The organism is Streptomyces venetus (genome assembly GCF_039540295.1).
GTDB classification, from domain to species: Bacteria; Actinomycetota; Actinomycetes; order Streptomycetales; family Streptomycetaceae; genus Streptomyces; species Streptomyces venetus.
Genome location: NZ_BAABET010000009.1, coordinates 1 through 57,671, shown reverse-complemented (window position 1 = coordinate 57,671; position 57,671 = coordinate 1). Strand labels below are relative to the sequence as shown.

The following is a 57,671-nucleotide window of genomic DNA, read 5'->3' as shown; positions in this document are numbered from 1 at the left end:
CCGATGACCTTGGAGCCGGCCTTGGCGCCGGGAGCGGCCTTCGCCTCGGCGGCGGCTTCCTGAGCCGAGGTCGCCGCGGTGGCGGAGGTGCCCGCGCCGGCCAGCAGTCCGGCGCCGAGGACGGCGCAACAGACCGCGGACACGATGGCCCGGAAGCGGGAGCGGTGGGGGGTGTGCATCCGGTGTCTCCTCGTGGGGGAGAAGGGACGCGCGCACGCGCGCCGATTGGCATGAACGCGTTAATCGGTGGAGCGAAACAGTAGGAGGACTAGACCAGTTGGGTCAATGGTGCGGACCAATTTCGCCCTCCCGGACCCGCTCGGGTATTTCTTGAAGTAAGCGGTCGTTAACTGGTGACGGGATGCCTCCGATCGGGCATACTCACAGCGCACAGCCGCTGGTCAGCAGGTTCCGAGACCCGGGACTGCAAGCATCGGCCAGGCACCAGAACGACCCGGCGGCGCCGCCCTCACCCACGGGCCCGACCGCCAGTGCCCGACAGGGAGGAGAGCGTCGCCATGCCCGACCGCGCCCCGCAGCCGGTGGACCGACAACTGCCCACGGACGAGGCCCGGGATCTGATCTCGCTCGTCCGCGACATCGCGCAGCAGGAGATCACCCCGAACGCGGCCGAGGAGGAGGACGCCGGCCGCTTCCCGCGTGGACTCTTCGGCCTGCTCTCGCGCTCCGGCCTGCTCGGTCTGCCGTACGACTCGGAGTACGGCGGGGGAGACCAGCCCTACGAGGTCTACCTCCAGGTCCTCGAAGAGCTCGCCGCGGCCCGCCTCACCGTCGGCCTCGGCGTCAGCGTGCACACCCTGGCCTCGTACGCGCTCGCCGCCTACGGCACCAAGGAGCAGCAGGTCGAGCACCTGCCCGCGATGCTCGGCGGTGGCCTGCTCGGCGCCTACTGCCTCTCCGAGCCGCACTCCGGATCGGACGCGGCGGCCCTGCGCACCAAGGCGGCGCGGGAGGGCGACGACTGGGTGATCAACGGCACCAAGGCCTGGATCACGCACGGCGGGATCGCCGACTTCTGCACGGTCATGGCGCGCACCGGCGAGGAGGGCCCGCGCGGCATCACCGCGTTCCTGGTGCCGGGCGACGCGCCGGGGGTCAGCGCCGCGGCGCCCGAGAAGAAGATGGGCATGAAGGGCTCGCCCACCGCGCAGGTCAACTTCGACGACGTACGGGTCGGCGACGACCGCCGCATCGGCGAGGAGGGGCAGGGCTTCGCGATCGCCCTGTCCGCGCTCGACTCGGGACGGCTCGGCATCGCGGCGTGCGCGGTCGGCCTGGCGCAGGCGGCGCTCGACGAGGCGCTGGCGTACGCGACGCAGAGGCGCCAGTTCGGAAAGCCGATCGCCGACTTCCAGGGCCTGCGCTTCATGCTCGCCGACATGGCGACGCAGATCGAGGCGGGGCGTGCGCTCTACCTGGCGGCGGCGCGACTGCGGGACGCGGGCCGGCCGTTCGCCCGGCAGGCCGCCATGGCCAAGCTGCACTGCACCGACACGGCGATGCGGGTCACCACCGACGCCGTGCAGATCCTCGGCGGCTACGGCTACACCACCGACTTCCCCGCCGAGCGCTACATGCGGGAGGCCAAGGTGCTCCAGATCGTCGAGGGCACCAACCAGATCCAGCGGATGGTCATCGCCCGCCATCTCGTGGGTCCAGAGGAACGCTGAACTGGTCGAGGCCGCGCCAGGGAGCCGCGAGCCGCATCCACTCCGGGTCGTGACGGCCCGGCAGGGTGCGGCCGCGCTCGGCCCAGGCCCGCATCAGGTCGCGGTAGATCGGCGGGTCCTGATAACGCGGGGCGGGAGGCCGAACCGATTCTGCGGGCGGCGGGACGTACAGGAGGCGCTGACGCCCGGTCGCTGAGGAGATGGGGGTCATACCAGGGCAACGCGGCTGAGGCCGGACAGGTCACCGGCAGCCGGAATCGGGCGTGCGTTCACGCACGCCCGATTCCGTGTGTCCTCCGGAAGCCTGTCGCGGCGTACCGCCCGCTCGTCAGGGCACACCGAACCGCACCACGGCGGACTGCGGGCCGTGGTGCGGCGCGGCTACGGGGTGGAGCGAGCGGGCCGGAAGGCCCCGCGCTCAGGCCGCCTGGCGGCGCATGACGGGGATCCTGATGGGGCGTGAGCCCGGCCCGCCGACGTGCGAGAAGGGCTGGGTCCGCCAGTCGAGTCCCTGCGGGAGCGTCAACAGCAGGGCGGTTTCCTGCTCCTGAGGCTCGACGGACTCGTCGGCGGCGCGGGCGTCCGTGGCCCGGCGGCCCGTCCCGGCGCAGACCGTGAGCCCGAACGGGTTCCACGGCGAGGCGCACAGCGCGTGCTCCGGCAGGACCTCCTCGTCCGCCAGGAGGGCGATGGGCTGCGCGCAGTCCGGGCAGACGACCCGGAACATCTCGAAGGTGTCGTAGGCGTCGAGTTCGTCGTCGAAGGTGTCGGGTTCGACGCCCTCCGGCTCGGGCTCGACGACGAGCTGCTGCCGCTTGGGTGCGGTGCGGCCAGGGCGCTTAAGACTCTGCATTGGGTTCTCCCCCTCGGGCTGGGCCGTTCAGGCACTGCGGCCTCGACCACAGCAAGCACTTCCCGTCCCCCCTCGGCGGTAATCACGAGAACATCACGGAGACTGTTCGGGGCCTGTGTCGTTCGTCACATGCCGTGCGCAGGTGCCCACTGCGGCGGTTTTGTCCCCCCGGACGACCGACCGTCCTCTTCCGGCCACATCACGAACCGGGCATGACCAGGGCTCCTCAGGGCTCCTCAGGTATCCGAGGAGATCAGCCGCCCTGTAGGTTCTTGCGCCATGGAGGAGCTGGACCGACAGATCGTGCAGCTGCTCGTCAAGGACGGGCGGATGAGCTACACCGACCTGGGCAAGGCCACGGGCCTGTCCACGTCGGCCGTGCACCAGCGGGTGCGGCGGCTGGAGCAGCGTGGCGTCATCCGCGGCTATGCCGCGGTCGTCGACCCGGAGGCGGTCGGGCTGCCCATGACGGCGTTCATCTCGGTGAAGCCGTTCGATCCCAGCGCGCCGGACGACATCGCGGAGCGGCTGGCCGGTGTGCCGGAGATCGAGGCGTGTCACAGCGTCGCGGGGGACGAGAACTACATCCTCAAGGTGCGGGTCGCCACACCGCACGAGCTGGAGGAACTCCTGGCGCGGGTGCGGTCGTTGGCCGGAGTCTCGACCCGGACGACGGTCGTGCTGTCCACGCCTTACGAGGCGCGGCCGCCGCGGATCTGATGCCGCGGCCGCGGGCTGTCCGTGGTCGATCGCGCAGTTCCCGGCGCCCCTCTCCGGGCGCCGCGACAGAGCCTGTGAGACTGTCCCCATGAGTGAGTCCAGCACCCCGCCGAAGACCGTTCTGCTCCGTCGCGGAGAGGTCCACAGTCCCGCCGATCCCTTCGCCACGGCGATGGTCGTGGAGCGGGGACAGGTGGCCTGGGTCGGGTCCGAAGGGGCCGCCGACGCATTCGCCGACGGGGTCGACGAGGTGGTCGACCTCGACGGGGCGCTGGTCACTCCGGCGTTCACGGACTCGCACGTGCACACCACGGCGACCGGTCTCGCGCTCACCGGCCTCGACCTGTCCGGGGCCCCTTCGCTCGAAGCGGCCCTGGCCCTCGTACGCGACTTCGCCGCTGCCCGGCCCGACGACCGGGTGCTGCTCGGGCACGGCTGGGATGCCGCCCGCTGGCCCGGCGGCCGGCCGCCGACACGTGCCGAGCTCGACGAAGCCGCCGGTCACCGGCCCCTCTATCTCAGCCGGATCGACGTCCACTCGGCGGTCGTCACCACGGCCCTGCTCGACCTGATCCCCGAGGCCGTCACCCGTGACGACGGACCGCTCACCGCCGACGCCCACCACGCCGTGCGCGCCGTCGCGTTCGCAGCCGTGACGCCGCGGCAGCGGGCCGACGCCCAGCGCGCCGCCCTCGAACGCGCCGTCTCGCTCGGTATCGGCACGGTCCACGAGTGCGCCGGCCCGGAGATCTCCTCCGAGGACGACTTCACCGGACTGCTGCGCCTCGCCGCCGAGGAGCCCGGACCGCGCGTCGTCGGCTACTGGGCCGAGCAGGACGTGGCCAAGGCCCGGGAACTGGGGGCGATCGGCGCCGCGGGCGACCTCTTCGTCGACGGAGCCCTCGGTTCGCACACCGCCTGTCTGCACCAGCCGTACGCGGACGCCGGCCACACCGGCAGGGCCTACCTGGACGCCGCCGCGGTCGCCGCACACGTCGTGGCCTGCACCGAGGCGGGTCTCCAGGCCGGCTTCCACGCCATCGGCGACGCGGCCGTGGACGCCGTGACCGAGGGCGTGCGGGCCGCCGCCGAGAAGCTCGGCCTCGCCCGGGTCCGGGCCGCCCGCCACCGCATCGAGCACGCCGAGATGCTCACGCCCGAGACGGTCGCCGCCTTCGCCGAACTCGGCCTCACCGCCTCCGTCCAGCCCGCGTTCGACGCCCTGTGGGGCGGCGAGGACGGCATGTACGCGCAGCGGCTGGGGGTCGAGCGGGCGCGGGCCCTGAACCCGTTCGCGGCCCTGTTGCGGGCCGGCGTCCCGCTGGCCTTCGGGTCCGACAGTCCGGTCACCCCGCTCGACCCGTGGGGCACGGTCCGGGCCGCCGCGTTCCACCGCACGCCGGAACACCGTGTCTCCGTACGGGCCGCGTTCACGGCGCACACGCGGGGCGGCTGGCGGGCCGTCGGACGGGACGACGCGGGCGTCCTGGTCCCGGGCGCACCCGCCGACTACGCGCTGTGGCGCACCGGCGAACTGGTGGTCCAGGCTCCCGACGACCGGGTCGCCCGCTGGTCGACGGATCCCCGCTCCGGCATCCCGGGGCTGCCCGATCTGACCCCGGGCCGCGACCTGCCCGTCTGCCTGCGCACCGTGGTGGGCGGACGCACGGTCTTCGTACGGCCGGGCGAGTGATCTACGGGGGTGGCGCGCACGAGATCGCGCGCCGCACCCCCGGCGCGCGACCTGCGCATCCTCCGCGCTGACCAGGGATTTGCCGCACAAAGCGCAGGTCGAACGGCTGTTGACAGGTTGCCGCAGGGGGCCGGTAGGTTCGGCCCAGTCCACCACCGGACGCCCGACCGGGGAACGTCGCGCACTCGCGCAGCGCCGCCGGGTCAGGGACGGTGTGCCGCACCGGGCACCGCCACTGGGAGCCAGGCTCAGGCCGGCACAGCGCCGAGGGAACGTTCCGGCCGGTCGGGGAGGTGTGACCCGGGTGGGGCCCGGACGCTCAGTAGACAACGGCTTTCGGTCGATCCGCAGCCAGCGGGTCCCAGGTCGGCCCGAAGGGCGCCGGGCCCCCATCCGCCGTACGCTCGCACCCGAAGGCGCATTCTTACCCGCGTCTCGCGGATTCGACACCACCATTCGAACGTCCTGTCACGTCATCGCAGGCCGAGGCCACTATGGTGGATCCTTGCGTACGGACATGAAGGGGCATCAGTGAACGACGGCGACGGAACCCTCGCGGCAGGAGCCCAGGGGAGGAAGTTCGGCCCGCTCGGCACCGCCTTGGTGATCATCCCGACCTACAACGAGGCGGAGAACATCAAGAGCATCGTCGGCCGGGTGCGCGAGGCCGTCCCCGAGGCGCACGTGCTCGTGGCCGACGACAACAGCCCGGACGGCACGGGCAAGCTGGCCGACGAGCTGGCCGTCGACGACGACCGGGTCCACGTGCTGCACCGCAAGGGCAAGGAGGGCCTCGGCGCCGCCTACCTCGCGGGCTTCCGCTGGGGCCTGGAGCGCGACTACGGCGTGCTGGTCGAGATGGACGCCGACGGCTCCCACCAGCCCGAGGAGCTGCCCCGTCTGCTCACCGCCCTCAAGGGCGCCGACCTGGTGCTCGGCTCGCGGTGGGTGCCGGGCGGTCGGGTGGTGAACTGGCCCAGGTCCCGTGAGGTGATCTCCCGGGGCGGCAGCCTCTACTCCCGGCTGGCGCTGGACCTGCCGCTGCGCGACATCACCGGTGGCTACCGTGCCTTCCGCCGCGAGACCCTCGAAGGTCTCGGTCTCGACGAGGTCGCCTCGCAGGGCTACTGCTTCCAGGTCGACCTCGCCCGCCGCGCGGTCAAGGCCGGCTACCACGTGGTCGAGGTGCCCATCACCTTCGTCGAGCGTGAACTCGGAGACTCCAAGATGAGCCGCGACATCCTCGTCGAGGCGCTGTGGCGGGTCACGGCGTGGGGTGTGGGCGAGCGGGTCGGCAAGGTCACGGGGCGCGGCGGCAGGCCGTCGAAACCGTAGCCGGAGCGCCGGAGCGCTTTCCGGTCCTCGGGTCGCAGGGCGGGGCACAGAACGCCTGATCGAGCGCTTATCCCGCACTGAGCCGGGGCCAGGCACACTGGAGTCATGACGACTGGCGCTCAGACCCCCAGGTACCCCGCCCCGCCGCGGCGCTCCCGGCTGCGCACGTTCCTGCCGTTGGGCATCGCCGTGTGGCTGGTGCTGGAGATCTGGCTGCTCACGATGATCGCGGGGGCGTCGAGCGGGCTGGTGCTCTTCCTCGTCCTGCTCGCGGGGTTCGTGCTCGGCGCGGTCGTGATCAAGCGGGCCGGCCAGCGGGCCTTCCGCAACCTCTCCGAGGCGCTGCAACAGCAGCAGAGCGGTGTGATGCCCGAGGCGGCCCGGCCCAACAGCGAGGGCAACGGCCTGATGATGCTGGGCGGCCTGCTGCTGATGATCCCCGGAGTGGTGTCGGACGCCGTGGGCCTGCTCCTGCTGCTGCCCCCGGTCCAGAAGGCCGTGAGCCGTTCCGCGGAGCGCACCTTCGAGCGCAAGCTCCGCGAGGCCGACCCGGGCACCCTGGGCGGCGCCTTCCAGCAGGCCCGGATGCACCGCCCCGACGGCAAGGTGGTCCAGGGCGAGGTCATCAGGGACGAGCCGGGCGACGCCCCGCGGGAACCGCGCCCGCCGCTCACGCACTGAGCGCGGCCCACGGGCCCATGCCACTGAGCGCGGCCTATGGCCTCAGGCGGTAGAGGCCATGGCCATGGGCCGGCAGAGCAGACAGAAAACCGCGGGCGCCGTACTTCACGTACGGCGCCCGCGGTCTGATGCGCTGTGATCTCGGCCAGGCCCCGAAGGGACTTATGCCGACTTGCGGCTGTCTCGGGGATGAATCGCGATGTTCATCGCACCGGAGCGCAGAACCGCCAGGCGCTCCTCGAGGACCTCTTCGAGTTCCTCACGGGTGCGCCGCTCCATCAGCATGTCCCAATGCGTACGCGCGGGCTTGCCCTTCTTCTCTTCAGGGACATCGCCGTCCACGAGGAGTGCCTGGGCCCCACAGACCTTGCACTCCCACTCCGGCGGGATCTCCGCCTCGACCGAGAAGGGCATCTCGAAGCGGTGCCCCTTCTCGCATGCGTACTCCACGGCCTGGCGCGGGGCCAGGTCGATGCCGCGGTCCGTCTCGTAGCTGGTCACCACGAGGCGCGTGCCGCGAAGAGCTCGCTCACTCATGAATCGTGCCTCCCGGGCTTGTCGCCCACAGGACAGGTGTCGCTGTCGTCGTCATCCGGTCAACGTCCGGTCGGCGGTAAAGATTCCCGTTCCGAGTCCCGTTCCGGGTCATGCGTCGCCGTCGTAGCCGCCCTTGTTGTACCCACCAGCGCCCGGTTTGTCACATCTGCTGGCAGATGTAACCTAGCGTTTCGGCATCTTTGACGCGCAGTAACGGTACGCCTGGCAGGCCAAACGCGTACACTACAGCCCTTTCGCTTCGAGTGCTAAATCCTGTCAGGAACCGGATTCCCCGCTTCGGCGATCGCACGCCGTACCGGGACCCGGGCGAGCAGGGCGAACCCGATGACGAAGAACCCCACCAGCGAGACGATCGCGTCCCGGTAGCTCCCGGTCAGCTGGTAGGTGACACCGAACAGCAGCGGCCCCAGCCAGCTCATCCCGCGGTCGCTCATCTCGTACGCCGAGAAGTATTCGGCCTCCTTCCCGGGCGGCACGAGATGGGAGAACAGGGACCGGGACAGCGCCTGGCTGCCGCCGAGGACCAGTCCGATCCCGGCGGCCAGGACGAAGAACCACACCGGCGCCCCGGCCGGCAGGAAGTATCCGGCCGCCAGCGTCAGCGTCCACGCGGCCAGCGAGCCGAGGATCGTGCGCTTGGCCCCGTAGGTCCGGGCCAGCCGGCCCATCGCCAGCGCGCCCGCCACCGCCAGCACCTGCACGAGCAGGACGGCGCCGATGAGCGTGGACTGCCCGAGGCCCAGTTCCTCGGAGCCGTAGACCGAGGCCTGCGAGATCACCGTCTGGACGCCGTCGTTGTAGACGAGGTAGGCGAGCAGGAAGGCGAGGGTCAATGGGTGGCGGCGCATGTCGCGGACGGTCGCCGCGAGCTGCCGGAAGCCCGGGAGGGCCGCCCCCCGCGCGGTCGGCCTGCGGTCGCGCAGCCGGCGGAGCGGGATGAGGGCGAACGCGCCCCACCACAGGCCGGCCGACGCCAGGCAGATGCGGACCGCGGTGCTCTCGGAGAGGCCGAAGCCGTCGTGCCCGGTGTAGAGGACCAGGTTCACGACGAGGACCAGGGAACCCGCCGCGTAGCCGAAGGCCCAGCCGCGGGAGGACACCGCGTCCCGTTGCTCGGGCGGGGCGATCTGCGGCAGATAGGAGTTGTAGAGCATCATCGCCACGGACTGCGCCGCGTTCGCGACGACCAGCAGCGCCCCGCCGAGCAGATAGCGGTCGCCGTCCAGGAAGAACATCGCCGTGGTGGCCGTGGCCCCCAGGTAGGCGGCGGCCGCGAGGAGCGGCTTCTTGCGGCCCGTACGGTCGGCGGCGGCCCCCACCAGAGGCATCGCCAGCACCGCCACGATCACCGACAGGGACACCGAGTACGCGAAGAAGGACCCGGCGCGCACCGGGATCCCGAGCGGGTGCACGTACCCCTCGGCGTCCGCCGCCGACTCGGCGACCGACGTCAGGTACGGGCCGAGGAACACGGTGAGCACGCTCGTCGAGTAGACGGAGCACGCCCAGTCGTAGAAGTACCAGCCGCGCTGCTCGCGCCTGAGCTCCGCGGCCCCGTCGGCCGACGGGGTATGCACGGTGTCGGTGCCCACCCGTGCCCTCGCTTCCCCGTGAACGCGCGGAGGGCATGGGCCCCACGTCTCAGACCCAGACGCCGCGGTCCTCCATGACCTTGCGCAACGTGTCGATGTGATCGGTCATGATGCCATCCACACCCAGATCCAGGAGCCGGTGCATGCGCTCGGGATCGTTGACGGTCCACACGTGCACCTGGAGCCCGCGCGCGTGCGCGGCGTGCAGGAAGCGGTGGTCCACGACCTGGATGCCGGACTGGATCTCGGGCACCTGGGCGGCGACCGCCGAGCGGCGCACCGCCGCAGGCAGCCCCCAGGAGCGCAGCCGCAGGTTGAGCACGCCCCGCGTGCCGTACGACGTGGCCAGCCGCGGGCCGGCCAGCCGCTGGGCGCGCACCACGCGCGCCTCGGAGAACGAGCCGAGGCAGATCCGGTCCCAGGAGTCCGTCCGGCCGACCAGGTCCAGGAAGGGCAGCAGGGCGGCCTCCGCCTTGACGTCGACGTTCCAGCGCACCTCGGGGAAGGTCTCCAGGAGCTCCTCGAAGAGCGGCACCGGTTCCTCGCCCGCCACGCGCGCGTGCCGTACCTCCTGCCAGGGCAGGTCGGCGATCCGGCCCGCCCCGTCCGTCACCCGGTCCAGGGTCGCGTCGTGGAAGGCCACGAGCCGGCCGTCCCGCGTGGCGTGGACATCGGTCTCGATGTACCGGTAGCCCGCCTCGACGGCGCACCGGAACTGCCGCACGGTGTTCTCCAGCCCCTCCGCGGCCCCGCCCCGGTGGGCGAAGGCGATCGGGCCGGGATGGTCGAGATAGGGGTGGCGTATCCGCGGGGTCACGAACGCAGTATCGCTCCTCGCGGTTGACCGGTGGCAACGACCGTGCTGCCACCGGATGCCGAGGGGACGGCGAACACCCGCAGGAACAGCTGGGCGAGCGGGCCGATCGACACCGCGTACAGGAGGGTGCCGATGCCGACGGTCCCGCCCAGGGCGAAGCCGGTCGCCACGACCATGAGCTCGATGCCCGTGCGCACCAGACGGATCGACACCCCGGTGCGCTGGTGCAGTCCGGTCATCAGGCCGTCGCGCGGGCCCGGACCGAAGCGCGCCGCGATGTACAGGCCGGTCGCCGCGCCGTTCAGGACGATCCCCGCCACCGTCAGCGCGATGCGCGGCGCCAGGCCGTGCGCGTCGGGCACCAGGGCCAGTGTCGCGTCCATCGCCATGCCGATGACCAGCACGTTGGAGATCGTGCCCAGCCCCGGCCGCTGGCGCAGCGGGATCCACGCGAGCAGCACCGCTGCGCCCAGGAGGGTCAGCACCATTCCGATCGACAGCCCCGTCCGCTCGGCGATGCCCTGGTGCAGCACGTTCCACGGCTCCAGGCCGAGTCCCGACCGCACGAGGAACGCCGAACTCGCGCCGTAGAGCGCGAGACCCGCGTAGAGCTGGATGAGCCGCCGGCCGAGACGGCGCTGCGTGGACATGAGGTGCCCCCCTGTGGTGGTAGTGGACTGATGCATGACACCCTGTGGCTTGGATGGAGAGTCCATCCATGGCCAATCCGGGGAAGGTGGACTGATTCCGATGGCGCAGTGGACCTCGGCCGTGGGTGCGGCACAACTCGCCCGGCTGCTCAACTCCCAGCAGGACCGCCCGGCAGGGCCCGGCACCCGCCGGCCGCCCGCCTACCGCGCGCTCGCGGACGGCATCCGGCTGCTGGTGCTCGAGGGCCGGGTCCCGGTGGCCGCCCGGCTGCCCGCCGAGCGCGAACTCGCGCTGTCCCTCTCCGTGAGCCGTACGACGGTCGCCGCCGCGTACGAGGCACTGCGCGGCGAAGGGTTCCTGGAGTCGCGGCGGGGCGCCGGAAGCTGGACCGCGGTGCCGGCCGGGAACCCCGTGCCGGCGCGCGGGCTGGAGCCCCTGCCGCCGGAGGCCCTCGGCTCGCTGATCGACCTCGGCTGCGCCGCGCTGCCCGCGCCCGAACCGTGGCTGACCCGGGCCGTCCAGGGCGCCCTGGAGGAACTGCCGCCCTACGCGCACACGCACGGCGACTATCCCGCCGGGCTGCCCGCGCTGCGGTCGATGATCGCCGAGCGGTACACAGCGCGCGGGATCCCGACCATGCCCGAGCAGATCATGGTCACCACCGGGGCGATGGGCGCCATCGACGCGATCTGCCACCTGTTCGCCGGACGGGGCGAGCGCGTCGCCGTCGAGTCGCCCTCCTACGCCAACATCCTCCAGCTGATGCGGGAGGCCGGGGCCCGGCTCGTGCCCGTCGCCATGGCCGAGGGACTCACCGGGTGGGACATGGACCGCTGGCGGCAGGTCCTGCGCGATGCCGCCCCGCGCCTCGCCTACGTCGTCGCCGACTTCCACAACCCGACCGGGGCGCTCGCCGACGACGACCAGCGACGGCGGCTGGTGGACGCCGCGCGGTCCGCGGGGACCGTGCTGATCGCCGACGAGACGATGAGCGAGCTGTGGCTGGAGCCGGACGTGCGGATGCCGAGGCCGGTGTGCGCGTTCGACCCGGCCGGGTCCACGGTGATCACGGTGGGGTCGGCGAGCAAGGCGTTCTGGGCCGGGATGCGCATCGGGTGGGTCCGGGCCGCGCCGGACGTGGTCCGCAGCCTGGTCGCCGCGCGGGCCTACGCGGATCTCGGTACGCCCGTGCTGGAGCAGCTGGCCGTCAACTGGCTGTTCGGGACGGGCGGCTGGGAGCGGGCCGTGGCGGCGCGGCGGGAGCAGGCGCGGCGGAACCGGGACGAGCTCGTGGCGGCGGTGCGCCGGGAGCTGCCCGAGTGGGAGTTCGAGGTGCCGCGCGGTGGGCTCACGCTGTGGGTGCGGACCGGGGGGCTTTCCGGGTCGCGGCTCGCGGAGGCGGGGGAGCGGGTCGGGGTACGGGTGCCGTCCGGGCCGCGGTTCGGGGTGGACGGGGCGTTCGAGGGGTATGTGCGGTTGCCGTTCACCGTGGGCGGCGCGGTGGCGGAGGAGGCTGCCGCGCGGCTGGCGGCGGCGGCCCGGATCGTGGAGTCCGGTGGGGTCAGCGGTACCGAGGCACCCCGTACGTTCGTCGCTTAGCGATCGGCGGGGGTGGGCTTCGTCAGCACCGGGACCGGCTCGGCTTCGGCCGGCTCCGGGACCGGCTCGGCTTCGGCCGGCTCCGGGACCGGCTCGGCTTCGGTCGGCTCCGGGACCGGCTCCGGCGCGGGCTCGGCTTCCGCCGGTGCCGGCACCGTCTCTCCGTCCGCCGGTGTCGTGCGGGGCGGGAGGAGGTCCAGTACCGCCTGGCGGTGGGCTTCGGCCGTCGCGTCGTCGTAGGGGTGGGGAGTGGCCGGGACCTGGAGGCGGTGGACCGGGTCCGTGCCCAGGCGGGCGTAGCCACGGCCGGGTGGGACCTCGTCGACGGGGGTGGTGTGCGGGGGCGCGCCGAGGACGGACTCGACCTGCTCGCGCGTCGCCGGACCGAGGACGACGCGGGCACGCGTGTGGTGCCGTACCGGTTCGCTGAGCATCTCCAGGCAGTCCAGCTGGTCGGCCACCACCACCGTCACGTTCACCGGGCGGCCGTGCCGCAGGGGGACCTGGAGGAGGGACTGGGGGTCCTCGCGGTCGTCCGCCGCGGCCAGATGGGTGAACGCCGTCGGACGGTCCAGGAGGATCCAGAGCGGCCGCCTGGTGTCGTCCGGCGGTGGGTGACCCGCCTGGTGGGCACGGTTGGCGGCGATGAGACGCCGCTCGGTCTCGTGCGCGGCCCACTCCAGGCTCGCCAGGACCCCGGCGAGCCCGCACTCGACGGCCAGGACGCCGTCCCGCCCGGTCAGGCAGGCGTACTCGCCGGTGCCGCCGCCGTCGACGATCACCACGTCGCCGTGCCGGAGGGCCTGCAAGGCGATGGACCGCAGCAGGGAGGACGTGCCGCTGCCCGGCCGGCCGAGGGCGAGCAGGTGCGGCTCGGTGGAGCGCAGACCGGTGCGCCAGACGACGGGGGGCGCGTCCCGCCGCTGTTCGCCGCAGGTCAGCGGGAGGGTGCGCCGGACCCGGGTCGGGTCGGTGAAGCCGAGGACGATCTCGCCGGGGGCGGTCACGAAACGCTGGGCGACGATGTCGACGGCGAGCGGCGAGAGCACGTCGACCGTCAACTGGTTGCCTTCCTCGTCCCACGTGAAGTGGTATTCGCGGCCACGGCCCGACTTGGCGGCGAGGAGGTGCTCGATCCTGGCGCGGGCCTCGGTCTCCCCGTCCGCGAAATACGCCGGGTAGCGCACCACCAGGTGCGAGATCCGGCTGCCGCCGTCGAACGCGTAGGTGGGAAAGGCCTTGTCCCACGCGCCGCCGTGCGCGTACAGGGGCTCGGGGTCCTCGGCGGTGGAGAAGTAGGGCACGAGCGCCTCGTACAGCGACTCCAGGCGCCGGCGCTGCGACTCGTCGGGGCCCTCCGGTGCCGCCGCGGCACCGTCCCGGCCCTGCCAGGCCGCCGCCGCCATCAGTGTGATGGCGGCGAGCAGCGGCCCGTACGGAGCCAGCGCCACGACCAGGATCACGGAGGCCAGCAGGAACAGCAGCGCCCCGCGCTTCTCCTTGGGGGTCTCGGCCCATCTGCGCCGCCCGGCCGCTGCCAGCCGGCGCAGGCCCCGCGTGATCGTGATCAGCGGGTGGAGGACGTCGGTGGCGCTGTCGGCGGCCGTCCGGGCCAGCTCCCGGCTCCGGGCGAGCTGTGCGCCGCCGTTGCTCAGAATGCGGGGGAGGGGGCGCCGGGCCACTGCTGCCTCCAGTCAGTACGTACGGGCGGAGTGCGTACGGGGAGCGGGGTCGTCAGAACTTGATTCCTCCCAGGAGGCTCGCCAGGCTCTCGCCGCCCGCCTTGATGCTCGGGGCGATGGCCGTACTGGCCAGATAGAAGCCGAAGAGCATCGTGACCACGGCGTGCGACGCCTTGAGGCCGTCCTTGCGGAAGAAGATGAAGACGACGATGCCGAGCAGGACCACGCCTGAGATGGAGAGAATCATGTGGGTTCTCCTGGTTCGCGGGGACAGTCACCATGAGTACTTCCAGGCTCACAGGATGTATCCATACGATAAAAGGTGCAACTGGGTTAAATTCGGACCATTTCCCCTCGGTTGACGGAGTGGTCCCTGGCCCGGCCGAACAGGGCCGTGGTCCTCGCCCTGCCTGGGGTGATCTTTACCTCGGGCACATCGGGTCATGTGCGGCGCGAGCCAGTACCCTGGCGATTCACTCGTACGGCTGCGCCACTCGCAGGCGTACGCACCCGACGTGACGCGCAGGAGAGGCGGTCCGGCCGATGACCGAAGTCCCCGACCCCGAGGTCGTGGAGCTGGCGACCAAGATCTTCGATCTGGCCCGGCGGGGACAGACCGAGGCGCTCGTGGCGTACGTCGACGCGGGCGTTCCGGCCAACCTCACCAACGACCGCGGCGACTCGCTCGTGATGCTCGCCGCCTACCACGGCCACTCCGACGCGGTGCGCGCCCTGCTGGCCCGCGGCGCCGAGGCCGACCGGGTGAACGACCGAGGCCAGACCCCGCTCGCGGGAGCGGTCTTCAAGGGCGAGACGGACGTGATCAAGGCTCTCCTGGAGGGCGGCGCCGACCCGGCCGCCGGCACGCCCTCGGCCGTCGACACCGCCCGGATGTTCGGCCGGACGGAACTCCTCGAACTGTTCGGCGATCACTGAGCCGACCAGTCTGACCTGGAACGACAACGAAAACGGGGGAGGCGGTAAAGGGCCGCCGAAATTTCGGTCGCGGTAGACGGAAGTGCCGAGTCATCATGACGACGTGGTTCACGGACGTGATGGTTGGGCAGGTGTTGCCGCACCGCGCGGACCGTGACGCGGTCCGCAAGGGCCACCGACGAGAGGCAGAGGAAGATGGTCAGCAGCAAGCAGGAAACGGCGGGCGCCCCGACGTGTTGTCACGCGGCCAGGTAGTACACGTCCCCGGTTGCGTCGACGCTTGATGTGAGGCTGTTTCCCATGTTCGATCCGGTCATAGCGCCCAGCGGTACGCTGCTCGGCCTGCTCCAGCGGGGCCGCGGCGACGGCACGCTGCACGCGCTCACCGCCCCCCGCGCCGAGGCGCTCGCGGCGTTGAACCACTGCGTGCTGCGCGATCCCCGCCACGACTGGCAGGTGGAGAACCGCTCCCTCTACTACGCCCGCCTCTACCTCGACCTCAACGGCGAGCTGGACGAGGTCGAGGCCCATCTCTTCGGCGCCGAGGACGTCCTCGACAGCGACGAGTCACGCACCGGGCTCGCCCTCGCCGTTCTCGGGCACCTCGCCTCCTACGGCAGGCGGGACGCGCTCGAACTGCTGCGCAGGTACGCCGCCCACGGCTCCAACTGGGCCTGGGCTCTCGACGAACTCGCCCTGCGGGACGACGACGCGGGCCTGCGCGCCCTCGCCGCGCCCGTCCTCGCGCGGTTCCCGGCCGACCCGGAGGGCGAGGCCGAGCTGGCCGCCGCCGTCCGTGACGCCTTCGAGCCCCGGCCGTGGCGGCTGTGGGCCGAGGACCCGCGCGAATCCGTCGCCACGCGCGTGCGTGCCGCCCACGAGGCGGGCAGCTTCGACCGCTGGCAGCGGCAGATGCGGCCGACCGGGCCCCGCCCCGGATGGAGCGTGAGCGCCGTCTTCGAGTGGGCCCAGCAGGGCCTCGAACGGGGCGCGGCACTCCATGTCCCGGCCGCCCGCTGTCTCACCGCCGTCGCGGGCCCCGACGACCGGGCCGAGATCGTCCGGGCGGCGAAGGACGGCAGCGACGGAGCCCGGTGCACCGCCCTGCGCTATCTCGCCGACGGAGGCGATCCCGACGCCCTCGACCTGATCGAGGGCGCCGTGGCCACCGGCTCGACGGTCGTCGTGGACGCCGCCGTCGACGCCTTCGAACGCATGCGCTCGCTCGCCGCCGTCGACCGGGCGCGCGGCTGGGCCCGGCGGCCCGACCCGCTGGGCGCCGCCGCCGGACGCGTCCTCGCCTGCCGGGGCGGGGTGCGGGACCGCGACCTGGTCCTCACGGCCCTGCGCGAGGCCGTACGCGGCGAAGGCCCTGACGCGCCGACGCTGTGGACCCTCGTCGACGGCACCGGGCGGCTAGGCATCGCCTGCGCCGCACCCGTGCTCCGGCACGTCTACCGGGAGACCGCCTCCTCCCATCTGCGCGGCCGGGCGGCCCGAGCCCTCGCCGCCACCGACCCCTCCTTCGCCACCGGCTTCGCCGTCGAGTGCCTGTGGGACTGCGAGGAGACCACCCGCGAGATCGCCGCCCGGCACGCCGAGACCGGAGACGCCCGCGTCGTCGAGCGACTGCGCCGGCTCGCCGCGGATCCGGCCGAGGAAGCCGAGGTCCAGACGGCCGTACGCAGCCGGATCGGTCCCGAGGAGACCGCTGTGTGACCCCCTCCGCGCCAGCACGGCGGGGCGGAATCAGGCCGCCCGGGTGAACAAGGGGTGACTCGCGGGGCAGGAGGGCGTGGACGCAGCCTGACCTGCGCGGGTGCACCCCAGAACGCTCATAGGACGTTCCTCGTCCGGAAAGATCCACGTTGACGCGGCCACGTCCGGCACGGCGACAACACCGGTATGCGTGTCGTCATCGTGACCGAATCCTTTCCCCCCGACGTGAACGGCGTGGCCCACTGCGCGCTCCAGACCGCCCGGCACCTCGTCGATCGCGGTCACGCCCCCGTCGTCGTCGCCCCGGCACCCGCTCCGGGGCACAAGCCCGACGCGTCCGCGCCGTGCCCCGTCGTCCACGTCCCCTCCCTCCCGCTCCCCGGCTACCCCCAGGTCCGCGTCGCCCTCCCCAGCCGGCGTCTGGCCGCCACCCTCGTCGAGCACCGTGCCGACGTCGTCCACCTCGCCAGCCCCTTCGTCCTCGGGGTGCGCGGCATGGCCGCCGCCGCCCGCCTCGGCATCCCCGCCGTCGCCGTCTACCAGACGGACCTGGCCGGATACGCCCGTACGTACATGGGCGCCGGAGAGGCCGCGGCCTGGCGGCGCATCCGCTCCGTGCACGGCGCGGCCGACCTCACCCTCGCTCCGTCCACCGCCGCCCTGCGTGACCTGGAGACACACGGAGTGCCGCGGGTCGAACTGTGGCCGCGCGGCGTGGACACCGCACGGTTCCGGCCCGACCGTCGCGACGAGGCACTGCGGCGGGAACTCGCCCCGAACGGCGAAGTGATCGTCGGCTACGTCGGCCGGCTCGCCCCCGAGAAGCAGGTCGAACTCCTCGCCGGTGCCTGCGGCCTGGACGGTGTCCGCGTCGTGATCGTCGGCGACGGCCCGAGCCGGCCCGGCCTGGAGCAGGCGCTGCCCGGCGCGGTCTTCCTCGGCCGGCGCACCGGTGACGATCTCGCCCGGGTCTTCGCCTCGCTGGACGTCTTCGCCCACACCGGCCCCTTCGAGACCTTCTGCCAGACGGTTCAGGAGGCCATGGCCAGCGGCCTGCCCGTCGTGGCGCCCGCCGCGGGCGGACCGCTGGACCTGGTCGCCCACGGCCACACCGGGCTCCTCGTACCGCCGCGCGACGCCACCGCCGTACGGGACGCCGTGCGTGCCCTGGCCGCGGACCCCGCGCTGCGGGCCGCCTTCGGCGCCGCCGGGCGGGCCACGGTGGAGGGCCGCACCTGGGCGGCCGTCGGGGACCGGCTGATCGGGCACTACGCGAACGTGCTCGCCGGGCGCCGGACGGCGGTGGCGGCATGAACCCGGCCGGCCAGAACAGCCAGTCGCTGCGGATCGTCCGGCTGGCGAACTTCGTCGCGCCCGCCTCCGGCGGTCTGCGCACCGCCCTGCGCGAACTCGGCAAGGGCTACAAGGCGGCGGGGCACGAGCCCGTCCTCGTGGTCCCCGGCGAGCGGGCGAGCGACCGCGAGACCGAGCAGGGGCGGGTGATCACCCTCCCCGGGCCGCTGCTGCCCGGCACCGGCGGCTACCGCGTGCTCGCCGACAAGCGGCGGGTGGCCCGGCTGCTGGACGAACTCGCGCCGGGCCGGCTGGAGGTGTCCGACCGTACGACCCTGCGGTGGACCGGCAAGTGGGCGCGGCGCGCCCGGGTCCCGGCCGTGATGGTCTCCCACGAGACCGCCGACGGCGTGCTGCGCACCTGGGGCCTGCCCGAGGGCGCCGCCCGCCGGACCGCCGACGCCCTCAACGTCCGTACGGCCCACACCTACGCGCGTGTGGTGTGCACCACCGAGTTCGCCGAGCGGGAGTTCGTGCGGATCGGGGCGCGCAACGTCGTCCGGGCCCCGCTGGGCGTCGACCTGGTGCAGCGGCACCCCGCGCTGCGCGACCCGGAGCTTCGGGCGCGGCACGCGCGCGTGGGCGAGACGCTGCTGGTGATGTGCTCACGGCTGTCCGTCGAGAAGAGGCCCGGCACGGCGCTCGACGCCCTGGAGGCGCTGCGGCGGCGGGGGCGGCGGGCGGTGCTGGTGATCGCCGGGGACGGCCCGTTGCGCGCCCGGCTCGAACAGCGGGCACGCGAGAGCGGTCTGCCGGTCACCTTTCTGGGGCACGTCTCCGACCGGGGTCTGCTCGGCGCGCTCCAGGCGTCCGCCGACGTGGCCCTGGCGCCGGGGCCTGCCGAGACCTTCGGGCTCGCCGCGCTGGAGGCCATGGCGTGCGGCACGCCCGTCGTCGCGAGCGCCTCGTCCGCGCTGCCGGAGGTGATCGGCTCCGCCGGGGCCGTCGCGGCCGACCACGGGGAGGCCTTCGCGGACGCCGTGGACGTGCTGCTGGAACGCCCGGAGGCGGACCGGCGCGACGCCGCACGCGCGCGTGCGGCGTGCTTCGGGTGGAACGCGGCGGTCGACGCGTTCCTCGCCGCCCATGACGCGGCCGTCCCCGTACGTCCGTACGTGCCCGGGGGCGTGGCATGAGACCGCCGGGGTTCGAGGGGGCTGCGCGGGTCGAGGAACCTGCGCGGTTCGCGGGGGCTGCACGGTCCGGGAGGGCTGCGCGGTCCGAGGGGGCTGCGTGGTCCGAGGGGGCTGCGTGGTCCGAGAGGGCTGCACGGTTCGAGGGGGCTGCATGGTCCGAGGGGGCTGCACGGTCCGAGGGAGCTGCGCGGCCCGCGGGGCCTCTGCGGTTCGTGGCCCTCGGTGACTCGCTGACCGAGGGCGTGGGCGACCCGGTCGGGGACGGGTGGCGCGGCTGGGCCGCGCTGCTCGCCGACGGGCTCGCCGAGGGGCCTGCGTTGCTCGCCGGAGGATCCGCTCGGTCTGGCGGGGAATCTGCCCTGTCCGCCAGGGGATCCGCCCGGTCCGCCGGGGAACCCGCCCGGTCCGCCGGGGAATCCGCCGCCGGGTCGACTGGGGAGACGGCCCGGTGCACGGGCGGCCCTCGCCGGTGCGGGGAGGCCTCCGTCCGGTCCGGGGAGGAGGACGTCTGGTGCGGGGAGGCTCCCGCCCGGCGCATCGAGGCCTCCGCCTGGTGCATGGATGCCTCCGTCCGGTCCGCGGAGGAAGACGTCCGGTGCAAGGAGGTTCCCGCCCCGGGCATGGAGGCTCCCGCCCGGCGCATGGAGGCCCCCGCCTGGTGCGAGGAGGCCCCCGCCTGGTGCGAGGAGGCCCCTGCCCGGTTCGTGGAGGCTCCCGTCCGGTGGGCGGAGGGCCCGGGCCAGTGGGCGGGAACCCCGTTCCGGGCCGCTGAGGGACCCGTCCGGTTCACCAACCTCGCGGTGAGCGGGGCGCAGACCCGGGACGTGCTGGAGCGGCAGTTGCCCGCCGGGCTGGCGCTGCGGCCCGACCTGGTGTCCGTCGTCGTCGGTGTCAACGACACCCTGCGCTGCACCTTCGACATCCAGGCCGTGGCCGCCCGGCTCGACCAGGTGTACGCGGCGTTCACCGAGCAGGGGGCGGTCCTGCTCACCGTGTGCCTGCCCGACCCGGGCACGATGCTCGGGCTGCCGGAGGCCCTGGCCCAGCCGCTGGCGCGGCGGCAGCGGGCCGTGAACACGGTGGTCCACGCGCTGTCCGACCGGTACGGAGCCCTGCACCTGCACGCGTGCGAGGGCGACTGGATCACCGACCGTGCCATGTGGAGCGCCGATCGGCTGCATCCCGGGGAACGCGGTCACCGGCAACTGGCCCTGCGCTTCCACGAACTGCTCACCGAGCACGGCCTCGCGACGGGTCCCGCGCCCTCGCCCGAGCCGGAGTTCCCCGTCCCGGCGAAGTCGGCGAGTCTGTGGTGGCTGGCCACCGCCGGCACCGGCTGGGTGGCGCGCCGATGCACCGACCTGCTGCCCCAGCTCCTGACCCTCGCCGCCGACGAGCTCCGGCACCGAGCCCGGGGGACCAGCGCCCGGCTCGATCTGCGAGCGTCCGCCGCGGTGTCGGCCGCGCTGGCGGCCCTGTCGGTGGCGGAGCGACCGGACGCGGCCTGACCGGTCCAGCGGGTGCGGAACGGCGCGGCCGGGCCGGCCGGTTCAGCGGCGGCGCACCGCCACGAAGCGGACCGGTGTGCCGGGAACCGCCTGGGCGGCGGCCGGAAGGTCGGCGGCGTGCACCACCGCGATCACCGGGTAGCCCCCGGTGGTCGGATGGTCGGCCAGGAACACCACCGGCCTGCCGTCGGGCGGGACCTGGACCGCGCCCAGCACCATGCCCTCACTGTGCAGTTCCCCCCGCCGGGTCCGCTCCAGGGCGGGGCCCTCCGTGCGCAGCCCGATGCGGTTGCTCGCGGGGGAGACCCGATAGGGGCGCGAGACGAAGGTCCCTACGGCTCCCGGCGTGAACCAGTCGTCGCGCGGGCCGAGCGTCACCCGCAGGACCAGCTCCGCAGGCGGCGCCGGCTGCGGAGCCACGTCCACGCGCGCGTGGACGCCGGTCGGCCGGCCCAGGGGCAGCACCGTGCCGTCCGTCAGTGGGGCCGGACCGAGCCCCGACAGCAGGTCCGTCGAGCGGCTGCCGAGTACCGGCTCGACAGCGATACCGCCGGAGACGCCCACGTAGGAGCGCACCCCCGAGACGGCGGGCCCGACGTCCAGCAGCGCACCGGCCGGCAGCCGCACCGGCGCGCCCCAGGGGACGGCCCGGCCGTCCACCGTGACCCGGCAGGGCGCGCCGGTCACGGCCACCGTGACCGTGGAACGGGGGCGCACGGCACAGCCGTTGAGGGTCGTCTCCAGCACCGCGGCCTCGGGCGGATTGCCGGCGAGCCGGTTGACGAGATCCGCGGCGGGCCGGTCCAGCGCCCCGGAGCGGGGCACGCCGAGGTGGGCGTGCCCGGGGCGGCCGAGGTCCTGAACGGTGGTCAGGGCTCCCGCGCGCACGACGGCGAGCGCGTGATCCGTCATGAGTGCCTCACCGGCCGGGCCGGGACGAACCGCACGCACATGCCCGGCGAGAGCAACGCGGCGGGCACGCGCGCGTGGTCCCACAGGACGGCCTCCGTCGTGCCGATCAGCTGCCAGCCGCCCGGCGACGAGCGCGGGTAGACGCCCGTGTACGGGCCCGCCAGCGCCACCGAGCCGGCCGGGACGGCCGTGCGCGGGGTGGCCCGGCGCGGGACGTCGTAGCGCGACGGCAGACCGGTGAGGTAGCCGAAGCCGGGCGCGAAGCCGCAGAAGGCGACCCGGAACTCGGTCTCCGCGTGGATACGGGCGACCTCCTCCTCCGGCACACCCCAGTGCGCGGCGACGTCGGCCAGGTCCGGACCGTCGTAGCGCACGGGGATCTCGACCACTTCACGCGCGCGTGGGGGAGCGGGCGGCAGTTCCGCCGCGGTCAGCTCGGCGGCCAGCCGGGCGGGGGCGTCGAGACCGTCGAGGAGGACCGTGCGGGCCGCGGGGACGATCTCGCGGGCAGCCAGCGAGCCCTCCGCGCGGCGCCGCAGCAGCTCGGCGTGCAGGGCCTGCGCCTCGTCGTCCGAGGCGACCTCGACGAGCAGGGCGTCCGCGCCGACGGGCAGGACCTTCATGCGAAGGCCTCCACCCGGACCCCTGAGGCCTCCAGCCGCTCCCGCACCCGGCGCGCCAGTTCCACCGCGCCGGGTGTGTCGCCGTGCAGGCACAGCGATCGCGCGCGTACCTCGATCCGTGTCCCCGAGTGGGAGACGACCTCGCCGGAGCGGGCCAGGCTCAGGGACCGCTCGACCACCGTGTCCGGGTCGGTGACCACGGCGCCCTCCAGGGCGCGCGGCACGAGTGTGCCCGCCTCGGTGTAGGCCCGGTCGGCGAACGCCTCGGTGACGACCGGCAGTCCGGCTTTACCGGCCAGCTCCAGCAGGCGCGAGCCGGGGAGGCCGAGCACGGGCAGCGTGGCGTCCGCGAGGAGCACACCGTCGACGACCGCGGCGGCCTGCTCCTCGTCGCGCACGACCCGGTTGTAGAGCGCGCCGTGCGGTTTGACGTAGGCCACGCCGGAGCCCGCCGCGCGGGCGAACACCTCCAGGGCGCCGATCTGGTAGGCCACTTCGGCCGCCAGCTCGGCGGGCGGCACGTCCATCGCGCGCCGTCCGAACCCGGCCAGGTCCCGGTAGGACACCTGGGCGCCGATCCGGACGCCGCGCTCGGCCGCCAGTTCGCACACCCGGCGCATGGTGGCCGCGTCCCCGGCGTGGAAACCGCACGCCACGTTGGCGCTGGTGACCACGGACAGCAGCCGTTCGTCGTCGGTGAGCCGCCAGCGGCCGAAGCCTTCGCCGAGGTCGGCGTTCAGGTCGATCGAGGTCATAGCCTTGTCGGTCTCCTGTCAGGCCACGCGGTACTGCTCGTCGCGGGCGTCGGTGAGGAACATCTGCCCCGGGGCGTGCGTGAGGGCGAACGGCGGCCGCGAGGCCATCACGGCCGCCTGCGGGGTGACTCCGCAGGCCCAGAACACCGGGATGTCGTCGGGCTCGGCGTCCACCGGGTCGCCGAAATCCGGCCGGCCGAGGTCGTCGATACCGAGGCCGGAGGGCTCGCCGCAGTGCACAGGGCTGCCGTGCACCGCCGGCAGCAGGCTGCTCTCCCGGATCGCCGCCGCCAGATGCCGGGGCGGCACCGGCCGCATGGACACCACCAGCGGCCCGTGCAGCCGCCCCGCCGGACGGCACTGCCGGCTCGTCACGTACATCGGGACGTTCACGCCCTGCTCGACGTGCCGGATCGGCACGCCCGCCTCGCTCAGCGCCCACTCGAACGTGAAGCTGCACCCGATCAGGAACGACACCAGGTCGTCCCGCCAATGGGCGCGCACATCCGTCGGCTCGTCCACCAGCTCGCCGTCCCGCCACACCCGGTAGCGCGGCAGGTCCGTGCGCAGGTCCGCGCCCTCGGCGAGCACGGTGGTCCACGATCCGGCGTCCGTCACGTCGAGGACCGGGCACGGCTTGGGGTTGCGCTGGCAGAACAGCAACATGTCGTAGGCCCAGTCGGCGGGCACCGAGATCAGGTTGACCTGGGTGTGGCCGGCCGCGACCCCGGCGGTGGGGCCCGTCAGCCCCTCCCGGAAGCGGGCGCGGGCCGCTTCCGGGCGCCACGCGTGCGCGTGGTCGTCGACCAGGACCACAGGACGGTCCTCGGTGCCGGTGCCGGTGCCGGTGCCGGTGCCGGTGCCGGTGCTGGTGCTGGTGCTGGTGTCCACGGGGTTCACGTGAGCTCCTTCCCGCGCGTCTCCGGCAGCCCGAGCAGCGCCAGCGCCGCCAGCCCGTAGCCGATCGCGCCGAAGACGAGTGCGCCGCCCACGCCCCAGCTGTCGGCCAGGAAGCCGACCGTCGTCGGGAACACGGCTCCCACCGCGCGCCCGGTGTTGTACGTGAAGCCCTGCCCCGTGCCGCGCACCGCCGTCGGGTACAGCTCGCTCAGGTAGGAGCCGAAGCCGCTGAAGATCGCCGACATGCAGAACCCGAGCGGGAATCCGAGCACCAGGAGCAGGGTGTTGGCGCCGCTCGGGATGTTCGCGTACGCCAGGATGCAGATCGCCGAGAGCAGCGCGAAGAGCCAGATGTTGCGCCTCCGGCCCAGCTTGTCCGTGAGGTAGCCGCCGGTCAGGTAGCCGAGGAAGGCACCCGATATCAGGAAGGTCAGATAGCCGCCGGTGCCGACGACCGACAGGTCGCGCTCGGACTTCAGGTATGTCGGCACCCAGGTGGCCAGCGTGTAGTAGCCGCCCTGGACCCCGGTCGAGAGCAGTCCCGCGAAGAGGGTGACGCGCAGCAGGCCCGGCTTGAAGATCGCGGTGAAGGAGCCCTTCTCCGTGCTCTGTTCACGAGCTGCGGCGGCCTCGGGCGCGTCGTGCACACTGCGCCGCAGCCAGATGACCAGCAGCGCGGGAAGCGCCCCGGTCCAGAACATGATCCGCCAGGCCAGATCGTCGCCGGCCATCGAGAAGACCAGCGTGTAGGCGATCACTGCGAGGCCCCAGCCCACGGCCCAGGAGCTCTGGATCGCGCCGAGCGTGCGCCCCCGGTGCTTGGCGCTCGCGTACTCGGCGACCAGGATCGCGCCGACCGCCCACTCGCCGCCGAAACCGAGCCCCTGGAGGGCACGGAAGACCAGCAGCGTCTCGTAGTTGGGCGCGAAACCGCAGGCGACGGTGAAGACCGCGTACGTGATCACCGTGATCATCAGTGCCTTCACGCGGCCGATGCGGTCCGCGAGGACGCCCGCGAGGGCACCGCCGATCGCGGAGACCACCAGGGTGACCGTCGTGAAGAGGCCGGTCTGGCCGCTGCTCAGGCCGAAGTACGCCGACAGCGCCACCATGCTCAGCGGCAGCGTGAAGTAGTCGTACGAGTCCAGGGCATAGCCGCCGAAGGCACCGGCGAACGCGCGTCGGCCGCGCGGGCCGAGGGCGCGCAGCCAGCCGAACGCCCCGTCATCGGCGGTGTGTTCTGCCGCCGCGGGGCGCGAGTCGTCGGTCAGGGCCTGCGGTGGAGGGGTCGTGCTCATGGGCACCTCGCAGAGGGAGGACGGAGGGTGCTTCGGGCTGAGCTGTGAGTGCTCCGGGGATCGAGCCGTAGCGGCTGTGGGGGTGAGCCGTACTGGCTGTGAGGGGTGAGCCGTACCGGCTCCGGGTGCGAGCCGTGCCCAGCACCGTAGAGGATTGTTCAACGATCCCTCAATACCCATGTTGGTTGTTCTTCTGATCTGCGATTGAATTCCGGCATGGCAGAGCAGCTGAAGGACCTCGCCGACGACCGGGCTCTCCTCGGGCGCACCAGCACCGCCGAGCGGGTCTCGGACATCCTCAGGAGCCGCATCGCCGAGGGCTACTTCCCGCCCGGCACCCGCCTGTCGGAGGACAGCATCGGCGGCGCGCTCGGCGTCTCCCGCAACACGCTGCGCGAGGCGTTCCGGCTGCTCACGCACGAACGCCTGCTCGTCCACGAGCTGAACCGGGGCGTCTTCGTCCGGGTCCTGACCGTGGAGGACGTCGAGGACATCTACCGCACCCGGCGGCTCGTCGAGTGCGCCGTGGTCCGCGGCCTCGGCGAGCCGCCGTACGGCCTCGACGGCCTCGCCGGTGCCGTCGCCGAGGGACGGCAGGCGGCCCGGGAAGGTGACTGGAAGGGTGTGGGTACGGCCAACATCCACTTCCACCGCGAGCTGGTCGCCCTGGCCGCGAGCGAGCGCACGGACGAGTTGATGCGGAGTGTCTTCGCCGAACTGCGTCTCGCCTTCCACGTGGTGGACGAGCCGCAGCGGCTGCACGAGCCGTACATCGCGCGAAATGTCGCGATTCTCGAGGCTCTTCAGGCGGGGGAGCGCGGCAGGGCCGAGCGTCTGCTCGCAGGCTATCTGGACGACTCGCTGGAGCGGGTCGTGGAGGTGTACCGACGGCGGGTGGGCGAGGAGGGTTGACGGGACCGCCGAGGGGGCGTACCCGCGTCGTTTGGGTGGTTGTCAGACCCAGGACCTAGTCTGTGCACCGTGACTTCGCCTGCATCGACGGACAGCGTTCCGCCCCAGCTCAGCGCGGGGCCGCGCCCCGCGCCGGGGCCGGCCGCCGACGAGGGCCTGGCGCGGCGCCTGCGCGCGCTCGCCTGCACCGCGCCGCTGCACGACCTCGACGTGCGCAAGGCAAATCTCGCCGGCGAGTACTCGGTGTATGGCATGGCGGAGGTCGCTCTCGCGGCCATCGACCTGGTCACCCTGAACATGGACTTCGACACGGGCGCGGACCACGACCAGATCGTCGCCCGCCTCGTCCCGCGGATCGCCGCCCAGGCGCCGCAGCGGCCCGCCGCCGAGCACGAGCGGGTGGCCCGCTGGGTCCTGGAGAACCTCATCAACGTCGGCAGTGTCGACCGCGGCTTCCGCGCGGTGTACGGCACCTTCGCGGCGGACGGCACCTATGTGCGCCGCGACTACGACTTCAAGCTGATCGAGGAGGTCCCCGGCCCCGGCGGCACGGTCTACCTCCGTACGACGGACGAAGCGGTCAACGTCCTCGTCGGCGCCCTCGACACGGACGTCACCAGCGCGCAGATCGCCGCCGAGGTCAAGCTGGAGGTGCTGATCAGCCGCGGCCGGCTCGCCGACGCCCAGCTCGCGGCCGAGCAGGCCCGCTACCGCACCGTGCAGTACTCGGAGACCCTGCGCCGGGCCCTGGACGCCACCCGGCGCAATGTGCGCGCGGTCGACTGGCTCAGCACCGTGCCCGACATGATCGCCGAGGCGCTGGAGCACGTCGCCGACCGCTACCGCCACGAGAACGCGATCCTCACCAACATCCGCAAGGCCCGCGACGAGTCCGAGGAGCCGGAGCAGAAGCGCCGCGCCGCGGAGCTCGTCGACATCGTCAAGGACTGCATCCGCCGGCACACCCAGCTGCAGTCGCGGCTGCTCGAGGCCGGGCCGCTGTTCCGCGCCGAGCAGGACCGGCAGGCCTTCGCCACTCGGACGACCACCTCGGGGATCGACCTGTACGGCCATCTCGTCGCCCCCGTCCTGCCGCTGCCGCTCGAGCAGGCCGTCCGCGTCACGGACGCCTTCTTCGGGCGTGGCACCGGGCTGCGCACACCGGTGTCCGTCCGAGTCGGGGATCTCGTCGACATATTGCTCACGCCCCCTGTGGAGCGGGAGCACCTGGGTGCGGAGATGCCCGAGCCGGACCTCATCGCCACGCCCGACGACAGCCGGTTCAGCGAGGAGCAGCTGGCGGCGGCGCAGGAGCTGCTCGACCTGCCGGCGGACGCCCCGCGGCGGTTGTCGGGCCTGCTCGCGCAGGCCCGCCGCCAGGATCCCGAACTGCCCTATCTGGTGGCGCTGCTGGCGGTGCACGCGGCCAGCCCACCCGTCGGTACGGCCTATCGCCAGGGCGAACAGAAGCTGCTGTTCGCCGTGGACGACGGAACCGAGCTCGACGATCCGGAGTTCGGCGGGGCGGACCTCATCGTCGGGACGGCACTGCTGGACGCGGCGGGGATGGCCGCGGACCGGACGGAGGCCGCGTGATGCTTCCGCCGGTGGGCGGCTGCGACGCCGTCGTGGCCGCTCGCGCAGTCCCCCGCGCCCCTGAGGGCGTCGCCCGCAATCCCGTCTACAAGGTCAAGGAGTTCAAGTCGTGAGCGAGCACGTCGAGTGGAGCGACGCGGAGAGCCCGGCCCCCACGGCCACCGACGCCGTCACTCCCGCCGACGCCGCCGACGCGGCGCGGCTCGTCTCCTTCGGCCTGCAGCCCAAGCTCCAGCCCGCCCGCGACCAGGAGTACGCCGACCTGCTCCGGCGTTACCGCGAGGACCCGCCGTTCGCACGGCTCGCCGACGCCGTGGCCACCGGTCTGGGCCTGATCGTGCTGGAGGTGTCCCCGCGCGCGGGGATGGCCGTGACCGCCGCGGAGGACTCCGTGTTCGCCGTCCGCATGGGTGACTACGCGCGTCGCACCTCCGCCGACGGCGGCGACCGGTTCCTGCACGGGCTCGCCCATCTCGCCGTCGCCGCCATGGCGTTCCCGCGCCCCGAGGACCTCGCCGACGACGGCTACATCGGCCGTGTCACGGTCAACGGTGTCGACGCCTTCGTCCGCCATGCCTGCCGCCGCCTGGAGGAGCGCGCCGAGGAACAGGGCGAGAACACCGACCCGGCGACCGGCGCGCCCGGCCTGGAGGCCGCCTGGCGGATCTGGGTCCGGCGCAGCGCGACGGGAGCCACCAAGGACGCGCGCCGGCTCGCCGGTTCGACCACCGGCATCGTCGCCAAGGCCGTCGCCTTCCTCACCGACTCCGGATTCCTCCAGCGCACCGGCGACGACAACGGCGGTACGTACCGCACGACCGCCCGCTACCAGCTCCAGGTGCGGGACATGGCCGGCGGCGCCGCCATGGCCGAGCTGCTGGAGCTGGGCGTCGTCCCGGTCACCGACGGAACGCCGACGCTGCTGCCCGCCGAGGAGAGCGACGACCTGGATCTGGTCGCCGACGCCGGGCTGCCGTTCCACTCCTCCTGAACCATCCGTTCGTCTGAGAAGCCTCACGAGAGTCCGCCATGTACGAGCTGTCCCGGGTCCGCCTCTACTCCATCGGGCCCGCCGGTGCGCGCTACGCCGACACCGTGCTTGATATGCGCGGGGTGGGCGAGCCCGTGCCCGACCCCGCCCCCACGCAGGCGGAGTTCTTCGAGGAGGAGCCCGTCGGCCCGCCGCGCCGGCCCGCGCCCGCGGGCGTGCTCTTCCTGGAGAACGGCGGCGGCAAGTCGGTGCTGCTCAAGCTGATCTTCTCCGTGATGCTGCCGGGACACCGGAACACCCTCGGCGGCGCCAGCTCCGGTGTGCTGCGCAAGTTCCTGCTCGCCGACGACTGCGGCCACGTGGCCCTGGAGTGGCAGCACGTGCTGACCGGCGAGTGCGTCGTCGTCGGCAAGGTCAGCGAGTGGCGCGGACGGCAGGTCTCCAACGACCCGCGGAAGTTCGCCGAGGCCTGGTACTCCTTCCGGCCCGGACCCGGACTGAGCCTCGACAACCTCCCCGTGGCCGAGGCCACCGCCGTACGGGCCCCGGTCGAGGGACAGTCGGGCGCGCGTGGGCGGCGCCGCACCATGAAGGGCTTCCGCGACGCCCTCACGGAGGCGGGCAAGACGTACCCGCACCTGGAGGTGCACTGGGAGGAGATCCACGACCGCTGGATCGAGCACCTCGGCGAGCTCGGCCTCGACCCCGAACTCTTCCGCTACCAGCGGGAGATGAACGCCGACGAAGGTGAGGCCGCCGGTCTCTTCGCGGTCAAGAAGGACGCCGACTTCACCGACCTGCTGCTGCGCGCCGTCACCGACACGCGGGACACGGACGGGCTCGCCGACCTGGTCAGCGGCTTCGGCAACAAGCTGGGCCGGCGCGCCGAGCTGATCGCCGAGCGCGACTTCACCGCCGGGTCCGTGGACCTGCTCGGAAGGATCGTCGAGTCCGCCGAGGCCCGCACCCGCGCGCGTGACATCCACACCGGAGCCGAGCGCCGTACCCGGACCCTCGCGCGCAGGCTGTCCGCGCGCGGCGTGCGGGAGCGGGTCCGGGCCGCCGACCTCGCCCAGCGGGTCACCGCCGCCGCCTACGCCGTCACGCACGCCGAGGCGGCACGCGAACGCAGCGCCCTGATCTCCGCCGAACTCGCCTACCGGCACGCCTCGCTGGCGCTCGCCGCGGCCGAGAAGTCCGCCGCCGCGCAGAAGCGCGAACTCGCCGACGCTCGCACGCTGTACTCGGCCTGGCAGGCCGCCGAGGCCGTGCTGCGCCACCGTGCCGCCGCCGACCGCGTCGCCCGCGTGTCCGCCGCGATCCAGGAGGCGGAGCGGGACGCGGCACCCGCGCTGGCCGCCCGCTCCAAGGCCGCCGTCGACCTCGTCCGTGCCCTGCACGCGGCCGCGGAGAACGCCGAGAACCACGCCAACGAGGAGGAGGAGCGCTCCGCCGCCCTCCAGGAGGTCAGCGACGCGGCCTACGGCGACTCCACCGCCGCCGCCACCCAGGCGCAGCGCGCCCGCAGTGAGATCGGGCACCTGAAGCAGCGCCTCGCCGAGGTCGAGCAGGAGACCGCCGAGGCGGTACGGGCCGGCTGGCTCGACGACAGCGCGCCGGACGCCGACCCGGCCCGCGCCGCCCTCGCCGCCAGCGACGCCGAGAAGACCGCCGTCGCGGCCTGGGACTCGGCCCGCGAGGCGTCCCGCAGGGCCACCGAGCACGCACGCGAGGCCGCCGCCGCCGAGACCCGCGCCGAACTGACCGCGGCCCGTGCGGCGGACGCGGCGACGGCGGCCGAGCGGTCGTACCAGGCCGAGCGCCGCACCGCCGAGACACTGGCGGGGGAGGAGCGGCTGGCGGAACTGCTCAGCCTGGCCCCCGCCACCCGCCCGGGCATCCCGCAGCCCCGCCACGGCACGGACCACGAGCCGGCCGGCCCGCCCCCTCCCGGCGAGCAGGGGCTCAGCCCCGAGGAGCTCGACCGCTTCGCCGACGACCTGCGCGAACTCCTCGACGACGCCGTCGGCTCCGCCGAACGGCAGCTGTTCGACCTGCGTACGGCCGCCGCCGACGACTCCCGGATCCTCGGCGCGCTCGGTGACGGCGGGCTGCTGCCGCCCGGCCCGGACGTGCTGGCCACCGTCGAGTTCCTCGGTGAGCACGGCATCCCCGCGCTGCCCGGCTGGCGCTACCTCGCACAGGCCGTCGACCCGGCCGACCACGCCCGCGTGCTCGCCGCCCGGCCCGAACTCGTCGACGGTGTGATCATCACCGACCCGGACTCCCACGCACGCGCCCGGGAGGCGCTGGGCGAGGCGGCGCTGCTGCCGCGTTCCGCGGTGGCGGTCGGCACGGCGGCCGCCCTGCTCGCCCCGACCCCCGCCCCGGACAGCGACAGCGGCGACGTGTTCCTCGTGCCGCCGAACCCGGCCATGCACGACGAGCACGCCGCCGACGAGGAGCGCCAGGCGCTGCGCGCCCGGGCGACCGAGCGGGACGAGGAGATCCGCGCGCTCGCCGCACGGCTCGGCAAGGACCGCGAGCTGGCCGCCCGGCTCGCCTCCTGGCGCACCGGCTGCCCGGCCGGCCGGCTCGCCGAACTGGGCCAGATGGCCCACGACACCCGCGTGTTCGCCGAGGAGTCGGAGGCCGAGCTGACCGAGGCGCGCACCGCGCGGGCGGAGGCCGACGAGGTCGCCGGTGAGGCCGCGCGGGTCCGGGACGAGCGGCAGGAGGCCGCCCAGAAGGCCCGCCGCTCCGCAGACGCCCTCGCCGGGCTCGCCTTCCGGCTGCGCGAGCGGGCCGGCTGGCAGGTCAGACTGCGCGAGCTGGCCGACGAGGCCGCCGAGTCCGAGGCCGCCGCCCAGGCGTGCCTGGAGCGCGCCCGCGCCGCCGACGAGGACAGACGAGCCGCCCAGCGCGCCGCGGACGACATGCGCCGCACCGCCCGCGCGCTGCGTGCCGAGCGCGCGGAGATCGCGGGCGCCCCCGACGACGTGCCCGAGGACGACGCCCAGACCCCGAAGGCCTCTCTGCCCGCCCTGCGCGAGGCCTACCGGGCCGCGTCCCAGGTGTACGAGAAGGTCGGCGTGGGCGCGGACCTGCGGGCCGAGCAGGCCCGTGCGGAGAGCGACGAGAGCGCGGCCCGCGCGGAGCTGGACCGGCTGAGCAACAAGGTCCGCACGCGCGCCGAACAGCTCCTCGAATCCCCCGACGGCTCCGACGGCCCCAGCCGCCAGGCCGCCGCCGCGCGTGCCGAGGAGCTGGTGCAGCTCCTGGAGACGCGTATGTCGACCGCGAGCGAGCAGCTCGGGCGGCTGCGCGGTGAGGCCGAACGCCTCGCGCCCGAGGACGGTGACGCGCACACCGAACTCCCGGAGGACCTCCAGCCGCGCGACGCCGAACACGCGCAGACCCTGCTGCGCACCGCCACGGCCGAACTCGCCTCGCACACCGAGGCACTGGACCAGGCGCGGGACGCGCACGCCGAACTCCTCGCCGCCCACCGCGCCGCCGAGGACGCGGCGAGCGGCTTCGACGAGATCGCGGCCATGCTTCGCGACCTGCTGCGCGAGCACGCGGGGGACGAGGAGCACGAGCAGCCCGAGCCGTACCCCGGAAGCCCGGAGGAAGCCCGGCAGTCGGCCGCCGAGGCCCGCCGCTCCCTGCGCGGCTGCGCCGCCGACCTGTCCGCCGCCGAGGCCGCCGTCCGCGAGGCCAGCGACATCCTCGTCCGGCACGCCAACTCCACGCGCTACGAGCAGGTCCGCACCCCGGCACGCCAGCAGATCCGCGAACTGCCCGCCTCCGCACTGCCCGAGCACGCCCAGAAGTGGGCCGACGCCTTCGCGCCGCGGCTGCGTGTCCTGACGGACGAGCTGGAGCAGCTGGAGCGCAACCGGGACTCGATCGTGGACCGCCTGCGCGGCCTCGTCGAGTCGGCCCTGGCCACCCTGCGCTCCGCCCAGCGGCTCTCCCGGCTTCCGGAGGGCCTCGGGGAGTGGTCGGGGCAGGAGTTCCTGCGCATCCGCTTCGAGGAGCCCGACCAGGCCACGCTCACCGAGCGGCTCGGCGAGGTCATCGACGAGGCGACCCGTGCCGCCGTCAAGAAGAACTCCGACCTGCGGCGCGACGGCATGTCTCTGCTGCTGCGGGGCGTCGCCGCGGCCCTGCAGCCCAAGGGCGTCGCCGTCGAGATCCTCAAGCCCGACGCGGTGCTGCGCGCCGAGCGCGTCCCCGTCGGGCAGATGGGCGACGTCTTCTCCGGCGGCCAGCTCCTCACCGCGGCCATCGCCCTGTACTGCACGATGGCCGCACTGCGGAGCAACGACCGGGGCCGCGACAAGCACCGGCACGCCGGCACGCTCTTCCTCGACAACCCCATCGGCCGTGCCAACGCCACGTATCTGCTGGAACTCCAGCGCGCGGTGTCGGACGCCCTGGGCGTCCAGCTCCTCTACACCACCGGCCTGTTCGACACCACCGCGCTGGCGGAGTTCCCCCTCGTCATCCGCATGCGCAACGACGCCGACCTGAGGGCCGGCCTCAAGTACATCAGCGTCGAGGAACACCTCCGCCCGGGTCTGCCGCAGCAGCCCCAGGCGGGAGAGGCGGTGCACAGCGAGATCACGGCGACCAGGATGTACAAACGCCCCCAGTAGGAGCGCCCAGGGGCGTGGGTGGGGGTCAGGCGTCTTCCCGCGCCGGCGGCGGTTCGGCGGCGACCTCCGAACGGTGCTCGGCGAGCACGCCGGTCCTGTGCCGCTGGACGAACCAGTAGTACGCGAAGCCGCCGCCGGCGATGACGGCGACGAACAGCACCGCGCCCCAGCGCAGGTACCAGTGGTAGGGGGCCGCGGCGTTGTAGACGGCTGCCCGCGGCCAGATCAGGTTCAGCGTCATGCCCGCGCCCCACAGCACGGCCACGATGTTGACCGGTAGCCCCCACCGGCCCAGCGAGAACCGGCCCCCGCCCGCGGGCTGCCACCTGCCGCGCAGCCGGGCCGCCAGCATCGGCACCGTGACGCCCAGGTACGCGAGGTAGATCATGATGATGCCGATGCTGGTGACGACGGTGAAGATCTGTGGCTGGCGGATGTTGACCACGAGGATCGCCAGCGCGAGGACCCCGATGATCACGGTCGGCAGCACCGGCGTCTGGAACCGCGGATGGCACCGGGCCAGCCGTGAGGACGCGGGCAGGTTGTTGTCGCGGGCCATCGCGAACGCCAGCCGCACCGCCGCCGTGTGGACCGCCAGCGCGCACACCGTCACCGCGATCAGGACGCACCACAGCATCGCCTTGCCCGCCGTGGGGCCGAGCACGTCCAGCACGATGTACTGAAGGCCGTCCGTGGACAGCTTCTCGCCCTTCAGGCTGGAGACGCTCATCAGGGCGAGGAGCAGGATCAGGCCGCCGAGGACGAAGGAGGCGACGATGGCCCGGATGATCGCGCGCGGCGCGTTCCGCGTCGGGTCCAGGGACTCCTCGCCCAGCGAGGCCGCCGTGTCGAAGCCGTACATGACGTAGGCGGAGGCCAACGAGGCCACCAGGAAGGCACCCAGATACCCGTTGCCGTAGCCCGCGCCGGTGCCGTGCGTCTCCATGACCACCTGCGGGCCGCGCGTGACATGGACCGCGAACAGGACGATCAGCACGACGGTGGCGATCAACTCGATGAAGACGCCCGCCGTGTTGATGGTGGCCATCAGCTTGACGCCGAAGGCGTTCACCAGTGTCGTGAAGAGAATCAGCACCGCGGCCAGGACGACCGCGTTGGTCGCCACGTCGTACGTACCGGTGCCGTCCCCCACGAACTGGAAGAACGACGAGATCTGCGGCAACGTCAGCTGGTAGGCCAGCGCCACCGCGGCTATGGACACGATCGAGGCGATCAGCATCATCCAGCCGGCGAGCCAGCCCAGATGCGGATTGCCGATCTTCTTCGACCAGTTGTAGACGGAACCCGCGACGGGATACCGGGCCGCGAGCTCCGCGAAGCACAGGGCGACCATGAACTGGCCGACGAAGACCATGGGCCAGGACCACCAGTAGGCGGGGCCGCCGCTGCCGTAGCCGAAGTAGAACAGCTGGAAGGTGCCGGTCAGGATCGAGATGTAGCTGATCCCGGCGGCGAAGGTGTGGAAGTTGCCGAGGGTGCGTTTCAGTTCGGGTCTGTAGCCGAACTCGGTGAGCTCGGCATCGTCCTGGCCGTGCCGGTCTGCGGGCTGCGTGGTTCCACTCATGGAGCCAACCCTGTGGTGTGGGACGGGTGTTGCGCCAGATGCGCGCCGTCCCGGGGGCCGGGCGAATCGTCGCCGCCCGAGGGTGTGCCCGGCACCCGACTCGGTTCAGCCCCGGCTCACGGGTGGGACAACTGCCCGGCTCCGCCCCGACGGCGTATGCGCTCCTGCGCCCGCTCGGCGGCACGCGCCTGGCGCCGGGACCGGCGCCGCTCGCGTCGCAGGGCCCGTGCCGTGCTGCTCGGCATCGACACCACGCCGTGGCGCTGGGACCAGACCTGACGCGTCACCCACACGTCGAGCGCTCCCCAGGTGGCCGCGATCGTGCTGACCACGCTGCTGATCACCATGGGGAACGCCAGCCAGGACCCGGCCATCGTGCAGAGGAAGGCCACCATGGCCTGGAGCAGCGTCAGAGCGATGAGGAGCACCGCGCGCACCGCCGCCGTCCGTACCGGATCCGGCAACCGGCGCCGCCGCGCGGGCTCCTCGACCCACAGGGGCCGGTAGGACCCCGCCTCGCCGGCAGGAATGTCGCGATCACTCGCTTCGGCAAACCGTTGCGGCGTCACACGCGCCTCGTCAGCCCCGGGCGCCCTGCGCCGTTCCGCCGTGCCCATCACTGTGTCACTCCCCACCGCCAGCAGACCGCTCGCCCGCATCCGAAGACCCGTGCTCCCCAGTGGCTGCCCGGCTTGCGCTGTTTTACGCCGCCCAGATGCGGGGTGCGGTCCCTGTGGCCGATTCCGCCCCCATCTCCCAAAGAGAGAGACGAGCAACTCGCCATGAAGATTCCCTGGAACCGAAAAATTTCAGCCAACCAACCGGACGGATCGCGAGGATCAGCCCGTGTGTCGACCATCGGTTTCAGGGAGACAACTCCCTCAATGACCGGACAACTCACCATGCCTCGGGGCTGGCGCGGAAGTTCAGCTTCCGGACCGGTCTTCGAGTTCCCTGTGGGTCGGTAGTAGGCTCGCGCCGTTTGTTGACGCACATGTGTACCCCCGGTAGCCGGGGGCCCGAGCTGGGGGAGGCCATGCGCTTTCGCGGGAAGTCCATCCGCCGGAAGATCGTGGCGCTGCTTCTCGTGCCGCTGGTGTCCCTGAGCGCGATCTGGGCCTTCGCCACGGTGCTCACGGGACGTGAGGCGAGCGACCTCTTCAACGTGTCGTCCGTGGTGGAGAAGATCGGCTATCCCATCGAGGACACCGCCCGGGTCCTCCAGGAGGAACGCCGCCAGACCCTCGTCTACCTCGCCGACCCGCGCGCCTCCGACGGGCTCGCCGCCCTCCGGCGCAGCAGGACCGCCACCGACGAAGCAGTCGGCAGCATCCGCGAGAACGCACGGAACCCCGATGTGCGCGACGCGATGGGAGCCGACACCGACGAGCGGCTGACCGCGGTCCTGGACGCCTTCGACGGCATCGAGTCGCTGCGCCGCAGCGTCGAGGACGGCACCGTCAACCGCTCCCAGGCCCTCGACCTCTACAACCGGCTGGTCGACCCGTGTTACGTCCTGCTGGCCAACCTGCACGTGGTCGACAACGTGGAACTGGACAAGCAGTACCGCGCGCTGGTCAATCTGGCCCGCGCCCGCGAACTGCTCTCCCGCGAGGACGCCCTCCTCGGCTCCGCCCTGGTCGTCGGCGAGATCTCCCGCTCCGAAGAGCGTGACATCTCCGACCTCGTGGCCCAGCGCACCCTGATGTACGACGTCAACCTGCCGCTGCTGCCCGTGGCCGAGCGCGACCGCTACCAGAGCTTCTGGAAGAACGCCTCCACCGCGCCGCTGCGCGTGGCCGAGGAAGCGGCCCTCGCCTCCGGAGCCGGAACGCCCCGCGGCGTCACGGCGAAGAGCTGGGACAGCGCCGCCGGGAACGTGCTCGACGAGCTCGGCACCCTCAACGACCAGGCCAACGACCGCTATCAGGACCGCGTCCACCCGGTGGCCGTGGGCGTCATCGCCAAGGCGGTCATCGCCGGCGCGCTCGGCCTGATCGCGCTCCTGGTCTCCCTCTTCCTCTCCGTCCGCGTCGGCCGCACCCTGATCCGCGACCTGCGGCAGCTGCGCCTGGAGGCCCACGAGGCGTCCGGGGTGCGGTTGCCCAGCGTGATGCGCCGCCTCTCGGCGGGCGAGCAGGTCGACATCGAGACCGAGGTCCCGCGCCTGGAGTACGACAAGAACGAGATGGGCGAGGTCGGCCAGGCCCTCAACACCCTCCAGCGCGCCGCCGTCGAAGCCGCCGTCAAACAGGCCGAGCTGCGCGCCGGTGTCTCCGAGGTCTTCGTCAACCTCGCGCGCCGCAGCCAGGTCCTGCTCCACAAGCAGCTCACCCTGCTCGACGCCATGGAGCGCAGGACCGAGGACACCGAGGAACTCGCCGACCTGTTCCGTCTCGACCATCTGACCACCCGTATGCGCCGGCACGCCGAGGGCCTCGTGATCCTCTCCGGCGCCGCGCCCTCCCGGCAGTGGCGCAAGCCCGTCCAGCTCATGGACGTGGTCCGTGCCGCCGTCGCCGAGGTGGAGGACTACGAGCGCATCGAGGTCCGCCGCCTTCCGCGTATCGCCGTCACCGGCCCGGCCGTAGCCGACGTCACGCACCTCGTGGCCGAACTCCTCGAGAACGCCACGGTCTTCTCGCCCCCGCACACCGCGGTCCAGGTCGTGGGCGAGCGGGTCGCCAACGGCTTCACCCTGGAGATCCACGACCGTGGCCTCGGCATGGCCGCGGAAGCGCTCCTGGACGCCAACCTCCGGCTCGCCGAGACCCCGGAGTTCGAACTGTCCGACACCGACCGGCTCGGCCTGTTCGTGGTCAGCCGTCTCGCCCAGCGACAGAACGTCCGCGTCTCCCTCCAGCCCTCCCCGTACGGCGGCACCACCGCCGTCGTCTTCATCCCCGACGCGCTGCTCACGGACGACATCCCGGACACCAACGGCATCGGGTTCCGCCTCGACCGCTCCCAGCTGGCCGCGGAGAGCGAGCCGCAGGACACTCGCCGCACCGCGCTGGCCCACGGGACCGCACAGCGGCCCGGGCTGCCGGCCTCCCTCCTGGACGGACCGGTCGAGCTGGAGGTCCCCGTCGACCTCGACGCCATCCGCGACTTCCCCGGCGCCCTCGAGGACGAGGACAGCGAGCGCAGCGGCCTGTTCCGCCCCCGCACCTCCCTCACCGGCGCCCAGGACGACACGGCCGGCCGCCGCGATCCGCACCAGCAGGGCGACGCCCGCAGCGCCGCGGAGCGGACCGACAGCGAGGACGAGCTGAGCGCACCGGTCCAGCTGCCCCGCCGCCACACTCCCAAGCTGGTCAGCTCCCACGGGCGCCCGGTCACCGAGCAGCGCACCCGGCGGGGGAGGACGGACGAGGAGACCACCCCGGGCGACGGCCGCACGGAGCCCGGGGGTCCGCCCCCGCTTCCGTCCCGTCGCCGGGGCGGGGACTCCGGGACAGGCCGGGGCGCGGGCCGGTCCGGGCCGGAGCCCTCCGAGCTTCCGTCCCGGCGCCGCACCGATGACTCCTCGGCCGGCGGCCGGCCGGGCGAGGCGCAGGGCGCGCCGCCGCCCCTGCCGGCCCGCCGCCGGGGAGCGGAGTCCGATCGCCGGGGCATCGGCGCCGCCGGGTCGGAGCCGCCCGTGCTCCCCCAGCGGACCCGCCGTGCGGAGATCGCCTCCAGCGGCCTGGACGGCCCCGACCGCCCAGGCGCCGCGTCGGGGACACCCGGCGCGCCCCCGCGCCACGGGACCGGCTCGGGAAGCGCCCCGGCTCCCGGCGCCGTGGACCAGGGGACCGGTACCGCCCCGCTGCCCCGGCGCGTCCGCCAGGCCAATCTGGCCCCGCAGCTGAAACGCGGGCCGGAGCCTCGTACGGAGGAACCGGCCGAGTCCGTCGAACGCGACGCCGACGAAGTACGCAGCCGTATGGCCTCGCTCCAGCGCGGCTGGCAGCGCGGCCGCGAGGAGAACGCCGCGGGCGACGCCGCCCACAGCGGCACAGCACCACAACGAACGACAAAGGGGGACGGTCGATGACCGCACCGAAGGCGACCGGCCACACGACCGACAAGGGGCAGCTGAACTGGCTCCTCGACGACCTGGTCGATCGCGTCGCGAGTATCCGCAAGGCCCTCGTGCTCTCCGGAGACGGATTGCCGACGGGCCTGTCCAGGGACCTGACCCGGGAGGACAGCGAGCATCTGGCCGCCGTCGCCTCCGGTTTCCACAGCCTCGCCAAGGGCGTGGGACGCCACTTCGAGGCCGGTAGCGTCCGCCAGACCGTCGTCGAGCTCGACGACGCGTTCCTGTTCGTGACGGCCGCCGGCGACGGCAGCTGCCTCGCCGTCCTCTCCGACGCCGACTCGGACGTCGGCCAGGTCGCCTACGAGATGACGCTCCTGGTGAAGCGGGTGGGCGTGCATCTGGGCGCCGCTCCGCGCACCGATCTGCCCGCGGGCGGGTAGTGAGATGACATGAGCGCTGACGGTCAGGGAAGAAGCCACTGGTTCGACGACGAGGCCGGACCGGTCGTCCGTCCGTACGCCATGACCCGCGGCCGCACCAGCAGCCAGGGCCAGCACCGCCTGGACCTGATCGCGGTCGTGGTCACGGAGCCGCACGCGGACGATCCGGAAGCGGACCACATGCTCTCCCCGGAGCACGTGGACATCGTCGAACTGTGCCGTGACCTGCCGCAGTCGGTCGCCGAACTCGCAGCGGAACTCGACCTGCCGATCGGGGTGGTACGGGTCCTTGTCGGAGATCTCGTGGACGCGGAATTCGTCCACGTGAACCGGCCCGTACCCCCTGCCGAGCTGCCGGACGAGAGTATTCTGCGCGACGTGATCAACGGCCTCCGGGCGCTGTGAGCAGCGCGGAAGCGGGGTACTGACGTGACAGGCTGGCAGTTCTGGGTCGACCGAGGCGGCACCTTCACCGACATCGTCGCGCGTCGCCCGGACGGCCGGCTGCTCACGCACAAGCTCCTGTCGGACAACCCGGCGCGCTACGCGGACGCCGCGGTCGAAGGCGTGCGCTCCCTGCTGGCCGACTCCGGTGCCCCCGTCGAGACCGTGCGCATGGGAACCACGGTCGCCACCAACGCGCTCCTGGAGCGCAAGGGCGAGCGCACCCTGCTGCTCATCACGCGCGGCTTCCGCGACGCCCTGCGCATCGCCTACCAGAACCGTCCGGGCATCTTCGCCCGCCGCATCGAGCTGCCCGAGATGCTCTACGAACGGGTCGTCGAGGTCGACGAGCGCATCGCCGCCGACGGCACCGTGCTGCGCGCGCCCGACCCGGACGCCCTGGCCGGGCCTCTCCAGGAGGCCTACGACGACGGGATCCGGGCCGTCGCCGTGGTCTGCATGCACAGCCACCTCCACCCCGCCCACGAACAGGCCGTCGGGGAGCTCGCCGCCCGCATCGGCTTCCCGCAGATCTCGCTCTCCAGCGAGGCCAGCCCCCTGATGAAACTCGTCCCCCGAGGGGACACCGCCGTCGTCGACGCCTACCTCTCGCCGGTCCTGCGCCGCTACGTGCGGCACGTCGCCGACGCGCTCGAGGGCGTACGGCTGATGTTCATGCAGTCCAACGGTGGCCTCACCGAGGCCGGGCAGTTCCGTGGGAAGGACGCCATCCTGTCCGGGCCGGCCGGTGGCATCGTCGGCATGGCCCGGATGTCGCAGCTCGCCGGTTTCGACCGCGTCATCGGCTTCGACATGGGAGGCACCTCCACCGACGTCTCCCACTTCGCGGGCGAGTACGAACGCGTCTTCACCAGCCGGATCGCCGGCGTCCGGCTGCGCGCCCCCATGCTCGACATCCACACCGTCGCCGCCGGCGGCGGCTCGGTCCTGCACTTCGACGGCTCCCGCTACCGCGTAGGGCCGGACTCTGCGGGCGCGGACCCGGGGCCCGCCTGCTACCGCGGCGGCGGACCGCTCGCCGTCACCGACGCCAACGTCATGCTCGGCCGCATCCAGCCCGACCACTTCCCGAAGGTGTTCGGCCCCGGCGGAGACGAGCCCCTCGACGACGCGCTCGTCCGGGACCGCTTCACCGCCCTCGCGCGCGAGATCCGCGAGCGGACCGGCGACGACCGCACACCCGAGCAGGTCGCCGAGGGCTACCTGCAGATCGCCGTCGCCAACATCGCGTCCGCGGTCAAGCGGATCTCCGTCCAGAAGGGCCACGACGTCACCCGGTACGCCCTCACCACCTTCGGCGGCGCCGGCGGCCAGCACGCCTGCATGGTCGCCGACTCCCTCGGCATCCGCACCGTCCTCGTGCCGCCCATGGCCGGCGTGCTGTCCGCACTCGGTATCGGGCTCGCCGACACCACGGCCATGCGTGAGCAGTCCGTCGAGGCGCCCCTGGAGCCCCCGTCGATGCCCGGCGTGCGCAAGACCGCCGAAGACCTCGAAGCCGCGGCACGCGCCGAACTCCGTGCCGAAGACGTCCCCGAGGAGCACATTCAGGTCACCCGTCGCACCGAGCTCCGCTACGACGGCACCGACACCACCCTCACCGTCGAGCTGACCGAGCCCGACACCATGCGGCGGGCCTTCGAAGAACGTCATCGCGCCACGTACTCCTTCACGCTCGACCGCCCGATCGTCGTCGAAGCCCTCTCCGTCGAAGCCACCGGCATCACCGAACCCCCCGATCTCTCCGCTCTCGCCCCCTGCACCGCCACCGCCGACCGCGGCTCCGAGCACGGCCCGGCCGCGCCGCGGACCGTCCGCCTCCACACCGGCGGCACCTGGCGCGACGTACCCCTCCACCACCGCGAGGACCTTCCCCCCGGCGACAGCGTCACCGGCCCGGCGATCATCGCCGAAGCCGGCGCCACGACCGTCGTCGACGACGGCTGGCGAGCCGCGGCGACCCACGAGGGGCATCTGGTCATGGAACGCGTCGCGATTACGCAGAGTTCCGATCTCGACACGAAAGTCGATCCGGTTCTGCTTGAGGTCTTCAACAACCTCTTCATGTCCATCGCCGAGCAGATGGGCGCCCGTCTCGAATCCACCGCCCAGTCCGTCAACATCAAGGAGCGTCTGGACTTCTCCTGCGCGCTGTTCGACCCGGACGGAAGCCTGGTGGCCAACGCCCCACACATCCCCGTCCACCTGGGCTCGATGGGCACGAGCGTCAAAGAGGTCATCCGGCGCCGCGGCTCCCGCATGCGCCCGGGCGACACCTACGCCGTCAACGACCCGTACCACGGCGGCACCCACCTGCCCGACGTCACCGTGATCACCCCGGTGTTCGACACCGCACCCTCGAACAACGCGGACAGCTCGGACAACACGGAGAGTGACCCCGAGATCCTCTTCTACGTCGCCTCACGCGGCCACCACGCCGAGATCGGCGGCATCGCCCCCGGCTCGATGCCCGCCGGCAGCCGCACCATCGAGGAGGAGGGCGTCCTCTTCGACAACTGGCTGCTCACCGAGAACGGCCGGTTCCGCGAGGACGAGACCCTCCGCCTCCTCACCGAGGCGCCGTACCCCTCCCGCAACCCGAAGACCAACCTCGCCGACCTGCGCGCCCAGATCGCCGCCAACCGGAAGGGCGTCGACGAGGTGGGCCGCATGATCGAGGACTTCGGCCTCGACGTCGTCCAGGCCTACATGAAGCACGTCCAGGACAACGCCGAGGAGGCCGTACGCCGCGTCATCGACGCCCTCGACGACGGCGACTACGCCTACGAGACGGACTCGGGCGCCGTGATCCGGGTGCACGTGCGCGTGGACCGCGAGAACCGGGCCGCGACCATCGACTTCACCGGCACGTCGGCGCAGCTGCCCACCAACTTCAACGCCCCCTTCTCGGTCGTCAACGCGGCCGTCCTGTACGTCTTCCGCACCCTCGTCGCCGACGAGATCCCCCTCAACGACGGCTGCCTGCGCCCACTGAAGATCGTGGTGCCGCGCGGCTCCCTGCTCGCCCCCGAGCCGCCGGCCGCCGTCGTCGCGGGCAACGTGGAGACCTCACAGGCCATCACCGGCGCGCTCTACGCCGCGCTCGGCGTCCAGGCCGAAGGTTCCGGGACCATGAACAACGTCACCTTCGGCAACCGACGCCACCAGTACTACGAGACCGTGGCCTCGGGCTCCGGCGCGGGTGACGGCTTTCCCGGCGCGCCCGTCGTCCAGACCCACATGACCAACTCACGCCTCACCGACCCCGAGGTCCTGGAGTGGCGACTGCCCGTGCGCCTCGAGGAATTCGCGGTCCGGCGCGGCAGCGGCGGCTCCGGACGGTGGCGCGGCGGGGACGGTGCCGTGCGCCGCATCCGGTTCCTGGAACCCATGACCGTCTCAACACTGTCCCAGCACCGCCGTGTCCCCCCGTACGGCATGGCGGGCGGTGAGCCGGGCGCGCTCGGCGCCAACCGCGTGGAACACGCCGACGGCATGGTGACCCAACTCGGCGGCAGCGACTCCGCCGACGTCGTCACCGGCGACGTACTCGTCATCGAAACCCCAGGCGGCGGAGGCTACGGCCCACCGTCGCCCGACCCCCATCAAGCAGGAGAAGAGATCGATGATCTTCGGGCGTTCTGAGCGCGGCAAGCCTCCGGTCGAGCCCGTCACGCTCAAGATCCTGGTGGCCGGCGGCTTCGGCGTGGGCAAGACCACGCTCGTCGGCGCGGTCAGCGAGATCAGGCCGCTGCGCACCGAGGAGCTGCTCACCGAGGCCGGGCGCCCGGTCGACGACACCAGCGGCGTGGAAGGCAAGCACACCACGACCGTGGCCATGGACTTCGGCCGCATCACGCTCCGCGAGGACCTGGTGCTGTACCTCTTCGGCACGCCCGGACAGGAGCGGTTCTGGTTCATGTGGGACGAGCTCTCCGAAGGCGCGCTCGGTGCCGTCGTGCTCGCCGACACCCGCCGCCTGGAGGACTGTTTCGCCGCCGTCGACTACTTCGAACGGCGCTCGATCCCGTTCCTCGTCGGCGTCAACTGCTTCGAGGGTGCCCCGCGGTACCCGGTCGAGGACGTCCGTCAGGCCCTCGACCTGGACGAGGGCGTTCCGCTGATGATGTGCGACGCCCGCGACCGCGAGTCGGTCAAGGAGGCACTCATCGGCGTCGTCCAGCACGCGATGGCGTACGCGGCCGACCGCCGCCAGACCGTGAACACCTGACGCCGGCCGAGCGGACGGACACGGCCCGCACCCCCGCCGACAGGGGTACGGGCCGCAGTCGGGAAACGACCGCGCACGCGCGCGTGGCTAGCTGTCGCCGTCCTCCTCCCAGCCGAAGGTCCTCTCCACGGCCTTGCGCCAGTTGTGGTACTCGCGGTCCCGTACCGACGCGTCCATGGACGGGGTCCACTCGACGTCCTTCTGCCAGTGCGCCTTGAGCTCGTCCAGGTCGTTCCAGACACCGGTGGCCAGACCGGCCGCGTACGCGGCGCCCAGACAGGTCGTCTCGGAGACCTTGGGCCGCACCACCGGGACGTCGAGCACATCCGCCTGGTGCTGCATGAGCAGGTTGTTCTTCGTCATGCCGCCATCGACCTTCAGGGTGGTGATGTGCACCCCGGAGTCCTGGTACATGGCGTCCACGACCTCACGGGTCTGCCAGCTCGTCGCCTCCAGCACCGCTCGCGCGAGGTGCGCCTTCGTAACGTACCGGGTCAGCCCGGTGATCACGCCACGCGCGTCGGAGCGCCAGTACGGCGCGAACAGGCCCGAGAACGCCGGCACGATGTACGCGCCGCCGTTGTCCTCGACGCTCGCCGCGAGGGGCTCGATCTCGTCGGCCGTCCGGATGATGCCGAGCTGGTCCCGGAACCACTGGACGAGGGCGCCCGTGATGGCGATCGCACCTTCCAGGCAGTAGACCGGAGCCTCGGTGCCGATCTTGTACCCCATGGTCGTCAGCAGTCCGCTCTTCGACGGCACCGGGCGGTCGCCCGTGTTGAGCAGCAGGAAGCTTCCCGTGCCGTACGTGTTCTTGGCGGTGCCCACGTCATAGCAGGCCTGCCCGAACACGGCGGCCTGCTGGTCGCCCAGCGCGGAGGCCACGGGCACGCCGGCGAGCTGGCCGAGGGCGGTGCCGTACACCTCGGAGGAGGACCGGATCTCGGGCAGCATGGCCTCGGGGATGTTCATCGCCGACAGGATCGAGGGGTCCCACTGGAGGGTCCCCAGATTCATCAGCATGGTGCGCCCGGCGTTGGTCACGTCGGTGACGTGCTGTCCGCCGTCCGTGCCGCCGGTGAGGTTCCAGATCAGCCAGGAGTCCATCGTTCCGAAGGCGATCTCACCGCGCTCGGCACGCGTACGGAGGTCGGGCACGTTGTCGAGCAGCCAGGCTGCCTTGGGCCCGGAGAAGTAGGTCGCCAGCGGCAGACCCGTCTGCTCGCGGAAACGATCCTGCCCGTCCGTGCCGCCCAGCTGGTTGCACAGCGCCGCCGTCCGTGTGTCCTGCCACACGATGGCGTTGTGCACCGGCTTGCCGGTCGCCCGGTCCCACAGGAGGGTCGTCTCGCGCTGGTTGGTGATGCCCATCGCGCTGAGCTGGTCGGCCCGCAGACCGGCTTTGGCGAGCGCCCCCGCGACCACCGCCTGCACCTTGGACCAGATCTCGGTGGCGTCGTGCTCCACCCAACCGGGCTTCGGGAAGATCTGGCGGTGCTCGCGCTGGTCCACGGCGACGATCGCGCCGTCCTGATTGAAGACGATGCAACGGCTCGACGTGGTGCCCTGGTCGATCGCTGCGACGTACTTCTCGGCGTTGTCCGTCATGGCTACCCCTTGGGCTGGTTCAGAAGGCAGGGTGCGTCCCCATGGCTACGTCAGCCGGAGGCAGGGAGATCCCGAGCCCTGCCCGGCATCCGTGACGAGCGTGCCGTCGCAGCCGTAAAACCAGTGGGGGAAGGAGCCTTGGCGCCGGCGCGAGCCCGCGCCGTGGTGCCTGAACACGCCGAAAGTGTTCACCGGCACCCTGAGGGCGTCAAGGCCGCCGACCACAACGTTTGACGGCCATGTGGCGGCGGCCGGGCAGCTGCCGGGCCGGGTGGCCGGTTGCACGGCCCTGACGGCGCCCGGTCGGGTGATGTTCAGATCTGGTCGGGTCCTCGCGCGGCTGTGGGGATCGGTGACCCACGCGAGGCTTTGCTGGTGGTGTCCGGCCTTCGCTGAGCTCCGTCGCCGGCGACGGACCCAGCCACCTCACTCGCTTGCTAGCCACCAGCATCCACCTGACCAGGTGGTTCCTCAACCGCACAGCGCGCCCGGGCACCTCCTCGGCCCGCCCCCTGCGGCTCAGGCGCCCTGCACGCCCCTCAGGCCCCGCCCCTCTCCGCCACCCCACAGCCCGCCTGTGCCGGTGCCGGGTCGCAGCCGCGGCGGGTCTCGTACCCGGGCAGGCCCGCCCGGCCCAGCACCCAACTGGCACCGTGCAACGCCTTCGCGGCCTTCTTCAGCGGCGCCAGGCACGCCGCCGCCTGACGGTGGTCGCCGACACTGCCCGGCACGCACAGCACCGTGGCGAGCGACAGCGTGACCGGACGGCCGCCCGCCGACCACGGGACGTCCAGGAGCGAGGACGCCAGCGGATCGAGACCCTCCGGGTCACTGAGCACCAGGAAGTCGTCCCCTCCGATGTGCCCCACGCGCGTTCTGTCCGTCGCGGCCTGCCGCAATGCGTGCCCCACCGCCCGGATCAGCTCGTCGCCCGCCGCGAATCCTGCCCCGTCGTTGACCTGCTTGAAGTGGTCGACGTCCAGCCAGCTCAGCGCGAACGCCCATCCGGCCGCGATCCGCCGGTCCACCTCTGCGGTGATCGCGTCCGAGCCGGGCAGACGCGTCAGCGGATTGAGCCCCGCCGCCTCCTCCACCCGCGTCTCGGCCAGCGCCCGCACGAGGCCCGCGAGCCGTACGACGCCCACACACCGCCCGTGCGTGTCCACGACGGCCACATCGTCCGACGTACGCTCCCGGTCGCCGACCGCCACCACGTCCAGAACCTCCCAGGCGGTGGCGTCGACGCCCACCGTGCGCGGCGGGTCACCGAGCTTCGCCGCGGGCCGGTCGGCGTACAGGGCATGCCCATAACGCCCCGACATCGACAACAGGAAGCGGGACCGGTGCACCGACCGGACCGGCACCCCGGCCCGGTCCACGAGCAGCACTCCGGACACGTCCGGCGACCCGGTCAGCAGGGCCCGCACCTGTCCCGCGGAAGCCCCGGCGGGCAGCAACGCCGCGGGGCGCACGAACTCCCGCACCGAGGGCCCCGACCGGGGCACGGCCACATCGCCGGGGGAGCGGGGCGGAACGTAGACGTCCGCGGCGGGCAGCCGCGCCGGCGGCGCGAACAACTCGCCCTGCGCCAGCTGCGCTCCGGCGGCGAGCGCCGCCGCGCACTGCCCTTCGGTCTCCACGCCCTCGACCGCCAGGAGCGCCCCCAGTTCGTCGCACAGCGTCCGCATCGCCCGCACCACCGCGGGCCGCGCCAGCAGCGACGCGTCCAGCTTCATCAGGTCGGGCGCGAGGTCCGACAGCAGCCGCAAGGGCACGTCCCCGTCCCCGACACCGTCCGCGCAGATCCGGAAACCCTGGCCGCGCAGCGCGGACACCGCCTCCAGCAAGCCCTGTTGCGGCACATGCGTGTACGGCGGACAGACGTCGACCGTCACTTCCCAGGGAAGCCGTCCCGCCTCGCGCACGGCGTCATGGAGCGAAGAGACCCCGCCGAGGTCGGCGAGCGTGCCGGCGAACACGTTGACGAACAACGGGAGCAGGGTTTCCTTGCGCACCGCCGCGCGGACCGCCGACACCGCCAGCCGGCTGTCGAGTTCCGGATCCCGGCGGGCCTGCGCCAGGATGTCGCCGGTCTCCGGGCGGGCGAGTATCTCCAGCCCCGCGACCACTCCGGTCGTCAGGTTGACCACCGGCTGGAAGGCGAAGCGGAGAGTGTCCGTCCAGGAGTGCACGGGAGCATGATGACTCCACGGGCGCACGACCGAGCGCAGGTTCATGAGCCGTTCACGCAGGATTCCGGCGCGATCACACAGCGTACGAACAGGTGTCGTCACGTCCCTCTTCGCAACGAGCTGACGGGGCGTCATGAGCCTGTCATAGGCAACTGGGTTCGGGCTTCCCTTCCCCGGCGCGACCGTCTCCTGATAGACGCAAGAGCCATGACACGACTCACCACCGTGGCACGCGGCCTGATCACCGCGTTCGCCGCCCTGCTGGCGACCGCCCCGACCGCACCCGCGCAAGCCAGCACCGAGCCCAGGGCGCCCGAGGACTTCGTGGCTCTCAGAAGCGTGGACCCGACGATCATCCAGGAGATGCGCTACTTCACCCCGCACAACTTCGTCGGCGAGCGCGTCGACGGCTACGCCCAGCCGATCTGCGTCCTCACCCGACCCGCCGCCGAAGCCCTCCACAAGGCCCAGCGGAAGCTGCTCCGCCAGGGCTACACACTCAAGGTGTACGACTGCTACCGGCCGCAGCGCGCGGTGGACCACTTCGTCCGCTGGGCCAAGGACCTCGACGACCAGGCGATGAAGGGCGAGTTCTACCCGAACGTCGACAAGACCCGCCTGTTCGCCGACGGCTACATCGCCGAGAAGTCCGGCCACAGCCGTGGATCGACCCTGGACCTCACTCTCGTGAAACTCCCGGCGAAGCCCACCAGGCCGTATCACCCCGGAGAGCCCCTCGTGCCGTGTTTCGCGCCCAAGGGCGAACGGTTCCCCGACACCTCCGTCGACATGGGCACCGGCTTCGACTGCTTCGACACCCTCTCGCACACCCTGGACCCACGCATCCAGGGCGAACAGCGCGCCAACCGGCTGCTGCTCAAGAGCACTCTGGAAGACCTCGGCTTCGTGAACCTGGCAGAGGAGTGGTGGCACTACACCTTCAAGCCGGAGCCCTATCCGGACACCTACTTCGACTTCCCCGTGTCCAGGAGGTCGCTCACCGGCCACCATTGAGCCGCCCGCTCGCGACGCCCTCTCCGTGATCGGCTACAGTCCGCCGCGTGTCCGAAACTCAGCACTCCAGTTCCAACTCCGCGCCGGACTCCCACTGTTCGAGCTGCGGCACGCCCTACGGAGAGGGCGTCTCCGGCTGGCCCCGCACCTGCCCTGCATGCGGCGCCGTGGCCTACCGCAATCCACTCCCGGTAGCGGTCGCCCTCCAGCCCGTCTACGACACCAAGGGCACCGCCCTGGTCGTCATCACCCGAACCGTCGCTCCCGCGCGAGGGGGCACCGCCCTGCCCGGCGGCTACATCGACGACCGTGAGGACTGGCGGCAGGCCGTCGTACGCGAACTGAAGGAGGAGACCGGCATCGACGCCGCCGCTCGCGAGGTACGCCTCATCGACGCGATGAGCTCACCCGACGGGCACCTGCTGCTGTTCGGCCTCCTCCCGGAACGCCCGGTCGAGGGCCTGCCGCCCTCCACCACCACGGACGAGACGGAGGGCTGGCACCTCCTGCGCAGGCCCGAAGAGCTCGCCTTCCCCCTGCACACCGTGGCCGTGCGGGCCTGGTTCGAAGGCCGGTACATCTGAGCTCAGCGCTCCCCGACCCCGCGGACGCGCACCGGGTAGGGCGGCTCGACCCCGCCGTCCTCACCCTCCCGCTCGACGACCACCCGCGAGCCCCGCCATCGAGCGCTGTACCGCTCGATCTCCGGCTCGTCCCACCCCTCGCCCCCGTCCGGCACGACGAGCCCGCCCCCGGCCCGTCCCCGGGCGGGCGCCCACACCTCCAGCTCCAGACCGCCGTCCTCCCCGCGTACGGGAAGAACGGCACCCGCGCGTGCGAACACCGGGATCCGCGACAGGGGCGCGTCGACGAGCACCTGCGCCGGCCCCTCGTACGCCCGCTCCGTCACCGTGTCGTACCAGCGCCCGCGCGGCAGCTGCACGGCACGCCGGTCCGCGCCGGGATCCAGCACCGGCGCCACCAGCAGGCTGTCACCCACCAGGAAGGCGTCCCCGCAGTCACGCAACGCCCGCTCCTCCGGCGCCGACCACCACAGGGGCCGCACGTAGGGCGCTCCGGTACGCCGGGCCAGATGCGCCAGGGTCATGAAGTACGGCAGCAGCCGCCGGCGTTCGACGAGTGCCACGCGCGCGTGCTCCAGCACCTCGGGACCGAACTCCCAGGGCTCCCTGCGCCCCGCCCGCAGACTCGCGTGCGTGCGGAACAGCGGCAGCCACGCGCCCAGCTGGAACCACCGCAGGTACAGCTCGGGTGACGGATCTCCGTCGAAGCCTCCGATGTCCGGCCCCGAGTAGGGCACGCCGCACAGTCCGAGCCCGATCACCATTGCCAGGGACGCCCGCAGGCCCGGCCAGCCGGTCGCCACGTCCCCCGACCAGGTCCCGCCGTAGCGCTGCATGCCGGCCCATCCGGACCGGGAGAACAGGAACGGCCTCTGCAGCGGCGCGAGTGTGCGCAGTCCTTCGAAGCCCGCCCTGGCCATGCACAGGGCGTACACGTTGTGCGCCTCACGATGGTCACCGCCCCGCCCCTCCAAGGAGTGCCGCGCCGAACGCGGCAGCGTCGACTCCCCGAAGGCGGTGAACGACGTCGGCTCGTTCATGTCGTGCCAGAAACCCGAGAACCCGTGCGTGAGCCGCTCCTGGTAGAGGCCGCCCCACCACGCACGCACGCGCGCGTGCGTGAAGTCCGGGAACACCGCCTCACCGGGCCACGCGACGCCCCGCACGACCTCCCCCGAAGCCTCCCGCACGAACGCGTCCTCGGCCGTCCCGCCGTCGTACACGGCGTTGCCGGGCAGGGCCTTGACGGCCGGATCGACGATCGACACCAGCCGGATGCCGTCCCGTCGCAGTTCCTCGGCCAGGACGGGCAGCTTCGGAAAGCGGTCCTGGTCGACGGTGAACACCTGATGCCCGTCGAAGTGGTCGATGTCCAGGTGCACGGCGTCGAGCGGCAGCCCGTGCTCCAGGTAACCCGCGACGATCCGCCGCACCTCCTGCTCGCTGCCGAACCCCCACCGCGCGTGGTGATGGCCCAGCGCCCACGCCGGCGGCAGCGCGGGCGCCCCGGTGAGCGAGGCCCAGGCGAGCAGCACGCGCGCGGGGGTCCCCGCCATCACCCAGCAGCGCAGCGGGCCGCCGTCCATCCGCAGCTCGCTCGTCCCGGCCCGGTCGTGCCCGGAACCCGCGCCCTCCTCGCCCTCCCGCAGCGTCACCGTGCCGTCCCAGGAACTGTCGTGGAACACCAGATGCGTACCGCCGTCGGCCACCACCACCTGCACCGGCATCGTGATGTACAGCGGGTCGTCACCCGGCGCGAAGGCACGGCCGGGGTCGGTGTTCCACAACCGGTACGTGCCGTCCCGCAGCCGAGGCCCCGAGGCACGTCCACCGAGCCCGAAGACCCGCGCGTCGGCAGCCACCTCGGTCCGCTGCATCCACCGGGCCGGGCCGCCGCCGACCGGCTCCCACCAGCGCGGCGGCAGATCACGACGCAAGGTCACGCCACCGGGCGTGCGCACCTCGACCGCGCCGTGCCGCGAGACCACCACCGTCACCCGCTCGGCCACCACCCGCCAGCCGCCGTCCTTGTCCGGCTCCAGCACCGCCCGGGGATCCGGATCCGGACAGCGCCCGGCCAGCGCGTAGGACGGCTCGGGCTCCGCCCCGTCCCAGCCGAAGAACACCGCTCCGTTCACGGCCACGAGAACCCGCAGCTCGGACCGGCTGAACCGGACGACACCGCCCCCCGGCCCGGGCTCCACCTCCTGCACGGCCCCGGGCACCCGCGCGCGCTCCGCCCCCCGCGCCGGCAGCCCGGTGGCGTCGGCCCGACGCCTGCGCCACGCTGCTCGTACGGTACGCACACCCTGCGCCGTCCCCACCGAACCCACCGCTTTCACCGAGCGCACCAGGTCACGACCGTTCATGCTGCTCACCCTGCCACTGACCACCCCGCGAGCGGGTGCCGTTCAACTGCCGTTCACCCGTGCCGGAACCACATCTTCACGACACGGACTATGTGGGGCGCACCCTGGTGCCGAAGTCGATCACATGGCATTGTCCGTGCCAGCCGCGCCACGCGCACACCCCAGCCCGTGCGCGGAGGACGCACACGACGCGCACAGTCCGGGAGCCGACCATGCCGACCGATAGTCCCCAGCCGCTCTGGCAGCCCGACCCCGAGCGCATCGCCCGCGCACGGATCACCAGGTTCCAGGCCTGGGCCGCCGAGCACCACGGCGCCCCCGCCGAGGGCGGCTACGCGGCGCTGCACCGCTGGTCCGTGGACGAGCTGGAGACCTTCTGGAAAGCCGTCACCCAGTGGTTCGACGTGCGCTTCGCCACCCCCTACGCGCGCGTGCTGGGCGACCGGGCGATGCCGGGCGCCCAGTGGTTCCCCGGGGCGAGCCTCAACTACGCCGAACACGCCCTGCGCGCAGCGGACACCCGCGCGGACGAACCGGCCCTCCTGTACGTCGACGAGACGCATGAACCACGCCCCGTCACCTGGGCCGAGCTGCGCCGCCAGGTCGGCTCCCTGGCAGCCGAGCTGCGCGCTCTCGGCGTGCGCCCCGGAGACCGTGTCAGCGGCTACCTCCCCAACATCCCGCAGGCCGTGACCGCCCTCCTCGCCACCGCCGCCGTGGGCGCCGTCTGGACCTCCTGCGCGCCCGACTTCGGCGCCCGCAGCGTCCTCGACCGTTTCCAGCAGGTCGAACCCGTCGTGCTGTTCACCGTCGACGGATACCGCTACGGCGGCAAGGAGCACGACCGGCGCGAAACCGTCGCCGAGCTGCGCCGCGAACTACCCACCCTGCGCGCCGTCGTCCACATCCCCCTCCTCGGCACCGAACCGCCCGAGGGCGCCCTGGACTGGACGGCACTCACATCCGCCGACACCGCCCCCGTCTTCGAGCAGGTGCCCTTCGACCACCCCCTGTGGGTGCTCTACTCCTCCGGCACCACCGGCCTGCCGAAGGCCATCGTCCAGTCGCAGGGCGGCATCCTGGTCGAGCACCTCAAGCAGCTCGGCCTGCACTGCGACCTCGGACCCGAGGACCGCTTCTTCTGGTACACCTCGACCGGCTGGATGATGTGGAACTTCCTCGTCTCCGGCCTGCTCACCGGCACCACGATCGTCCTCTACGACGGCAGCCCCGGCTATCCGGACACCGGCGCCCAGTGGCGCATCGCGGAACGCACCCAGGCCACCCTCTACGGCACCTCGGCCGCCTACGTCATGGCCTGCCGCAAGGCGGACGTGCACCCGTCCCGCGACTACGACCTCTCATCCGTCCAGTGCGTCGCCACCACCGGCTCGCCCCTGCCGCCCGACGGCTTCCGCTGGCTGCACGACGAGGTCCGCGACGACCTCTGGATCGCCTCGGTCAGCGGCGGTACGGACGTGTGCTCCTGCTTCGCCGGCGCCGTCCCGACCCTCCCGGTCCACATCGGCGAACTCCAGGCCCCCTGCCTCGGAACCGACCTGCAGTCCTGGGACCCGAGCGGAAACCCCCTGGTCGACGAGGTCGGCGAGCTCGTGGTCACCAACCCCATGCCGTCGATGCCCATCCACTTCTGGAACGACCCCGACGGCAGTCGCTACCGCGGCAGCTACTTCGACACCTACCCCGGCGTCTGGCGGCACGGCGACTGGATCACCGTCACCTCCCGCGGCTCCGTGATCATCCACGGCCGCTCGGACTCGACGCTCAACCGCCAGGGCGTACGGATGGGATCCGCCGACATCTACGAGGCCGTGGAACGACTCCCCGAGATCAGGGAGTCCCTGGTCATCGGCATCGAACAGCCCGACGGCGGCTACTGGATGCCCCTCTTTGTGCACCTGGCCCCCGGCGCCGCCCTCGACGAAGCGCTGCTCAACCGCATCAAGCAGACCATCCGCGAGCAACTGTCACCCCGCCACGTCCCCGACGAGATCATCGAAGTACCCGGCGTCCCGCACACCCTCACCGGCAAGCGCATCGAGGTCCCGGTCAAACGCCTCCTCCAAGGCACACCCATGGAGAAGGCGGTCAACCCGGGCTCCATCGACAACCTCGACCTGCTGACCTTCTACGAGGACCTGGCCCGCAAACGCGCCTGACCCACCCTCCCGACTACTTCACGTCACAGGCGCCGATGCCGCAGGTCACGGCGAGAAAGTAGCTGTGGCCTGCGGGCTTCCCTGTGTTGGCGAGGGGTCGATCAGCTCCAGCGGCCTCCGTTGTCAGTGCCGTCGATTACTGTGAGTGAGCATTGATCGACCGTGCACAGGGGGAAACACATGGCGCACACCGACAGCCGAACCATGCGACGGGTCCTGCGACGCGAAATCGCCGGCACCATCGGCCTGCTCACCGACGAGCACGACTTCCGGGTCATGCGGCGCTACCGCAGCTTCGCCTTCGACGACCACGCGGCCTACCTCAAGCATGTGGAAGGCCTTCTCAGGACACGGGCCCTGCAGGGCAGCCACACCACGATCGCCCTCTTCGACCCCGAGGAGTACGCCGAGTTCTGCACACGGAAGGACCTGGACCCCGACACCCCGTCGAGTCGCACCCGCTTCACGGCACAACTCGCGGTCACAGGCCCGACCCTTCCCTACGACGGCCGACCCCTGTCCGACCTCCTCCCGGTCCTCGTCGACGAAGCGGTGCGACAGGCCACCTGGGAGTACGCCACCACGCTCCTCGCCCGCCTGGGCGCCTGCGGCTCGTGCGGCGAGGACATCGGACGCGCCGCCTTCGGCCGGGCTTCGGAGCTCCTCGTCCGCATCCTCGACACGGCCCCGCACGGCGACCGGCACCTCGTCTGCAGCGTCACCGGACCGCCCGAGACCCTCGTCGCCGCCCTCCACGCCACCGATGCCGGCGACGCCCTCGACCTGGACGAGACCGAAGCCCTCGAGTTCACCACGGTGCTGGCCCTCGGTCTGGCCACCGAAAGCCCCGGCGGCCTCGTCATCCGCGCCAGCGCACCAGGCACCCCGGACCGCGTCTACGGCTGGCGCCTGCGCGGATACGGGCTCGTACCCCTCACAGCCGGCGAGGTCTTCGACGCCTACTGCACCGACGTCGAATCCGGCGACCTCATCTCACCGGAATCCAACGTCGACTACTGCGAGCCCCCCGACCTCGGGGAGGAGAAGCCCGCGCACGGACACAACCACTGAGACGCGGAAGGGGCGCCCCATCTCAGTGGAGCGCCCCTCCGGGACAGCCATCGGCCGACGTCACGCGGCCTACTCGCCGGACAACACCGCCTGCGCCGCGCTGCGCGCGTCCTCGGCACTGTCCGACGCCCGTGCCGCCGCGGCAGCACGCTCACACTGCGCCAGTGTGTACTTCGCCAGTGTGGCCCGGACATACGGAATCGACGCCGCGCCCATCGAGAGAGAGGTGACGCCCAGACCAGCCAGCACACATGCGAGCAACGGGTCGGACGCGGCCTCACCGCAGACACCACAGCTCTTGCCCTCGGCCTTCGCAGCCTCGGCGGACAGCGCGACCAGGTCGAGCAGCGCGGGCTGCCACGGATCCTGCAGACGGGAGACCGCACCGACCTGACGGTCGGCGGCGAAGGTGTACTGGGCGAGGTCGTTCGTCCCCAGGGACAGGAACTCGACCTCCTGAAGGATCGAGCGGGCCCGCAGCGCGGCCGACGGGATCTCGACCATCGCGCCGAACTTGGCCCGCAGGCCGGCCTCCCGGCACGCGTCCGCGAAGGCCCGGGCGTCGATGCGGTCGGCCACCATCGGGGCCATGACCTCGAGGTAGACCGGCAGCCCCTCCGCGGCCTTCGCGAGCGCCGTCAGCTGGGTCCGCAGGACGTCCGGGTGATCCAGCAGCGTCCGCAATCCGCGCACGCCGAGCGCCGGGTTCGGCTCGTCACCCGGGGTGAGGAAGTCGAGCGGTTTGTCCGCCCCCGCGTCCAGCACCCGCACCACGACGCGTCCCTCGGGGAACGCCTCGAGCACCTGACGGTACGCGGCGACCTGCTTCTCCTCGGACGGCGCCTGCTTGCTGTCGTCGAGGAACAGGAACTCGGTACGGAACAGACCGACACCCTCGGCACCGGCCTCGACCGCCGCGGTCACATCGGCGGGTCCACCGATGTTCGCGAGCAGCGGCACCTTGTGACCGTCGGCGGTGGCACCGGGCCCGGTGGCGGCGGCGAGCGCCGCCTTGCGCGCGGCGGCCGCAGCTTCGAGCTCGGCCTTCTTCTCGTTGCTGGGATCCACGAAGATCTCACCCGTACTGCCGTCGACGGCGATCATCGTGCCTTCGGCGAGTTCCCCGGCGCCCGGCAGTGCCACCACGGCCGGCACCCCGAGCGCCCGCGCCAGGATCGCACTGTGGCTGGTCGGACCGCCCTCTTCCGTGACGAAGCCGAGCACCAGCGTCGGGTCGAGCAGCGCGGTGTCGGCAGGCGCCAGGTCCCGGGCGACAAGGACGTAGGGCTCGTCGCTGTCCGGGACGCCAGGCATCGGCACCCCCAGCAGGCGAGCGACGATACGGTTCCGCACATCGTCGAGGTCCGCCACGCGACCGGCCAGGTACTCACCGGCACCCGCCAGCAGCTCTCGGTACGCGGCGAACGCGTCGTAGACCCCGCGCTCGGCCGTGCTCCCCACGGCGATCCGCCGTTCCACATCCGCTATCAGCTCGGGGTCCTGGGCCATCATGGCCTGAGCCTCGAGCACCGCCTGAGCCTCGCCCCCCGCCAGGTTGCCGCGCGCCATCAGGTCAGCCGCGACAGCCTCCACAGCCTTGCGGGCGCGCCCCTGTTCGCGCTCCGCCTCCTCAGCCGGGATCTGCTTCGGCGGCGGCTCCAGCACCGCCGTTCCCATATGCCGAACCTCGCCGATCGCCACACCGTGGCTCACACCGACGCCTCGCAGCGTTGTCTCCATCTCACCCGTCTCCGATAGTGCGGCGGCTCCCGCCGCCCAGTTGGTTGTCGTACTCGCCGTCATACGACGGCACTGGCGTCACTTCCAGAGGAAGAGACTGTCGCCGGCCTTCACATCGCCGTTGTCGCGAAGATCGGAGAGCGCCTCGGACGTGGCTTCCAACGCCACGACCGGGCAGACCGCGGACTTGCCGGCGGCCTCGACGGCGGCAGGGTTCCAGCGCACGATGCCCTGACCGCGCCGGACGGTGTCGCCCTTGTTCACGAGCAGCTCGAAACCCTCGCCGTTGAGCTGCACGGTGTCGATACCGAGGTGGGTGAGCACGCCGTGCCCGTTCTCGTCGACGACGACGAACGCGTGCGGGTGCAGGGAGACGATGACGCCGTCCACGGGAGAGACGGCCTCGGAGGGCTCACGTACGGGGTCGATCGCTGTACCCGGGCCGACCATGGCCCCGGAGAAGACGGGATCCGGCACGGCTGCCAGTCCGATGGCGCGTCCTGCGAGCGGGGACGTCACGGTGGTCATGGGAGGCCTCCCAGGGGTGGAGATCGATATGGGCCGTCCCAGTCGGTACCGGGCGGCACACTGTTCAGCAGCGTATGTCACGTGAAGTGCCGGTTCCGCGCGAGCACTCCGAAGTGGTCTAGACCATACCGCAAATCGATTTGCACCCGCTCTGTGGCCGCGTGTACAGTCGTACTCCTGCCTGGGGCTGAGCGACACAACCTTGTGCCCTGGCCCGGCAGCACCCAACTTGTCAGATCCTATCTCGGGATCATCTTCTGCATGCCTGCAGGACGGTGGTCAGAGAGTCGGAAAAACACTGATAGAGTTTGGAACACCGAAGGGAAGCGCCCGGCGGAAAGCCCGAGAGGGTGAGTACAAAGGAAGCGACCGTTCCTTGAGAACTCAACAGCGTGCCAAAAGTCAACGCCAGATATGTTGATACCCCGTCTCCGGCCATCAGGCTGGGACGAGGTTCCTTTG

General features: G+C 72.4%; 46 protein-coding genes (1 of these 46 running past the window's edge). 24 read left to right on the top strand and 22 right to left on the bottom strand.

The features are described 5' to 3' along the window. Positions 1-179, bottom strand: partial view of a glycoside hydrolase family 18 protein gene (locus tag ABEA82_RS27635; RefSeq protein WP_345664398.1) — the start only. The gene continues 1,084 nt to the left of window position 1, outside the view; only the first 179 of its 1,263 coding nucleotides appear in the window; its start codon is at positions 177-179; the stop codon falls past the left edge of the window. Between the two features lie 339 nt (positions 180-518). On the opposite strand from ABEA82_RS27635, the gene ABEA82_RS27630 reads away from it, so the two are divergent. Then, on the top strand, positions 519-1,691 hold the full coding sequence (locus ABEA82_RS27630; RefSeq protein WP_345664397.1) for an acyl-CoA dehydrogenase family protein: 1,173 nt from the start codon (positions 519-521) through the stop codon (positions 1,689-1,691). Here ABEA82_RS27630 and ABEA82_RS38740 read toward each other — a convergent pair. Next, complete coding sequence (locus tag ABEA82_RS38740) at positions 1,654-1,902, bottom strand: hypothetical protein (RefSeq protein WP_003988903.1); 249 nt, start codon at positions 1,900-1,902, stop codon at positions 1,654-1,656. The two genes, ABEA82_RS27630 and ABEA82_RS38740, sit on opposite strands and share 38 nt — an antisense overlap. A gap of 207 nt (positions 1,903-2,109) precedes the next feature. Further along, positions 2,110-2,544, bottom strand: coding sequence for a hypothetical protein (locus ABEA82_RS27625; RefSeq protein WP_345664396.1), 435 nt, complete (start codon positions 2,542-2,544; stop codon positions 2,110-2,112). 279 nt (positions 2,545-2,823) lie between these two features. Between ABEA82_RS27625 and ABEA82_RS27620 the strand changes: the two genes are divergently transcribed. From ABEA82_RS27620 to fxsA, 4 genes are all read left to right on the top strand, one after another. After that, positions 2,824-3,264, top strand: coding sequence for an Lrp/AsnC family transcriptional regulator (locus ABEA82_RS27620; RefSeq protein WP_039932055.1), 441 nt, complete (start codon positions 2,824-2,826; stop codon positions 3,262-3,264). A gap of 88 nt (positions 3,265-3,352) precedes the next feature. Then, complete coding sequence (locus ABEA82_RS27615; protein ID WP_345664395.1) at positions 3,353-4,957, top strand: amidohydrolase; 1,605 nt, start codon at positions 3,353-3,355, stop codon at positions 4,955-4,957. Between the two features lie 531 nt (positions 4,958-5,488). Continuing rightward, on the top strand, positions 5,489-6,292 hold the full coding sequence (locus ABEA82_RS27610) for a polyprenol monophosphomannose synthase (protein WP_345664394.1): 804 nt from the start codon (positions 5,489-5,491) through the stop codon (positions 6,290-6,292). Positions 6,293-6,397: 105 nt separating this feature from the next. Continuing rightward, positions 6,398-6,973 carry an FxsA family membrane protein gene (fxsA, locus tag ABEA82_RS27605; protein WP_345664393.1) on the top strand — a complete coding sequence of 192 codons (576 nt, stop codon included), beginning with the start codon at positions 6,398-6,400 and terminating at the stop codon, positions 6,971-6,973. A gap of 162 nt (positions 6,974-7,135) precedes the next feature. Here fxsA and ABEA82_RS27600 read toward each other — a convergent pair whose 3' ends face one another. The 4 genes from ABEA82_RS27600 to yczE form a co-directional block, all read right to left on the bottom strand. Further along, positions 7,136-7,510 (bottom strand): RNA polymerase-binding protein RbpA, encoded by a 375-nt coding sequence (locus ABEA82_RS27600; protein WP_003988897.1) that lies wholly within the window; start codon positions 7,508-7,510, stop codon positions 7,136-7,138. A gap of 266 nt (positions 7,511-7,776) precedes the next feature. Then, complete coding sequence (locus ABEA82_RS27595) at positions 7,777-9,123, bottom strand: MFS transporter (protein WP_345664392.1); 1,347 nt, start codon at positions 9,121-9,123, stop codon at positions 7,777-7,779. A 49-nt stretch (positions 9,124-9,172) separates the two neighbouring features. Then, complete coding sequence (locus tag ABEA82_RS27590; RefSeq protein WP_345664391.1) at positions 9,173-9,940, bottom strand: glycerophosphodiester phosphodiesterase family protein; 768 nt, start codon at positions 9,938-9,940, stop codon at positions 9,173-9,175. Then, positions 9,937-10,590, bottom strand: a complete 654-nt coding sequence (gene yczE / locus ABEA82_RS27585; RefSeq protein ID WP_345664390.1) for a membrane protein YczE — start codon at positions 10,588-10,590, stop codon at positions 9,937-9,939. The genes ABEA82_RS27590 and yczE overlap by 4 nt, the downstream gene beginning before the upstream one ends. A 100-nt stretch (positions 10,591-10,690) precedes the next feature. On the opposite strand from yczE, the gene ABEA82_RS27580 reads away from it, so the two are divergent. After that, complete coding sequence (locus tag ABEA82_RS27580) at positions 10,691-12,190, top strand: SCO1417 family PLP biosynthesis transcription factor (RefSeq protein ID WP_345664389.1); 1,500 nt, start codon at positions 10,691-10,693, stop codon at positions 12,188-12,190. Here ABEA82_RS27580 and ABEA82_RS27575 read toward each other — a convergent pair. Together ABEA82_RS27575 and ABEA82_RS27570 are read right to left on the bottom strand one after the other, a co-directional pair. Next, positions 12,187-13,872: a hypothetical protein gene (locus ABEA82_RS27575; protein ID WP_345664388.1), complete on the bottom strand. Its 1,686-nt coding sequence runs from the start codon at positions 13,870-13,872 to the stop codon at positions 12,187-12,189. The two genes, ABEA82_RS27580 and ABEA82_RS27575, sit on opposite strands and share 4 nt — an antisense overlap. A gap of 52 nt (positions 13,873-13,924) precedes the next feature. Next, positions 13,925-14,119, bottom strand: a complete 195-nt coding sequence (locus ABEA82_RS27570) for a hypothetical protein (RefSeq protein ID WP_003988891.1) — start codon at positions 14,117-14,119, stop codon at positions 13,925-13,927. 296 nt (positions 14,120-14,415) lie between these two features. On the opposite strand from ABEA82_RS27570, the gene ABEA82_RS27565 reads away from it, so the two are divergent. The 5 genes from ABEA82_RS27565 (at position 14,416) to ABEA82_RS27540 (ending at position 20,524) form a co-directional block, all read left to right on the top strand. Continuing rightward, positions 14,416-14,808, top strand: a complete 393-nt coding sequence (locus ABEA82_RS27565) for an ankyrin repeat domain-containing protein (RefSeq protein ID WP_345664387.1) — start codon at positions 14,416-14,418, stop codon at positions 14,806-14,808. Between the two features lie 300 nt (positions 14,809-15,108). Beyond that, positions 15,109-16,527: a HEAT repeat domain-containing protein gene (locus ABEA82_RS27560; RefSeq protein ID WP_345664386.1), complete on the top strand. Its 1,419-nt coding sequence runs from the start codon at positions 15,109-15,111 to the stop codon at positions 16,525-16,527. 186 nt (positions 16,528-16,713) lie between these two features. After that, the gene (locus ABEA82_RS27555) at positions 16,714-17,841 is read left to right on the top strand and encodes a glycosyltransferase family 4 protein (protein ID WP_345664385.1); all 1,128 of its coding nucleotides are present in this window, start codon (positions 16,714-16,716) and stop codon (positions 17,839-17,841) included. After that, complete coding sequence (locus ABEA82_RS27550; RefSeq protein ID WP_345664384.1) at positions 17,838-19,016, top strand: glycosyltransferase; 1,179 nt, start codon at positions 17,838-17,840, stop codon at positions 19,014-19,016. Before ABEA82_RS27555 ends, ABEA82_RS27550 begins: the two co-directional genes overlap by 4 nt. Before the next feature lie 641 nt (positions 19,017-19,657). Then, on the top strand, positions 19,658-20,524 hold the full coding sequence (locus ABEA82_RS27540) for an SGNH/GDSL hydrolase family protein (RefSeq protein WP_425588563.1): 867 nt from the start codon (positions 19,658-19,660) through the stop codon (positions 20,522-20,524). Between the two features lie 42 nt (positions 20,525-20,566). On the opposite strand, the gene ABEA82_RS27535 is transcribed toward ABEA82_RS27540, so the two are convergent. The 5 genes from ABEA82_RS27535 to ABEA82_RS27515 all read right to left on the bottom strand — a co-directional run bounded on the left by ABEA82_RS27535 (position 20,567) and on the right by ABEA82_RS27515 (position 25,012). Then, the gene (locus ABEA82_RS27535; RefSeq protein ID WP_345664383.1) at positions 20,567-21,436 is read right to left on the bottom strand and encodes a 5-oxoprolinase subunit C family protein; all 870 of its coding nucleotides are present in this window, start codon (positions 21,434-21,436) and stop codon (positions 20,567-20,569) included. Next, positions 21,433-22,059: a 5-oxoprolinase subunit PxpB gene (gene pxpB / locus ABEA82_RS27530; protein ID WP_345664382.1), complete on the bottom strand. Its 627-nt coding sequence runs from the start codon at positions 22,057-22,059 to the stop codon at positions 21,433-21,435. The genes ABEA82_RS27535 and pxpB overlap by 4 nt, the downstream gene beginning before the upstream one ends. Further along, positions 22,056-22,814, bottom strand: a complete 759-nt coding sequence (locus ABEA82_RS27525; RefSeq protein WP_345664381.1) for a LamB/YcsF family protein — start codon at positions 22,812-22,814, stop codon at positions 22,056-22,058. The genes pxpB and ABEA82_RS27525 overlap by 4 nt, the downstream gene beginning before the upstream one ends. An 18-nt stretch (positions 22,815-22,832) precedes the next feature. After that, positions 22,833-23,630, bottom strand: a complete 798-nt coding sequence (locus ABEA82_RS27520) for a putative hydro-lyase (RefSeq protein ID WP_345664656.1) — start codon at positions 23,628-23,630, stop codon at positions 22,833-22,835. An 80-nt stretch (positions 23,631-23,710) separates the two neighbouring features. Beyond that, positions 23,711-25,012, bottom strand: coding sequence for an MFS transporter (locus ABEA82_RS27515; protein ID WP_345664380.1), 1,302 nt, complete (start codon positions 25,010-25,012; stop codon positions 23,711-23,713). A gap of 216 nt (positions 25,013-25,228) precedes the next feature. On the opposite strand from ABEA82_RS27515, the gene ABEA82_RS27510 reads away from it, so the two are divergent. The 4 genes from ABEA82_RS27510 (at position 25,229) to ABEA82_RS27495 (ending at position 33,175) form a co-directional block, all read left to right on the top strand. Beyond that, positions 25,229-25,924 (top strand): GntR family transcriptional regulator, encoded by a 696-nt coding sequence (locus ABEA82_RS27510; protein ID WP_345664379.1) that lies wholly within the window; start codon positions 25,229-25,231, stop codon positions 25,922-25,924. 69 nt (positions 25,925-25,993) lie between these two features. After that, positions 25,994-27,520 (top strand): hypothetical protein, encoded by a 1,527-nt coding sequence (locus ABEA82_RS27505; RefSeq protein WP_345664378.1) that lies wholly within the window; start codon positions 25,994-25,996, stop codon positions 27,518-27,520. 109 nt (positions 27,521-27,629) lie between these two features. Continuing rightward, entirely contained in the window at positions 27,630-28,511 is an 882-nt protein-coding gene (locus tag ABEA82_RS27500) for a hypothetical protein (RefSeq protein WP_345664377.1), read from the top strand. Between the two features lie 38 nt (positions 28,512-28,549). Beyond that, positions 28,550-33,175, top strand: a complete 4,626-nt coding sequence (locus tag ABEA82_RS27495; protein ID WP_345664376.1) for a hypothetical protein — start codon at positions 28,550-28,552, stop codon at positions 33,173-33,175. Positions 33,176-33,200: 25 nt separating this feature from the next. Here ABEA82_RS27495 and ABEA82_RS27490 read toward each other — a convergent pair whose 3' ends face one another. Together ABEA82_RS27490 and ABEA82_RS27485 are read right to left on the bottom strand one after the other, a co-directional pair. Continuing rightward, entirely contained in the window at positions 33,201-34,760 is a 1,560-nt protein-coding gene (locus tag ABEA82_RS27490) for an APC family permease (protein WP_345664375.1), read from the bottom strand. Positions 34,761-34,876: 116 nt separating this feature from the next. Next, positions 34,877-35,377, bottom strand: a complete 501-nt coding sequence (locus ABEA82_RS27485; protein ID WP_345664374.1) for a hypothetical protein — start codon at positions 35,375-35,377, stop codon at positions 34,877-34,879. Positions 35,378-35,796: 419 nt separating this feature from the next. On the opposite strand from ABEA82_RS27485, the gene ABEA82_RS27480 reads away from it, so the two are divergent. Genes ABEA82_RS27480 through ABEA82_RS27460 form a run of 5 tightly spaced genes read left to right on the top strand, consistent with a single transcriptional unit; the run spans position 35,797 to position 43,923 of the window. Beyond that, a complete protein-coding gene (locus ABEA82_RS27480; RefSeq protein ID WP_345664373.1) occupies positions 35,797-38,799 on the top strand; it encodes a sensor histidine kinase in 3,003 nt (1,000 codons plus the stop codon). Continuing rightward, positions 38,796-39,227: a roadblock/LC7 domain-containing protein gene (locus ABEA82_RS27475; RefSeq protein WP_345664372.1), complete on the top strand. Its 432-nt coding sequence runs from the start codon at positions 38,796-38,798 to the stop codon at positions 39,225-39,227. Before ABEA82_RS27480 ends, ABEA82_RS27475 begins: the two co-directional genes overlap by 4 nt. Positions 39,228-39,236: 9 nt before the next feature. Beyond that, positions 39,237-39,632: a DUF742 domain-containing protein gene (locus ABEA82_RS27470; protein WP_003988870.1), complete on the top strand. Its 396-nt coding sequence runs from the start codon at positions 39,237-39,239 to the stop codon at positions 39,630-39,632. Between the two features lie 24 nt (positions 39,633-39,656). Continuing rightward, positions 39,657-43,337 (top strand): hydantoinase B/oxoprolinase family protein, encoded by a 3,681-nt coding sequence (locus ABEA82_RS27465; protein ID WP_345664371.1) that lies wholly within the window; start codon positions 39,657-39,659, stop codon positions 43,335-43,337. Beyond that, the gene (locus tag ABEA82_RS27460) at positions 43,318-43,923 is read left to right on the top strand and encodes a GTP-binding protein (protein ID WP_345664370.1); all 606 of its coding nucleotides are present in this window, start codon (positions 43,318-43,320) and stop codon (positions 43,921-43,923) included. The genes ABEA82_RS27465 and ABEA82_RS27460 overlap by 20 nt, the downstream gene beginning before the upstream one ends. Before the next feature lie 87 nt (positions 43,924-44,010). Here the strand turns inward: ABEA82_RS27460 and glpK are convergent, their stop codons facing one another. Further along, positions 44,011-45,531 carry a glycerol kinase GlpK gene (glpK, locus tag ABEA82_RS27455; protein WP_345664369.1) on the bottom strand — a complete coding sequence of 507 codons (1,521 nt, stop codon included), beginning with the start codon at positions 45,529-45,531 and terminating at the stop codon, positions 44,011-44,013. 539 nt (positions 45,532-46,070) lie between these two features. Next, positions 46,071-47,723, bottom strand: coding sequence for an EAL domain-containing protein (locus ABEA82_RS27450; RefSeq protein ID WP_345664368.1), 1,653 nt, complete (start codon positions 47,721-47,723; stop codon positions 46,071-46,073). A 207-nt stretch (positions 47,724-47,930) separates the two neighbouring features. Between ABEA82_RS27450 and ABEA82_RS27445 the strand changes: the two genes are divergently transcribed. Beyond that, positions 47,931-48,737 (top strand): M15 family metallopeptidase, encoded by an 807-nt coding sequence (locus ABEA82_RS27445; protein WP_345664367.1) that lies wholly within the window; start codon positions 47,931-47,933, stop codon positions 48,735-48,737. Between the two features lie 47 nt (positions 48,738-48,784). Then, on the top strand, positions 48,785-49,321 hold the full coding sequence (locus tag ABEA82_RS27440) for an NUDIX domain-containing protein (protein WP_345664366.1): 537 nt from the start codon (positions 48,785-48,787) through the stop codon (positions 49,319-49,321). A gap of 2 nt (positions 49,322-49,323) precedes the next feature. Here the strand turns inward: ABEA82_RS27440 and ABEA82_RS27435 are convergent, their stop codons facing one another. Next, positions 49,324-51,690, bottom strand: coding sequence for a glycoside hydrolase family 31 protein (locus tag ABEA82_RS27435; protein ID WP_345664365.1), 2,367 nt, complete (start codon positions 51,688-51,690; stop codon positions 49,324-49,326). Positions 51,691-51,902: 212 nt separating this feature from the next. On the opposite strand from ABEA82_RS27435, the gene ABEA82_RS27430 reads away from it, so the two are divergent. Next, positions 51,903-53,870, top strand: coding sequence for an acetoacetate--CoA ligase (locus tag ABEA82_RS27430; protein WP_345664364.1), 1,968 nt, complete (start codon positions 51,903-51,905; stop codon positions 53,868-53,870). Positions 53,871-54,050: 180 nt separating this feature from the next. Then, complete coding sequence (locus tag ABEA82_RS27425) at positions 54,051-54,941, top strand: hypothetical protein (protein ID WP_345664363.1); 891 nt, start codon at positions 54,051-54,053, stop codon at positions 54,939-54,941. A 69-nt stretch (positions 54,942-55,010) separates the two neighbouring features. On the opposite strand, the gene ptsP is transcribed toward ABEA82_RS27425, so the two are convergent. The 3 genes from ptsP to ABEA82_RS27410 form a co-directional block, all read right to left on the bottom strand. Further along, positions 55,011-56,681: a phosphoenolpyruvate--protein phosphotransferase gene (gene ptsP, locus ABEA82_RS27420; protein ID WP_345664362.1), complete on the bottom strand. Its 1,671-nt coding sequence runs from the start codon at positions 56,679-56,681 to the stop codon at positions 55,011-55,013. A 78-nt stretch (positions 56,682-56,759) separates the two neighbouring features. Continuing rightward, positions 56,760-57,209 carry a PTS sugar transporter subunit IIA gene (locus tag ABEA82_RS27415; RefSeq protein WP_345664361.1) on the bottom strand — a complete coding sequence of 150 codons (450 nt, stop codon included), beginning with the start codon at positions 57,207-57,209 and terminating at the stop codon, positions 56,760-56,762. 250 nt (positions 57,210-57,459) lie between these two features. Next, a partial coding sequence (locus tag ABEA82_RS27410; RefSeq protein WP_345664360.1) for a hypothetical protein occupies positions 57,460-57,671 on the bottom strand: 212 nt, incomplete at its 5' end.

What these genes read in the sequence shown, in the direction of transcription:
- ABEA82_RS27630 (WP_345664397.1), top strand. Translation starts at nt 519, where the DNA reads ATGCCCGACCGCGCCCCGCAGCCGGTGGACCGACAACTGCCCACGGAC.
- ABEA82_RS27510 (WP_345664379.1), top strand. Translation starts at nt 25,229, where the DNA reads ATGGCAGAGCAGCTGAAGGACCTCGCCGACGACCGGGCTCTCCTCGGG.
- ABEA82_RS27435 (WP_345664365.1), bottom strand. Translation starts at nt 51,690, where the DNA reads ATGAACGGTCGTGACCTGGTGCGCTCGGTGAAAGCGGTGGGTTCGGTG.
- ABEA82_RS27460 (WP_345664370.1), top strand. Translation starts at nt 43,318, where the DNA reads ATGATCTTCGGGCGTTCTGAGCGCGGCAAGCCTCCGGTCGAGCCCGTC.
- ABEA82_RS27430 (WP_345664364.1), top strand. Translation starts at nt 51,903, where the DNA reads ATGCCGACCGATAGTCCCCAGCCGCTCTGGCAGCCCGACCCCGAGCGC.
- ABEA82_RS27485 (WP_345664374.1), bottom strand. Translation starts at nt 35,377, where the DNA reads ATGGGCACGGCGGAACGGCGCAGGGCGCCCGGGGCTGACGAGGCGCGT.
- ABEA82_RS27580 (WP_345664389.1), top strand. Translation starts at nt 10,691, where the DNA reads ATGGCGCAGTGGACCTCGGCCGTGGGTGCGGCACAACTCGCCCGGCTG.
- ABEA82_RS27535 (WP_345664383.1), bottom strand. Translation starts at nt 21,436, where the DNA reads ATGACGGATCACGCGCTCGCCGTCGTGCGCGCGGGAGCCCTGACCACC.
- fxsA (WP_345664393.1), top strand. Translation starts at nt 6,398, where the DNA reads ATGACGACTGGCGCTCAGACCCCCAGGTACCCCGCCCCGCCGCGGCGC.
- pxpB (WP_345664382.1), bottom strand. Translation starts at nt 22,059, where the DNA reads ATGAAGGTCCTGCCCGTCGGCGCGGACGCCCTGCTCGTCGAGGTCGCC.
- ABEA82_RS27555 (WP_345664385.1), top strand. Translation starts at nt 16,714, where the DNA reads ATGCGTGTCGTCATCGTGACCGAATCCTTTCCCCCCGACGTGAACGGC.
- ABEA82_RS27525 (WP_345664381.1), bottom strand. Translation starts at nt 22,814, where the DNA reads ATGACCTCGATCGACCTGAACGCCGACCTCGGCGAAGGCTTCGGCCGC.
- ABEA82_RS27560 (WP_345664386.1), top strand. Translation starts at nt 15,109, where the DNA reads ATGTTCGATCCGGTCATAGCGCCCAGCGGTACGCTGCTCGGCCTGCTC.
- ABEA82_RS27570 (WP_003988891.1), bottom strand. Translation starts at nt 14,119, where the DNA reads ATGATTCTCTCCATCTCAGGCGTGGTCCTGCTCGGCATCGTCGTCTTC.
- ABEA82_RS27425 (WP_345664363.1), top strand. Translation starts at nt 54,051, where the DNA reads ATGGCGCACACCGACAGCCGAACCATGCGACGGGTCCTGCGACGCGAA.
- ABEA82_RS27445 (WP_345664367.1), top strand. Translation starts at nt 47,931, where the DNA reads ATGACACGACTCACCACCGTGGCACGCGGCCTGATCACCGCGTTCGCC.
- ABEA82_RS27600 (WP_003988897.1), bottom strand. Translation starts at nt 7,510, where the DNA reads ATGAGTGAGCGAGCTCTTCGCGGCACGCGCCTCGTGGTGACCAGCTAC.
- ABEA82_RS27625 (WP_345664396.1), bottom strand. Translation starts at nt 2,544, where the DNA reads ATGCAGAGTCTTAAGCGCCCTGGCCGCACCGCACCCAAGCGGCAGCAG.
- ABEA82_RS27565 (WP_345664387.1), top strand. Translation starts at nt 14,416, where the DNA reads ATGACCGAAGTCCCCGACCCCGAGGTCGTGGAGCTGGCGACCAAGATC.
- ABEA82_RS38740 (WP_003988903.1), bottom strand. Translation starts at nt 1,902, where the DNA reads ATGACCCCCATCTCCTCAGCGACCGGGCGTCAGCGCCTCCTGTACGTC.
- ABEA82_RS27415 (WP_345664361.1), bottom strand. Translation starts at nt 57,209, where the DNA reads ATGACCACCGTGACGTCCCCGCTCGCAGGACGCGCCATCGGACTGGCA.
- ABEA82_RS27615 (WP_345664395.1), top strand. Translation starts at nt 3,353, where the DNA reads ATGAGTGAGTCCAGCACCCCGCCGAAGACCGTTCTGCTCCGTCGCGGA.
- glpK (WP_345664369.1), bottom strand. Translation starts at nt 45,531, where the DNA reads ATGACGGACAACGCCGAGAAGTACGTCGCAGCGATCGACCAGGGCACC.
- ABEA82_RS27620 (WP_039932055.1), top strand. Translation starts at nt 2,824, where the DNA reads ATGGAGGAGCTGGACCGACAGATCGTGCAGCTGCTCGTCAAGGACGGG.
- ABEA82_RS27475 (WP_345664372.1), top strand. Translation starts at nt 38,796, where the DNA reads ATGACCGCACCGAAGGCGACCGGCCACACGACCGACAAGGGGCAGCTG.
- ABEA82_RS27550 (WP_345664384.1), top strand. Translation starts at nt 17,838, where the DNA reads ATGAACCCGGCCGGCCAGAACAGCCAGTCGCTGCGGATCGTCCGGCTG.
- ABEA82_RS27495 (WP_345664376.1), top strand. Translation starts at nt 28,550, where the DNA reads ATGTACGAGCTGTCCCGGGTCCGCCTCTACTCCATCGGGCCCGCCGGT.
- ptsP (WP_345664362.1), bottom strand. Translation starts at nt 56,681, where the DNA reads ATGGAGACAACGCTGCGAGGCGTCGGTGTGAGCCACGGTGTGGCGATC.
- ABEA82_RS27540 (WP_425588563.1), top strand. Translation starts at nt 19,658, where the DNA reads ATGGAGGCCCCCGCCTGGTGCGAGGAGGCCCCCGCCTGGTGCGAGGAG.
- ABEA82_RS27515 (WP_345664380.1), bottom strand. Translation starts at nt 25,012, where the DNA reads ATGAGCACGACCCCTCCACCGCAGGCCCTGACCGACGACTCGCGCCCC.
- ABEA82_RS27480 (WP_345664373.1), top strand. Translation starts at nt 35,797, where the DNA reads ATGCGCTTTCGCGGGAAGTCCATCCGCCGGAAGATCGTGGCGCTGCTT.
- ABEA82_RS27470 (WP_003988870.1), top strand. Translation starts at nt 39,237, where the DNA reads ATGAGCGCTGACGGTCAGGGAAGAAGCCACTGGTTCGACGACGAGGCC.
- yczE (WP_345664390.1), bottom strand. Translation starts at nt 10,590, where the DNA reads ATGTCCACGCAGCGCCGTCTCGGCCGGCGGCTCATCCAGCTCTACGCG.
- ABEA82_RS27490 (WP_345664375.1), bottom strand. Translation starts at nt 34,760, where the DNA reads ATGAGTGGAACCACGCAGCCCGCAGACCGGCACGGCCAGGACGATGCC.